This window comes from Nocardioides sp. Leaf285, from assembly GCF_001422955.1.
GTDB classification, from domain to species: Bacteria; Actinomycetota; Actinomycetes; order Propionibacteriales; family Nocardioidaceae; genus Nocardioides; species Nocardioides kribbensis.
The window spans coordinates 220158-276072 of the sequence record NZ_LMNH01000005.1 but is presented as its reverse complement, the minus strand read 5'-3'; the positions used below and the strand labels follow the sequence as shown (position 1 = coordinate 276072).

Genomic DNA, 55915 nt, shown 5'->3' with positions numbered 1-55915 from the left:
GCTGTGGCTGCCTCGCAGGAGTTGGGCTGGGAGGGCTTGGTCATGGCTGGGGGCTCCGTCCGTGGGGTTCGATGTTCGAGGTCTCCAGCAGGGCCGCACGGAAGGTGTCGGCGAGCGCCAGGTGGTTGTCGGTGACGCCCTCGGAACGTGCGAGGTCGTTGAGGCGGGTGCTGCGCGAGGGGCGCTCGATGATCTCGGAGTAGCAGCGGACGTCGCCGCCCGCGGTCCATTGCTCCTCACCTACGGCTTCCGGCTTGTCGCAGCCGTAGGAGCCAACCACGAACGTGCCCGCGTCGGCTGGTGCTTGGGCTCGCGCGAAGGTCACGGTTGTCTGGTAGGGCTCGCCGTCGTCGTAGCAGTTGTCGTGGATGTCGTAGTGCTCCTCGGCGTAGGTGACCACCACGTCCCAGTCCTTCTCGGTGGCGATGACGCAGGCCAGAGCCAGGGAGGGGGCGCCCTCCTCGTAGGCGGCGCGGAAGGCGTCGTCGACGACACCGGGGGTCACCATCCACTCGCCCTCGGGGGTGCTCACTGCAACGGGGCGGTAGCCCGACAGGTCGAGGTCGGGATCGTCGGGGTGCTGAGGGGCCATGACCGGGTCCAGGCGCAGCGCCCCGTCCTCGGTGCGGGGTTGCGTGCCGAACTCGCCGTTGGGTCGGCGGTTGGCCTCGCGGTTGGCCTCGCGGTTGGCGGCGTAGGGCGCAGCGTGGCGCGGCTTGCGCTGGCGCTCGCTCGCGGTGGTCGTCTTCTTGCTCATCTGCTCGTGTCTCACTCGATGCCGAGGGTGCGGGAGTCGGCGTCGAACCACAGGTCCTGTCCGCCGTGGGCCTTGGCCGCCTCGGTGAGCCGGTCGCCCACCTCGCCGAGGCCGCGGTCCCAGAACCCGGCGCCGTGACCGTTGCGGGTCAGTGCGAAGTCGTGCATGGCCTGGTCGAGTTCGTAGCCGGGCATGATGCGTCCGGCCTCGTCGATGAGTGCCTTGTTGGAGGAGAGGAAGTCGTGGACGTCCTCTCGGATCGTGGCCTTCGCTGCGGTGGAGAACTCGGCGTCGAGGGAGTCAGCCTCGACCATCTCGCTCTCGTCCGAGCCGTCGGGCCCGACCACGACGACGCTGGACCAGGCGAGGGTCTTCTCGTAGGACCACGCCGCCTCGCCCAGTTCGGCCTCGTTCGGGGTGTAGTAGCCCGTCTCGCCGAGGTCGTGGACGTCGAGCAGGCTGAGCCGGGCCAGGGTCTCGTCGTTGCCGTAGTCGGCGATCGTCATGGGGTCGTGGTCGAACTCGATGGAGGTCGACTTGTGGTCGTTGTCGAGGGAGGTGATGCGGGCCAGGCCGCCCCCGCCGGGGGAGAGGCGCACCCAGTCGCCGACGTGCAGGTCGCTGACTGGCGTCTCGACGCCCTCGCCTCGCGCAGGAGCGTCGAGCACGACACCTGCGGCTGCCTCGGCACGGGGCTTGGTCTGGTAGCGGCCGTCGCCGCCGTGCAGGTGGCCGTTGACGTCGTGACCGCTCATCGGGGTCGCTCCTCGGGTCGGGTGATGCTGGGCGCCGGGGCTGGCTCGCACGGTGGGTGTGCGGGCCGCGGCCGCGCCGCTCTGCCTCGGCTGCTGCCGCGGCTTGTCGATCCAGTGCGAGCGGCCGGGCTCAGCCGGGCAGGTGCAGGGCGAGGAGGAACCCGTCGAAGAACATGGCGAGGACCTCAGCGATCCGTTCGGGGCCTCCTGGGTTGCGGATGACCTGCTGCAGGTCCCCGGCTGTGTCGATGCCGTTCATCTGGAACGAGGCCTGGCGTGCGGCGTAGTGCAGCGCCGAGGGGTCGATGTCGCGGCTGATCATCGCGTTCATGGCCTCGAACCCGCGGGCCTCGCGCATGCGGCCCCTCAGGCTGTCCCTGGCGCTGATCAACGCGACGGTCGACCCCAGGGCTGAGAGGACGGACTCCTCGCTGCTGGCGGACGCAGCGTCGGGGTCGAGGCTGGCGTCGGGGTCGAGGAAGAGCCGCGCGGTGGCGAAGCCGTAGAAGTAGGCCGCGGTGCCGAGGCTCTGGGTGTGCAGGTCTGGGCCGTCGGGGCCTGAGGCGTCCCCGTGGCGGGCCAGCCGGGACATGTCGGCCTCACGCATCAGCAGTTCCGGTGAGACCCAGCGGCGCACGGCTTCTATCGGGTCGCCGCCTGCGTCGGTGTACTCGTTGGCGCGGCGCATCGCTGCACCAACGGCCGCTGCGTCCGGGTGGTCGGGTGGCTGCGTCGTCACGGCCTGGACGCTATCGCCAGGCGGCGGGCAGGGAGGCTGGCGCGCCCCCGTCCGGCGTCTCGGTGTCGCTCAGGCGTTGAGGATGCTGGCGAAGGTGTCGACGCGCTGCGCGCGCGCAGCGCGGGTCGCAGCGTGACTCAGGCTCTCCTCGAACCGCTCCCAGGCGTAGCCGACCATCTGGGAGCGCTCGCCCCGCGCGGGGCGGAACGGGGAGGACTCGCGGGCCAGGGGCGCCTCGTGGGCGTGCCACTCGGTCTCGGCGCGGAACTCGCCACGCAGGTAGCCCGGGGCCAGGTCGCCGTTGTCACCGGTGGGGACCCACTCGTGGTACGAGACGCGGTAGGTGACCTCGGTGCCGTCGGTGTCCCGGAACCGCAGGTCGGTGCACTCGCCGTCGCTCAGGGACATCGGGTGGGCCCCGTCGCGGAAGGTGTCGGAGCCTGAGAGCATCCAGCGCTTGCCCTCCAGGGAGTCGGTGACCTCCTCGGCGGCCCCGCCGTTGTTGGCCGCTCGGGAGGCGCTGGAGGAGGCGACGTCGAGGACGAGGTCGTCCAGTTCACCGTGCGCGCCCTGGGAACCGCCGAGGGCCTCCTCGATGGCGAGGTCGCCGATGCCGCAGCGGCGCACGAAGCGGATCTGCTCGGCCGGACCGGCGTTGTTGATCGACGAGGCGAACGACTCCGCTGCGCGGTACAGGCTCTCGTCGTCGTCGTCGTCGTCGTCGTCGTCGTCGTCGTCGTCGTCGTCGTCGTCGTCGTCGTCGTCGTCGTCGTCGTCGTCGTCGTCGTCGTGGATCCCGAACTCGGTCTCGGGGCAGTCGCGCTGCTCGTGGGCTCGCAGGGCGCTGGCCGCGGCGAAGCCGGATCCGCACAGGTCGCAGGTGAAGGCGGCCCCCGTCAGGTCCACGGTCGTGTCCTCGGGCAGGCCGTAGGCGCCGAAGCGGCCGTTGGCCTGCCGTGCGCTCTCGCGGGCCGCGTCGGCGCGGGCTGAGGGGAGAGGGGTGCTCATGACCGCCAGGTGTGCGGGGCACCGGCGGGGCGCTCGCCGCGGCCTGACCGCACCTCTGGGGCCGGGGGTCCTGAACGTCCTGTGCCGAGCGGGCGACGACAGCAGCGCAGCCGACGCAGCAGGCGCGCGCGTGGCGGTCGGCTTACATGATCTGCATGTCGTGCCGAGTCTGCCGATCAACTCGCGAGCCACCCGACTTAGTGCAGGGATTCGTGGGCCTCATGATCTCGGCGCGCGGTCCGTCGGCAACGGGACCGCCTGCTGCCTCGACGTCTCGACGTCTCGACGTCTCGACGCTGACCGAGCCGAAAGGGCCCGGACGCTGAGTGCGTCCGGGCCCTTTCTACGCCTCTAGGGGCTGTCTCCCACTAGGGGAAGTCCCTCGGTTGCCTACCGTCACGAGCAGCCGGAGGAGGTGCCGCACTCGGGGCAGATGCGGCACGCCCCCGCGGGCTGGGTCGGGTGCCCGCACGAGGAGCACAGGTGCCCCAGGTCGTGGGCGGCCGCGGCGCGCTGGGCGGCGAGGTCCTTGTCGACGGCCTTCGGGGTCGCGACCGGCGCCGGGGCGGCGGGCTCGACGGCCGTGATCTGCTCGCGCTCGGTGTCGGCGGGCACGACCTCGTCCTGGGCGACGGCGGGGATCTCGGTGTAGACCCCACCGTTGTCGAGGGCGTAGGTGCGCTCGGCTGCGGAGTAGATCTTGTAGGCGTCGCGGATCTCGAAGGGCAGGTGGTCCAGCGCCAGGCGGCGGAAGACGTAGTCCATGATCGAGGCCGACATGCGGATGTCGGGGTCGTCGGTCAGGCCGGACGGCTCGAAGCGCAGGTTGGTCATCTTGGCCACGTACGTCTCCAGCGGGACGCCGTACTGCAGGCCGATGGAGACCGCCATCGAGAAGGCGTCCATGACACCGGCCATGGTCGAGCCCTGCTTGCCGAACTTCATGAAGATCTCGCCGAGCGCGTCGTCGGCGTAGCGGCCCGCGGTCATGTAGCCCTCGGCCTCGCCGACCTTGAACGAGGTCGTCTGGGAGTTGCGGGTGCGCGGCATCTTGGTGCGGCGCGGCACCTGGACCTCCACGACCTTCTCGACGATCTTCTCGATGACCTTGACCTCGGCCTCGGGCGCCTCGGTCTGCTCGGCTGCGTCGCTGGCGGTCTTGGTGTTGCTCAGCGGCTGGCCGACCTTGGCGTTGTCGCGGTAGACCGCGGTGGCCTTCAGGCCCAGGCGCCAGGAGTCCATGTAGATGTCGGCGATCTCCTCGACGGTGGCGCTCTCGGGGAGGTTGACGGTCTTGGAGATGGCGCCGGACAGGAACGGCTGGCAGGCCGCCATCATCCGCACGTGCCCCATCGGGCCCAGGGCGCGGGGGGCACCGGCGGCGCAGTCGAAGACGGCGTAGTGCTGCTCGTCGAGGTGCGGGGCGTCCACGACGTTGCTGTGGGCCTCGATGTGCTCGGTGATGTCGGCGATCTGGGCGTCGCTGTAGCCCAACTTCGTCAGGGCGCGGGGCACGGTGTTGTTGACGATGTTGAGGAAGCCGCCGCCGACCATCTTCTTGAACTTGACCAGCGAGAAGTCCGGCTCGATGCCGGTGGTGTCGCAGTCCATCATGAAGCCGATGGTCCCGGTGGGGGCGAGCACGGAGGCCTGCGAGTTGCGCCAGCCGTGCTTGGCGCCGATCTCCAGGTTGAGGTCCCACTCCTGCTGGCCGACCTCGGCGATGGCGGCCGCCGGGGCGGAGGCGGTGACGACGAGGTCGGCGACGAACTCGGCGCCGTCGCCACGCGTGGCGGCCACGAGGGCGTTGGCGGCGTCGAGGTGCTTGACCATGACCCGCTTGTGGGGCTCCTCGTTCTCGGCGTAGCCCTTGTAGGGGCCCACGGCGGCGGCGATCTCGGCGGAGCGGCGGTAGGAGGCGCCGGTCATGACCGAGGTGATCGCGGCAGCCATCGCGCGACCCTCGGGGGTGTCGTAGCCCAGGCCCATCGCCATGAGCATCGCGCCGAGGTTGGCGTAGCCGATGCCCAACTGGCGGAAGTCGCGGGTGTTGCGGTCGATGTCGGGGGTGGGGAAGTCGGCGAAGGAGATGGAGATCTCCATGGCGGTGATGACGGTGCGCACCGCCTTGACGAACGTGGCGGTGTCGAAGACGTCGTCGTCGCCGAGGAACTTCATCAGGTTCAGCGAGGCCAGGTTGCACGAGGAGTTGTCGATCGACATGTACTCCGAGCACGGGTTGGAGGCGGTGATGCGGCCGGTGTTGACCAGGGTGTGCCAGTCGTTGATGGTGTCGTCGTACTGGATGCCCGGGTCGGCGCACTCCCACGCGGCGGTGGCGATCTTGCGCCACAGGGTGCGCGCGTCGATGGTCTCGATGACCTCGCCGGTGGTGCGCGAGGTGAGGCCGAACTCGGTGCCGTCCTCGACGGCGCGCATGAAGGCGTCGGAGACACGCACGGAGTTGTTGGCGTTCTGGTACTGCACCGAGACGATGTCCTTGCCGCCCAGGTCCATGTCGAACCCGGCGTCGCGCAGGGCACGGATCTTGTCCTCCTCGCGCGCCTTGGTCTCGACGAACTCCTCGATGTCGGGGTGGTCGACGTCGAGGACGACCATCTTGGCCGCGCGGCGGGTGGCGCCGCCGGACTTGATGGTGCCCGCGGAGGCGTCGGCGCCGCGCATGAAGGAGACCGGGCCGGAGGCGTTGCCGCCGGAGGAGGCCAGCAGTTCCTTGGAGGAGCGGATGCGGGAGATGTTCAGACCGGCGCCGGAGCCGCCCTTGAAGATGAACCCCTCCTCCTTGTACCAGTTCAGGATCGACTCCATGGAGTCGTCGACGGCGAGGATGAAGCACGCCGAGACCTGCTGCGGGCTGGAGGTGCCCACGTTGAACCAGACCGGGGAGTTGAAGGAGAAGTACTGGTTGACCAGCAGCCAGGTCAGGTCCTCACCGAAGACCTGCGCGTCGGCCTCGCTCATGTAGCCGTAGATGTGCGCGGCGCTCTGGTACTGGGCGACGACCCGGTCGATGACCTGGCGCAGGCTGGTCTCGCGCTGCTCGGTGCCCAGGGCGCCGCGGAAGTACTTGGTGGTCACGATGGTGGCCGCCACGTCGGACCACGAGGCGGGGAACTCGACGTCGCGCTGCTCGAAGACCGTCTCGCCGGTCTTGTAGTTGGTCTGCTCGACGTTGCGGCGCGTCCACTCGATCTGGTCGTAGGGGTGGATCCCCTCGGTGGAGAAGTCCCGGGTGACCGAGAGGCGGGGGGTGGGGTGGTCCTGGGCCTCGGCGGCCTGGTGCGTGAGGGTCATGGTCGTCCTTCTGGTGCGGTGCGGGGAGGGTGCTGTGCCACGGGGGTGGTGGCGGGGGACAGAGCAGGTTGGGCGGATGGCCGGACCGCGCGGGACGAGATCCCGAGGCCCCAGCGACACCAGCGCGGTGCGACTGAGGACCCGAAGGGTCGTCCGGAACGGTCGGCCGGGCCTGGTGGTGACGGACTGGTGTGCGGCATGAGCAGGCGCCGCTCGACCCGGCGTGGCGCTGTTCCTGTGCCGTCGCCGCTCAGCGGTCGACGAGGGATGCTGACCGCCCAGGCCCCCGCGAGGTGGCGAACTGGCCGGGGCGGTCGCTGCCAGCGAAAACACATCGGTGTGAGCCTGCGGCTGCTGGCGAGACCCTCGACCAGGCCCTCGATCAGGGCCGCGCTCCAGAGCCGCGGCCCGGGGCTTTCGGGTCACCCTGTTGCCGTGCCTCTCGTCATGGCACAGTTGTCGTGTAGGCCGCTCACACCGGCCTGTTGCGAAGGACCGCCCATCGCCCCGCGCCAGGGACGGTCCGTTCGAGCCAAGGTCACAGGATCGTGTGTCGCTCAGACCGCCCTTCATGTCAGGTGCGTCGACGAGCGCGGGACGTAGACGCATCGCACCCATGGAGATGGCCTCAGATGACCAGCGACAGCACGTTCAAGAAGGCCGTTCGCGCCTTCGCAGCCAAGCACGACCTCCCCTACAGCGAGGCTCGGCGCCGCCTGCTCGACAGCGCGGAGACGCTGCTCGACGACTCGGGCCAGGGCGAGCAGGCGCAGGGCCAGCCCTACCAGCGAGTCCTGCGGCGCTACCGCATCACCCAGGCGCCGTTGGAGTCCGATCCCGCGCTCTCCATGCGGCGTCCGTGGCTGGTCGACGAGACCGGGCACCTCGACTACCGCGTCAACCCCAGCGCGGACGCCTACTTCCTCGTCGGGTTCGAGGAGCGCAGCCCCGAGGCTGACGAGAAGCCCAGAGCGAGGGGCACTGCGTTGATGCGCAGCGAGATGATCGCCGACCCCACGCTGGCGATCGGGCTGCACCCTCTCTTCACCGACGTCGAGCGGTCGTTCTTCACGTGGGAGGGCGCCGTCATTGCGGTCGACGTCGAGGAGGTGACCTACCGCTACCAGCCACAGGAGGTGCTGGCGACGATGCGCTCCGACGACGGTGCCGTCGAGATCGCTCTCGCGGTGGGACACCTGCTGGCGCTGCTGCCTCTCGGGCACGTCGAGACGATGCGCAAGAACCGGTGGGAGTCACACAGCGACGGTGAGCAGCCCGACGAACTGCTCACCCTGGTCACCTACCTCGACGAGGCCACCGGCGCCAAGGACCACCCCGGGGCCGCCGAGGACGCCGAGCAGGCGCGCATGGCGCAGCGGCTGCTCGACCACTGCGAAAGCACCCAGACACCCGACGGTGAGGCGCTGGGCTACAGCGTGCACCTCGAACGCGACCAGGCCGACGCCTGGTACGCCGCCTACCAGGCACAGCCCACGGCCTTCACCGCCGTCCGACGTAGCACCGGCCCGGACCACGCAGAGGAGCAGACCCCATGAGCCCATCACACCGTCAGCCCCCGGGGGCGTCCAGCGAGCCGGACCTGCTGACAGGCGACATGCGCATGTCCGGAGCCCGCGCGGACACCTCGCTGACCCCAGCCCAGCGGGTCCCCTCGACGGTGGAGCGCACGAGCATCCACATCGAGGGCTACCCGGGCATCGCCCCCATCACCGAGACACCGGGCGAGGGCGAGATCTACTGGGCCTCACCCGACATGACCGACCTGTGCCTGGACGCCGCGACCGGACTGGAGAAGGTCCACTGGGGCACCGTACGCGCCCCCTCGCGTCGCGGTCTGGTGGTGTTCGCCCACGCCGTCACCGTCACCGTCCTCACCGGCATCGACGCCTCTGAGGGAGTCATGGACGTCCCGGTGCGCGCGATGCTGTGGCACGACACCGGGGCCCACGTGGTGCTCGCGAGCCTCATCGACGAGCCGGGCGGCGGCCTGGAGGTGCTGGGCACATCGGCGGCGCGCACCGACCACGAGTCGACCTTCACCGGCTTCCAGCCGCCACAGATGCTGGCTGCTTTGTTCCTGCTGCTGGAGCAGCCCGGCATCACCCACAGCGCCGACCACCGCCCGCCTGCTGCGCCCCCGATTCGTCGGGGCGGCAGGACCGTTCGCGCCAAGCGGCCCCCGTCGGTCAGGGTCGTCGACCTGCGTCCGGGCTCGACGTCGGCGCAGGTCTACGACCGCGGCAACGGCCGAGGCCGGGAGTACCGGCACCGCTTCGTCGTCCGCGGCCACTGGCGCCAGCAGCCCTACCCCTCGCTGGGCGAGGGCGTCACCAAGCCGGTGTGGATCGCCCCGTACCTGAAAGGCCCCGACGGTGCGACGGTCCTCACCTCGTCCAAGGTGGTGGCCATCAAGCCGCGCCCCTCGCAGGGCTGATCGCCCCCGCGCCCCGTCTGCTCGTCGTCGTGTCGTGGCACAGGATGGCCAAGACAGCCGTCGGAGCCGCATCGTCCACGACCTCGCCAGGAGCGCCCATGAGCCCCGCCGCACCCTCACTGACGTCGATGGCCGAGGTCGTCATCACCCACCCTCACGCGCTGCTCCTGCACACCACCGGGCGCGGTGTGGTCGGCACCGCCCAGGCCGTCCTCGCGGGGGAGTGGGACGCGGTGATCGACCTGTGCGCCGATCCGGCCGCAGGGGCGAAGATCCCCGATCCCACCACTGCGAGGCGAGCGCTGCAGGAAGCCGCCGCCGCCAGCGGCCTCGCCTTCCCCGAGCCCGACCGCACCCCGCTGGGCCCCGGTGACCCCGCAGGTCTGCGCGAGCAGGTGCGGGGCGAGGACACCGTCGTCATCACCGGTCCCCTGGGGGCCAGCACCGCCGCGCTCGACCTCTTCATGCGACTGCTGTGCGGGCAGTGGGCCGAACTCGACTGGCACTGCGCCCTGGCCTCCGCGACAGATCGTGCCCCTGGCTGGGATCCCCTCGCGCTCAACTCCCTGCGCTGCCTGGTCAGCCGCACCCGCGCTCCAGTGGCGCGCGGCGAGTACCGGCCACTGACCGAGGACGAGTTCCCCGACCATCCCAGCGCCTCGGTCTCGATCGCCTCCGCGGTCCTGCCCGCCAGAGTCGCCTACCACGCCTACAAGCACCTGGGAGGAGGGACGGTCGGCGCCCCCACGTTCTCCCTGCCCGGCGGCCCCGTCGAGGTGCGGCTCGACGGGCAGATCGTCAACCGGATCCGCTCCTACTGACCCGCGCGGTCGCCAGCGTTACGTGAGCGGCACAGGAGAACTGCGAAAACCCGGCGCGAGGGTGGCCGGGCGGCAATGCCGCACGCGCCCTCGGCGCCTTCCTACCGTTCCGGAACGGAGCATCGACATGGCCGACCAGCAAGAACAGTCTGACGTCGACCTGATCATCGACCGGTCATGGCGGGACCGGGTCTGGTTTTGGAAGCCGCAGTGGCACTGGTGGGGATGGCGCACGCTCGTCCCCGTCTTCCGGGGCGGCGATCAGCACAACTGGCACACCATCTGCCTGGGCTGGACCATCACCGGCCGGGTCATCATCGCCACCCGTCCCTGCCCCGGGACTGGCCGCTGCGATGACGGCCCACGCCCCGACATGGAGCGACCATGAAACGCGCCGATCTGACTGCCGCGGCGAAGTTCCGGGCCGTCTGCACGACCTGCGGCCGCCGCCAGTCGCGACCTACCACGGCGCACACGTCGGCGCTCTGGATGGGGCAGCACGAATCGGAGCATCGTCGGATGGCCGCCGATGCGGCCGAGCAGGGCGCACGCCCCGGAGAGGAGCAGCACGGTGGCTGACCAGCATGAGGGGTTCGCGACTCCCAGAAAGCCCCGGCCCGACGCCTACTAATGGCGGTGCGCCCCGAGCCGCCCGCCGCACACGCTCAGAGCAGCCAGGCATCAGCCTTCTCTAGTGGCCCTGGGCATCACGAGAGAGCAGACATGGGCACTGACAAGATTCAGGTCGGGCACGACTACGTCTTCACGCCCCAGGCGGGAGTCTCTGTCGAGGACGGCATCGTGCTGTCAAGCAGACCGGTCGACGTCCGCGTCCGCGTAGTGGCGGCGGTCGATCGCGAGGTCGTGATGGTCTCGCCCGTGGTGAGCGTCGACGGCGCCTTCGCCGATTTGAACGAACCATTCTTCGTTCGCGGCAGCGACCTCGTAGCCGAATGGGGCGAGCCCAACGCGATCGGCAGCGGACGAGCAGAGGCGCATCGACGGGCGCTCGAAGAGCAGCAGCGCGCAACTAAGACTTATGAGGCGATCTTCGGATGGAAGGCAGTCGCTGCCTTGCCCTGGGGCTTCCAGGGGCACGTGACACGTCGTGGCGAAACCCACCTCGGAGGGGTCCTGACGATGGAGAGACTCGCCGCGGTGGCACGATCTGCGTACGAGCAAGGTCAACAGGACGCGCGCGCTGGGCGACCTAATCGGTGCGCTCACCTCTGATTCGCTGTGGTTGATGCCGTGGGTGGGAGAGAGGCGGAGAAGTCCCACGGCACAGGCTCCTCGACGGGCGACCTGTGGGCCGACCGTCTCGGAGCGCACGGCACAGGCTGCCCGTTGCGCGTCCGCGGGAGCCCCCTGTCGTGCAACGGGTGCAGGTTGGTCCCGGTGCCGGACACGGTGTGGGGCGTAGCGAGAACGGCATGGTGTCCGGGGAGATCCCGGAACCGGTCCCGAAGGCGATGTGCCGCATGGAACACCGCTCCCGCTACCCCGCAACACCAGCACCATCACCAGCCCCCTTCGTCTAGTGGCCCAGGACCCCGCCCTTTCACGGCGGTAGCGCCGGTTCGAATCCGGTAGGGGGTGCGCCCGCCAAAGCGAACCGCATGTACGCAAGTCCTTGGGGCGTTTCGCTTTGAAGACTTCTCGAAGTGAAAGTGGGCGAGGGATCTGACTTTCAGAACGACGAGGCGCGTGATGCTTCCGAACGTCAGGGTGAGGTCATTGACCCACAGGTCGCCCGGAGGGGCTGGGGCCGCCGCCAAGCGAGCCGGAAGTAGGCCCTCGGCGCCGTCGTTTAGCCTGGAAGTGTCTACGTGTACGGCGTAGGCTAAGTGAGTCACCAACCTAGTCCCTCGTGGTCTGGGCTGTTCAAACTTCCCCGACGCATCGTGGGTCGGGGAAGCACGGCAAGGCCACTCACCCGGCCCCTTGTGGGCCGGGTTCTTGCTTTCACGCCCATGAGAAGGATGGGCGCCGACGGTCGGGCCGAGGAGGCGCAAAGTGCCCACGGAAGCCAGTGCCAAGTCGCGCTGCGCAGATTCTCCGCAGTCCCTCACGCACCCCGCTTGCGGCCACATCCCCGGATCCCAGGTGGTCTCCACGTGGTGACCGAGCGGGAATTGGCGGGCCGCGAGCGCGCTGTCATGGACGCCCTCCGCACGAACGAACTAGAGGGTTCACGGAGCACGCCCTCGACGCGCGCCGACCAGGACGCATATAGGCGCGGCGAGATCGACCTGGCCCAACTCGGTATTCGTGTGCGACAACGGTACGGGCTCCTGTGAGCGCCTTCCTCTAGGTCGGGGCGCCCGTGTGAAGCGCTCTGGAGCGCTCCACAGGGCAGGGAGATGTTCTCGTTGAGTTCCGTAGTCGCCTTCATCTTGTGGAGGGCGCTACGGAACTCAACGAAACGGTGATGCTGACTGATCTACGGCGGAGGCTTCGCCGAGATGAGCCCTGACAGCCCGCACTCCCGGGCTCCGCCTGCGCCCCTGCGCGCCTGCCCCGCATCGAGCGGCACAGAACAGGCGCACAGCGCATGCAAGATCGACGCCAAGCCCGGACGGAATCTTGCAGAGCCCGGTCCGCCCCGACCTGACACCGACAAGACCCGAGACGGAGCACACCATGTGGGACCCCCTGCACATCTACGCCCTCGACATCGAGACCGACAACAGCCCGGGCCGCAACGGACTGGACCCCGCCAACTCCTCGATCACCGAGGTGTGCGTGGTCACCCACCCCGCCTCCGGCTTCGGCGACCAGGTTCTTCAGGGCTCCGAGGCTCAGATCCTCGACGGGCTGCAGGACTTCCTCGCCGGGCTGCCCGCGGGCCTGCTCGCCACGTGGAACGGCACCTTCTTCGACTTCCCCTTCATCAACGACCGCATCGTGCCCTCGGGCATGCTCCTGCCGTGCGGCATGCGGCTGCAGCCCGCGCCCGCGCTGCGACCCAAGTACGACGCCCTGCCTGGCCACGCCACCCCCGAGAACCCCGGCGGCGGCTACCAGGCGACCTGGGACCTTGGCCTGGGCGTCGCGCACGCCCACCTCGACGTCGCCCAGGCCTACCGGCGCTACGCCGACGAGCAGGGCATCAAGTGGGGCCTGAAGCCGGTCTGCGAGGCGCTCGGCGTCCCGATGGTCGACCTGGACCGCACCCGGCTGCAGGACTACAGCCCCGCCGAACGACGCGCCTACAACCTCTCCGACGGCATCGGCACCCACGAACTGGCCCTGCGCCTGCTCGGGCTCGACTACGCCCCCTACCGCGAGGTCGACACGCTGTGAGCCGGTCCCAGCAGCCCGCGCGGCCTCTGGAGCGCACCTCCCACCAGGTCGCCCTCGTCGTGATGTGCGAGGCCGTCGGCTACGACCCCGGCGACGCCGCCGCTGGCGCCGTGATGGCGTTGAACCACCTCATCTACACCCACAAGGTCGACGTCGAGCACGGCGCCGCCCTGGTCCCCAGCAGCCATCCGCCGCGGTGCGCGCGTTGCGGCTCCACCCCGCCGCTGACGACCAAGGGGAAGGTGTGGGCCCACGTCCCCGGTGAGCGGTGGACCCCGCGCAACGGGGCGCGACGCTGCCCCGGCTCAGGTGAGGACCCCGCCGTCCCGCAGGCCCCGGTCGTCGGCTTCACCCGCCCTGACGGTGTCGAGATCCACGCCCGGGTCGCCGACGTGCTGGAGGCGGGCGCAGCGGTCGGCAACGGCTACCTGTGGCTGCACCCCACCACCAAGGCCTACCGCCGCCTGTAGCGACCGATCACCATCGCCACCAGGGCCCTGCTCGGGCCCGCCCGCCCTCGTACTCCAACGGCAGAGAGAGGCGCCTCAAAAGCGCTCCAGTGTGAGTTCGAATCTCACCGAGGGCACCGTCAGCAACAGCACGCGGGCTGTCGCGGCCGAGCGTCAGCCGCTTCGCCCGCGCACCTCCCGGTCATGCACCCTTCGACTGGCCCCTCCGGCCCGGCCGCTGCTCGCCGTGAGGCCGCTCGACGCACCAACGGAGAGTTCGGCGCGCAGACCCGCGACGAAGCCGCAGTGGATCTCGACGTCGGCCTGTCCGGTCAGCCGGTCTTCGTCCGCACCACGACGGTGTCCTGGTGGCGCAACGACCAGCCGGGCCCGCGGTCCCTGCTCATCCCCACCGCGGTGCCGATCGTCACCGCGGAGCAGGCCCCCGAGGCCATCTCGGTCGAGGACGGCACGACGCTGCACTCATTCGGCGGCCACCTCTACCGCCGACACGGGATCTACCGTGGCATCGACGAGAGCATGAATGAGGTCCGTCCCGGCACCCCCGAGTTCCCCGTCGAGAAGCACCTGGTGTTCGGCGCATGCGACTCCGCTGCCGACGCCGAACAGAAGGCCCGCGAGCGCATCGAGCACGAGCAGTTCCTCATCGTCGACGACATCGTGCACATCCGCTGCCCCGAGCCGCGCTACGCGGTTGTCTCCTCCGGGCTGCCCGGAGGACGGGGGAGCACCCAGATCAAGGCCGTGACCGGCAACGACCGGCGGCTCCGGCCGTCGGACTACTTCCGCGCCGACGACTTCGAGGCCGCACGCGCCCACGCCATCGCTCTCGCCGAGCGACGCGGCGACCTCGACGCGCTGCCCGCACTGCGCGCGGCCAAGCCCACCATCACCATCCACGACCCCGACGCGGTCCGGCTGGTGACCCCCGCCCGGGAGAGCGAGGAGGTCATGAGGCAGCGAGAGACCTTCCGATCACTGGCCACCAACTACGACCGAGTCCTGCAGGACCCCCTGAGGTCCAGCCCGCTGGAGGAGGCCGAGGCGTGGGAGCGACTGGTCGCAGCCCGTGAGGCGTTGCTGGACAGCACCGGTGACGCTCTAGGTCACGCGGCCGCCCAGGGCCCCTACGAGAACAGGCCCGACACCTCCGGGCGCTGACCCACGGGCGTCCCCGGCACCTCGCCGACACCAGCGGGGGCACCAGCGGGGGCACCGCGCCGAGCGCCGTTGCGCATGGTCCCGGACACGACCGCCCGCGCCGCGGGCCCCTGAGGGAGGCCGACCGTGCCCGACCACGTCACCCGCATCGAGGCGACGCCCCACCGCGGGACCGACCACGCACTCCGGCGTGCCGTGCAGGGCGCCACGGCGGCGATGCTGCTGGGTGCCCTGGTAGCGCTGGGAGCACCGTGGGCGGCTGCCTCGACGACGTCGGCCGAGGCCCGCTACGAGCGCACCCAGGACCGGGTCGAAGCCGTCACGACCGCGCTGACGCAGGCCCGAGGCGACGCAGCAGCCGCAGAACGTCAGGTCGAGCGCGCCGCCGAACGCGTGCAGGAGGCGGCTCAGCGGCGAGAGCAGGCCATCGACCGCCACGCCGAGGCGACGGCCGCTGCCCAGGCCGCGGCCCAACGTCAGGCCGAAGCCGAGGCTGTCCAGCAGGAGGCAGCGGATGCGCTGAACTCCGAGGTCGCCCGGTTCCAGGCAGAGAAGTCAGCAGCGATCAAGAAGGCCTCGGCGGCTGTGCAGAAGGCCGAGAAGGCCTACAAGCGCAACAAGACCGCCAAGAACGCAGCGACCCTGAAGAAGGCTCGCGAGCGGCTGCAGGCCGCCCGGAACCGCCCCGAGGACGCCCGGGTCCGCGATGCGCGGGCGCGCTACTCCACCGCCACCGTCTCCGCCGCCTCCGCGGCGCGAGAAAGCGATGAGGCGGACCAGGCCGCCGAGCAGGCGCGCCTGAGCGAAGCCGCCGCCCGCCAGGCCGTGGCGACCCAACGCGACCGCCTGAGCGAGGCCCGCCAGGACGTCGGGCGCAGCCGGGCTCGCATCGAGACGCTCACGGAACGGCTGGCCGAGGCCGAGCAGGCCCGTGCAGCGGCCTACGAGGACCTGGAGCAGGAGCGCGAGGACGCATCGGGTGGCTCCTCGGGTGGCAGCGTCAGCCCGCTGCCACCCCCGCCTCCGCCGACCAGCACCGGCGGATCCACCAACGGAGCCTCGGAGGGCTCCTCGGGCGGTGACAGCGCAGCGGCTGATCCGTTCTTCCCGAGCCTGCCGTTGGCCGGGGACCTCGACGAGGACCAAGACCCCGACGCGGCGAGCAGCGGTCCTGGTGACGGGCGCAGCACCAACGGCGGCGAGCCGGGGCGCGGTGACGGACTGGGCCTGCCGACCGGCGGGGGAGGCCAGGACACCTCGGACTCCAACGACCCCGGCGCGGAGGAAGACCAGGGCGGCGAGGTCACCGGTCTGTCGGCCACGGCCACCGCGGAGCAGCCGGTCCCGGAGGAGGCGGCCGAGGAGGGCGCCGCGGGCGGCAGCATGCTGGGTCTGGCCCTGGTAGGCCTGGTCATGGCCGCCGCCGGGGGCGTCGGCTACTGGTTCTACCGGGGCCGACAGGCCTGAGGCTTCTCAGAGCGGGGGAGGCAGCCCGGCCCGTCGTCGCCGAGCCCGCGGCACAGGGCCAACACCGAACCGGACCCAGAGGAGGGCTCACGTGAACACCGACGCCGCGCCGTTGGGCCCGACCAGCCCGCGCCCGGAGCGCTCCGAGCCGGACCGCATGCGGCGAGCGGTCTGGTTCCTCGACGTCGACGGTGTGCTCGCCCCGATGCGTCGCAAGAGACGACTGGTCGACGGCACCCCCCACCACACGGACTGGCGACGCATCCGCGACACCCACCCCGTCGGCGGCTGGCTGGGCGACCTGCACTACAGCGCCGCCGTCGCCTCGCTGATCCGCCGAGCGCATCGCGGCGGTGAGGTCGAGGTGCGCTGGCTGACGACCTGGGAGGAGGAGGCCAACCAGGTCCTCGCCCCAGCCCTGGGACTGCCCGACCTCGCATGGTCTCGGCGCCACGAGCGGGAGGACGTCGGTAGCGCCGGGCAGGGGCACGCGCCTGGACCAGCGTGGTGGAAGGCCCAGGTCATCGAGGAGTTCCTGCGCACCGACGACCGTGCGGTGCTGTGGTGCGACGACGAGATCACGGCCCGCGACGCCGCGCACGCCGAGGCCGACCCCGCCGGACGGGGGTTCCTGGAGGCCTGGGCCGCCGAGCACCCCCGCCGCCTGCTGACGGTCAGCCCCGGGGAGGACTACGGGCTCACGGCCGCGAACCTGCAGGAGATCGCCTGCTGGCTGCGCGCCGCCCCGTAGCGCGACGGGTAAGACTCGGGCCGTGAGGCGCAGCAGATCGCGAGGTGGCTGGTCGCGCGTCGCACGCGCAGCGGCACAGGTCACCTGCACCACCTCGATCCCCGCGCATCGCGACCCGCCCGGGGATCGAACGGACGCTCCAGCGGCCTCAGGCCACCGGGGCGGGCCGCCCACTGATGCTCGGTGGCACCGAGCGCCCGACCATGCAGGGCACCGCATGGCGGAGGCCGAGACCGAACTCTCGGCGACCGGCTGACCGGCCGGGCCCCGCGGCGGGCAACCGGTTGGTGGGACGACAGCACCAGAACTGCCGAGGCCCGTGAGCGAGTCCCCGTGGACACAGCCATCGCGATTCGGGCCACCTACTCTTCGGGGTCGAGGTTGAGGCCGTTGCGACTCTCGCGCCACGGCGGGCGAGCCGCCTCGTTCGCCCGGGCACGCCTCAGCCGTGAGCACCCTGCGTGCAAGGCGGACTCGCGTCCGTCCGACGGTCGCCCGAAAATGAGACAATGGTCGAGTAGACGTTCGAAAGACGTCTCCGACATCTGAACAGCAGAAGAGACGGCCCCGTTTCCGCGGGACCGCCTCTCGATCCGAGGTCGCATGCGACCGTCGGCAGGCCATCTGGAGACGGGCTGTCGACGCAGCATAGGGAGATCGCTGCCCCAGCGACAAGTGCTGGGCGCTCCTCCTCGGATGCTGTTCTCGGGAGAACCGACATGGCCAACAACAACCGACGGCACGTCGTGCCGAGCGACAGGGGCGGGTGGGACGTGACGGCGCCGGGCGCAAAGCGGCCCAGCGCACACGCGGGAACCCAGCGCGAGGCCCAGGACCGCGCGCGCGAGATCGTGCACCGCGCTGGAGGTGGCGAGGTCGTCACGCATGGCCGCGACGGCAGGATCCGCGACTCCGACACGGTCGCGCCGGGCAACGACCCGTTCCCGCCGCGAGACAAGCGGTAGCGGCGATGAAGCACCTCGCCTACGACCTCGGCCAGCAGAAGAAGGGCGCCACCGCGGTCGTGTCCTTGAAGAGCCAGGCCAACGTCCGTCTGATGACCAAGTCCAACTACCAGTCCTTCAAGGCGGGACGCCGGGCCCAGTTCTACGGTGGGTCCTACAAGCGCACCCCCGTCCGCATCGCCCTCCCGAACAGCGGCCACTGGGTCGTCGTGGTCGACATCGGTGGGCTGAGCGGACGCTTCAGCGCATCGGTGACCGTCGAGCCGCCGCCGCCGGGGCTCCTGCCCGCGGGGCGAACCTCCAACCCGGCCCGGCAGGTTCAGACTCGCGAGCCAGTGGAGCCCTCCGGTGATGTGCTCGGGGGGAAGGTGTGGGACGTCTTCATCTCACACGCCAGCGAGGACAAGGCGGCGGTCGCCGTGCCCTTGCGCGACGCCCTCGTCCAGCGCGGCGTGACTGTGTGGCTCGACAAGACCGAACTGGTCGTGGGGAACAGCCTGCGTCGCAAGATCGACCAGGGCATCCGGGCGAGCCGGTTCGGGATCGTCGTGATGTCACCGACCTTCTTCCAGAAGGGGTGGACCAACCACGAACTCGACGGGCTGGTCACTCGCACGGTTGCCGGGGAGCAGTCCTTGCTGCCGATCTGGCACAACCTCGATGCCGCAGGCGTGAGGGCCCACAGCCCCTCGCTGGCGGACAAGGTCGCGCTCGACACGGCCACGACCTCGATCGAGGAGATGGCCGACCAGATCGCCGAGGTCGTCCAGGCCAGGGTCGAGGTCTAGGCAAGGGAGTGCGGCCGGTCGGCGTCGCTTTCGCAGTCGACCGGCCGCACTCGGTGGCAGTGGCCTTGGCCAACGCCTCGGAGCGCTGTCCCGGGGCGCCGGGGTTCCTAGGCAAGTCCTCGGGATCGGACATGGCGTGGCGCTACCCCCGCCGGTCGCCCGAGCCCGCGACTCGTCGCCTGATGCGGCGCTCGGGCGACCCCAGCGCCTCGGAACAGTAGCGCCCTGTCGGCGGGTGCACGTTCGGCCCGGTGCCGCACACCTCTCTTGCGCATCGACCGAACCCCAGGGCCCACAACGGGACGCACAGAGACGAGATGACCATGGACACGAACCAGCCCGCCGACACCCCCGCGGACGAGGCAGACCGCGCCTGGCGAGACAGCCTCGGCACCACCGCAGACGGAGTACCCGTCGTCGACGGGCTGGTCGTGTTCACCAACGAGATGCGCCCCGGCGTCATCAACCTCGCGGCCTACCGCCCCTTGCACGACGGCTGGTTCGACGTCGACTACCCCGACGGTGGCGTCGCGCTGCAGAACGGCGAGCGGGTCGCCACCCGCTTCGAGGGCCGCAGCGCGACCGCCGCCTACGACAACCTCCAGCAGGCCCACACCGCCCAGGAAACCGCCCAGGAGTCGTAAGGCCACGCCCCTGAGGTTGCGCACGTGGGACCACCCGGCAACCGAGCCGCCAGCCTGCGAGACACCAGCGGCCAGCCCACGAGAGGAGCCTCCCGCCGTGCCCAACACCTTCTGCGCCAGCGACCACCACCTCTTCCACCCGCCCATCAACGCGCTGTGCCAGCGGCCCTTCGAGTCCAACGAGCACGCCGCCGAGGAGATGGTGCGACGCCACAACAAGGTCGTTCGTCCTGAGGACACCTGCTTCTTCCTCGGCGACTTCTGGTTCGGGCCTCGCGACGACGGTCGCATGCGCGAGTGGGTCCAGCGCTTCAACGGCACCCTCGTGCTCGTCCTCGGCAACCATGACCGGGCCTCGGTGACGGCCACCAACGGCTGGATGCACCAGCGCACCTACCTCGACGCCGGGTTCGCCGCGGTCGTCGACGCCAGCACCCTGACGCTGCCGCAGGTCAAGAACCGCACCCCCCGCGTCCCGGGCGCTCGCGCCACGACGCCCGACTCTGCGCCGGACCCGGCGCGCAAGGTCGTGCTGAGCCACTTCCCCTACGAGGCCGACCACACCGACGAGCCTCGGTTCCGCCAGTTCCGGCTGCGCGACGAAGGGCGGTGGCTGCTTCACGGCCACGTGCACGGCGAGTACACGGTGCGCCAGCGCGGCGTCAACGTGGGCGTCGACGTGTGGGACTTCGCCCCCGTCAACGTCCACGACCTCGCCCGCCTCATCGCCGACGTCGAGCACGGGCGCACAGCGGAGTTCTGACCGGGGTCGCCCGAGGTGGCGCTCCCGCCTCAGTCGTCGGCTCCTAGGCTTGACCGGTGCCACCGCCCGACGACACCTCAGGCAGCACGGGCACCTACCCGCCTCGACCCGTGTGGGTGACCTTCGGCTCCCTGATGACGACGGCGCAACCAGGCCTGCTGCTGGAGTGGCAACAGGTGGAGGATCCGAAGGCTCGTGGCGGATCGCGCTGGGAAGCCCTGGTGGTCCACGCAGTCGGAGGCGCCGACGGCCTGCCGTGGCACGTGGAGACCGGGTGGCGGCGCGCTGAGTCGCTGCAGCCCATGGACCCCGGCGAGCCCCCGGACCCGCGCGACGAGGCGCGGCCCAGCAGCAGCAGCAGCAGCAGCAGCAGCAGCAGCAGCAGCAGCAGCAGCACGCGTCCGGTTTGGGTCACCTTCGGCTCGGCGATGGTGACCCCTCTGCCTGGGCTGCTCCTGCAGTGGCGCCCGGTCCCCGAGGCGCGCGCCCAGCGCGGGCACCAGTGGGAGGCTCTGGTCATCCACGGCACCGGCGGCACCATGGGGCTGCCGTGGCGCATCGAGATGGGGTGGCTACGAGCCGACTCGGTGAGACCGATGCATCCGCGTGACCCGCCCCGGCCGCGATCCACCTAGACCCGGCGCGGGTCCGATGCAGGCTCGTGTCGAGACGGCCGCTGCCTGGCCGTCAGCGAGCCCGAGGCACAGAGGGGGCGTGACCATCTCCGTCGCCCCCGATTGGCGCGCCCCTCACGACGAGCCGCGCGGCATCGACCCGACCCCCGAGCGCACCTTCACCTCGTGCATGGTCACCGGACACCGCCCCCAGCACCTGACCGCTGACGAGATGGCCTGGTCGCAGGTGGCCCTGCACACCGCGGCATGGCGCCTGCGCTCGCGCTACGGGATGCAGGAAGGGATCAGCGGCTTCGCGATCGGGTCCGACCAGTGGTGGGCCATGGCCGTGCTGGCGACGGGGGCCCACCTGGCCGCCTACATCCCCTTCCTCGATCAGCCGCGTCGCTGGAGCGTCACCGAGCGCGCGCTGTGGTCCGAACTGCGCCAGCGTGCGCACCGAGAGGTTCTCGTCGCAGGCCCTGAGAGCCCCGGCTACGACGTGCGGATGCTGCACGCCCGCAACGACGCCATGCTGCGCGACACCGCGGCAGCAGGTGGCCTGGTCGTGGCTCTGTTCAAGCCCGGCGCCACCGGCGGCACAGCATCGGCGGTCGAGAGGGCCCAGTCGAGTAACCAGCCCATGCTCCTGCTCGACCCCGCGAGCCGCAGCGTCACCCGACACGGGTGGTGAGGGTGACCACCACAGAGCCGACCCCGGCAGCGTGCTCGCGGCACGAGAGCCTGCCCACGGAAGCCTGGACCGACCCACAGGACAAACGCGAGGCGGCGGCCGCGATCGCGGTGTGCCGGTCGCGGTGCTCGGGCATCGAGGCCTGCCTTGCCGGTGCGGTCCAGCGAGGGGACTGGGGCGTGTGGGGCGGACACTTCCTGCGAGGTGGGCTGATCCGCGTGAAGTTCCGCCGGTCCGGTCTCCTCGGAGCGCCGGACACCCAAGCAGCCGACGAGACCACACCCGGTGCGCTTACGGCCGACAACCAGACGACAGCCTGAGATCCTGGTGGGGCACCCAGATCACTGGGCACCCAGCCCAGGAAGAGAGGAACGGACCATGATCCGCCTGGAGATCCACCCCGGCGAGGGTGGCGCGGACGCAGAGGCGTTCGCGAGTGAACTCGGCACCGCCATCACCAAGCACTCCGGCACCAGCGCCACCCACGAGGGCCGCGTGGTGGCCTTCCACCGTCTTTGACCCTGCCTACGCAGCCCTAGCCGGGTCTCACCGCGTTCAGCGGGTCCCGACCACCGAGAAGCGCGGACGCCGCCACTCCTCGGAGATCACCGTGGTGGCCCTCGACGTGGCAGCCGCGCCGAGCGCGCGAAACAAGACCTCCGGCCACCAGGTGGACCGAGGCGACGTACGAGTCGACACGTTCCGCTCCTCTGGCGCAGGAGGCCAGCACCGCAACAAGACCGACTCGGCAGTCAGGCTCACCCACCTGCCCTCCGGGACCGTGGTGACGGCCACCGAGGAGCGCTCCCAGTACCAGAACCGTGAGGTGGCGTGGCGACGTCTGGAGGCGGCGCTGGCCTGTGCTCGCGAACGAGAGGCGGACGCGGCGTTGAACCACAGTCGCGCTGCCGCCTTCGAGGAGTTCCGATCCTTCACCTGGACCGGGTGGCGCGACGAGGTCAAGACTGGCGACGGACGCAAGACGCCCATGAGCCGCGCGCTCGCCGGACGCCTAGGGCCGCTGCTGGACTGAGGTGTCGCCACCTCTGGACCACACCACACGAGACAGCGACCGGGGCCGGTCATCTTCCCCGGCGCTCGCGTGGTGTGGTCCGCATGGCGACCCGACGCCGGGACAGCCCTGCGCAGCGCACCCTGCGCGGGCGCCGCCGGGTGCAGACCGGTACCGGCGCCGCACACAGCCGGAGCATGACCCTGCGACCCTTCCCCGACCTGAGCGGTGCAGCCGCCCGGCTGTGGCGCTACGGCGACGACACCGGAGGCATCCGCGGGCGCCGCGAGAGCGCCGGTGACCCGCCCGTGCCCGGCGACCTGTGGATCGCCTCAGCCACCGACGGCGACTTCGGGCGCAACGACCTGGCCCTGGTGCTCCTCACTGCCGTCGACCACGAGCGCCGACAGGCCACCTGCATGCTGGTCACCGATGCCCGTGACCCGCACTTCGAGGGCAGCCTGATCCAGTCCGGCTCCGTCCTGGGCGTTCCCCTGGTCCTGTGGCCCCACCTGCAGGTCGACATCGACTACTCCATCCTCGACCGCCGACTCGGCGACGGCATCGAGGCGGTCCTGCTGCGCCGTGTGCTGGCCTGGGCCCAAGACGTCACCGACGGGTACCTCGCAGCCGCCAGCACCTCGTCCACCGCCCGCTTCAAGGCGCCCCGCCCGCCGCTTCCCACCGGTCCGGTCCCGCTGCCCGGCTCCACCGAGGCCGAGGTCGCCCACTCGACCCTGACCAGCCTCACCGAGATCACCTCGGCGCTCGCGCGTGCTCAAGGTGCGGACCACGCTCGCGACCTGTCGACCGCGAGCGCCCGATGAGCCCGACCCCCGAGCCGCCCTCGCAACGTCTCGACGCGGCTTCCACCCGGGCCCTGCGGGCAGCACTGGTCGAGGGCATCTCCCAGGTCCCCGGCTACGCCCCGGGCCCGCTTGTGGGACCCATCATGGCTGCCCTCAATCCTGTCATCGCGGACCTTCTCGCGGATCGCACCCCCGCCACGGAGCGCTCCCGCGACGCCGATGAGACTGCCGCCGATGACGCGGTTGCCGAACACCCGGCCAGTGGCAGACCCGCGCTGATGGGCGTCGCCTACGCGCTGGACGACTACGAGGCGAGCCCGTTCGCAGAGTGCGAACACCCGGGCCCGCACCTGCAGCGGTTCGCTGCTGCTGTCGTGTTCCCCGACGGGTCGCGTCGCACCGTGGTCGAAGGCAGCGAGGACCGCGACCGCCTCCTCGACGTCATCGAGCACCCGGAACGGTACGTCGCCGATGCCGCCGGGCTGGCGGTGACGTTGAACGTGACACCGCAAGGCTGGAACGAGGCCTTCGAAAACGCCCGCGCCCCGGTGCTCACCTACTTCGTGGCCTCGATGGCCGAAGGCGCCTCGATCAAGGACGTCGTCGAGCGCCTACCCCACCCGGTGCGGTTGGGGGCCTGGCCCGCCCCTCGCGGGGGCTGGACAGGCTGGGAGGTCCGGTTCGCTCCGGCCTCCTCGCTGGCCCCGCTGACCCCGGCCGCGGACGTGATCGCCGCGATGAGCGCCTGGGTCTCCGGCAACGGGATGGCCCGCTACGAACCGTGACGCGAGCGGATGGCGCGGCCGCCGCACACCACTCGTGCGTGAGCACTCATGACCAGTCCCGCGAGTCCGCTCGCCGGGGCAACGGCCAATTCGGCCAGCAGAACCGCGGCGAGGCGAAGGTGAGACTGCGACCCTCGAATCGGCCCACCGGGACCACCCCGGAGCAGCGTCAGCCGTCGTTCGACCCCGACGCCCCCGTCAAGCGGGTCAAGGTCGCCCAGATCGGCGAGACCGAACCCACCCCGGTGACCCTGCGGCCGTGCAAGATCAGCGCCTACGGGGAGTCCTGGGAGGTCTTCGCCGACGACGGCTCCTACCTGGGCACGGTCACGCGCTACACCGGCAGCATCGACCGCCGCATCCCTCACGGCGGACGTCACCTGCGCGCTCCCGGGAAGGACCGGACCTTGTGGTCCTACCAGGGCCCAGAGGTCGACCGTCGCGCGTTGACGAAGCAGACCAGCCAGGCGACCTGCCTGCGCGCCCTGCTCGACTACCGCCGGGGCTGAGCCGCGGCCCCTGCTGCTGCGCCCGGCGTGGCGGCACAGTACGATCCGAGTGCCCCTCGTGAGGGCATGGCGATCCGGCCCCCGCCGCTCGGAGTCGCCAAACCGGGCGGCCGCCCGGCACGAGGCGATCGGCATGTCAGACCCCCGGTAGACCGCAGCGACAGCGCACGGGTGGTGCGCCCGGCCCCCGCGGCCGCACACGTCACCAGCATGCGCCGCATCGCCCACGTCTCCGGTCAGGTCCGGCGCATCAGCGTGGCATCCCTGAACCCGATGGTCAGGGCCGAGGCGGGGACGGTCCGGACCGTGTCGGTTCGGAGGAACCCCTGATGAGCAACACCACTCACCGCAAGCAACTGGCCCGTCGCCTCGCCCGCGCCACGGGTCAGACCTACGCCGTCAGTCTGCAGATTGTGCGGGAAGCCGCCGAAGCCGGTCACCTTCCCGGGCCGCTCGACCCCGACGGCATGGACCGCGCCCTCGCTCGACTCGTTGCGCTAGCAGCGACCACTGAGCCGACCACTGAGCCAACCACTGAGCCGACCGCTGAGCCGACCGCCCTCGATGCAGACCCGGGCGACTACCTGGTGCCCGGCTCCCTGGCTCTGCTGCGCAAGGTCTGGCAGGGCAGGGTCACCAAGGAGGCGACAGGGCGAGCCCGCGACCGCTCCCGGTTCGCCGTCGACAACCGGCCAGCCCCGGAAGGCCAGGACCTCGACCTGTTCCTGCTGGAGCGCGAGGGCTACATCAGTGCCCGCCTGAACCTCGGCGAGGAGTGGGTGCTGGCGCGTACCACCGATCTCGGCGACCGGGTGCTGGCGGCCAACGCAGCCGACACCGACCGCTTCGCCGACGGCATCCCGGCTGGGTCCACTGTCGGCCGTGACCGGGAGCCGTACGTCGGCGAAGGCGTCGACGGCGCCCTCCGCTCCGCGCGCATCGATCGCGAGGAGGCCGACGGCCTGGACCGGGACGATCCCCGACACGAGGAGGTGCTCGCCTCGGCCGCCCGCTGGGAGGACCAGGCGAGGCGACTGGAGCAGGATGCGACCCCGGCGCCCGCGCGCTTCAGTGTTGTGGACCGCGCGATCGCCGCGGTGGAGAAGGAGCCGTTCTCTGCCGTCGAGGGCGGACGTCGCAAGGCCAGTGCGGCTGCCGACCAGCGCATCTGGGACCTCTCGTGGGTCTACGAGCGCCTGAGCGGGCACCAGGGCCTGGTCTACGTCTCCTCGCCCGGCGGCGGGGCCGACCGCTACGTCTTCGGCCAGCACCACATCGCGCTGGGTCGACAGAAAGCGCTCAGTCACGTCATCGGCCTGGTCGACGCCCTACGAGGGCGGGAGGACCTGGACTGGCCGTTGCCGCCCGCGAGCCAGGACGTGGGTGAGGACGACCTCTCGCGTCCCGCCCCCGTCGAGCCCCGCCGCCACCAGCGCGCCCGGGAGACCGACTGAGCCCCGCGGGCGTACCGATGGGCGGTGCGCGCGTGGGCGACGGCCGCACACGTTCGGCTCATGACACCGTCGAGCGTGCAGTCGTCTTCCTGTCGCGAGGTGCTGGTGAGCGCCGCCGAGCGTGATCTGCTCGCCCGGTTCTGCGGTCTCCGGCCCGGTCATCGCGTCATCGCCGTGCACGAGGGCGTGATGGTGCAGGCGTACTGGGCGGGAGATCCCGCCGCAACGCGGCCCGAGTGGGCGGAAGCACGCTGTGCCGTAGAGGTCGTCACCGCCAGCCCGCGGGGGCGCATCCGGTGCGATCGTTTCGCCTTCGAGACCGTCGCGGGCCTGCTGCGTCACGCCGACGACACCGTAGGTGCCGCAGGCACCTAATCCGGCACGCTGTCGTCCGAATTGCCAGTACCGCGAGATTGCTCGTGCCTCAGGGTGCACGCGAAAGCGGCGCCAAGGTTGGTCTCTCGACCGCCTTGGCGCCGCTTTGCCGTTACCCGTCACCGAGAACCACGCTAGTAAAGATGGGTGCCGTCGCGACAGTGAATTGGCGGCAGTGATCGTGTGGAAAAGCCTGCCCATGGCCGTTCGAGCCGTAGCGCCTGTCGGCGAGGTCCGAATGAGCCACTGCGCCGCTGATGAGCCGCGGAGTGATCGTGCGGGCGTTGAACTCGCCCTTTAAGCCTCAGGGCGCAGGAATGTGACCAGTCGACTAGGTGATGGCACCACGCAGACGACGCCGAGGGCGCCCGGATGGCCGCAGTTAGCCTCCGCGGGGCCGAAATGGGCAGCATCGGGGCCTGAAGCGCCCGTTTTGGCGCCTTGGAGGGCTAACTCGCGCCTTCAGGCCCCAACCATCCTTCGTCGGCCCCTGGCCCCGCCGCGGCTGCCCGCCCGATCCGAGCCGCGAGATGATGAACGACCGCGTGTGGAGCGTTCGATGACCGAGACGTCGCCATCTGGTGTCGCCGTCGTCGTTTTGCGCCCGGTGCGAGGCGAGTCGCTCGAAACAGCGGCCTTCGCGCGAGCGCGCTGCCTGTCGGCGATCTTCTTCGACCGTCCCGCTTGCATCACCTGGCGTAGCACCGACTCGCGCTCCTGCCAGCATCCGGCGCAGGAATCGACCGAGATCGGGGCCGTGCCATCGACGGTGATCACGTGCTCCTCGATGTCGTCGCTGGTCTTGTCGCAGTAGTCGCAGATCAGGGTGACAACGACTTTGTGAACCATGAGGAGCCTTCCGAGTAGGTGCATTCCTGCTGACCCGCGGACGGTAGCGAATCAGAGCCCGAATTGCTCGCTCACGCACCCGAAAGGCCAAGCAGGACAACACATTCGACCGGACGGGCAGGCGCGCAGCCAGATTCACCCGCACCGCGACTCACAGCGGCAACTACCCACCTGGCGGCACCCGGTCCGGCGCATCCGGGTCGGATTACTGAGCCGTCATCCGCTTCTCGATGGCGATCATGAAGGCGGCGTCCTCGGGGCTCCCGGATCGGTTGTAGCGGTCGCGGGAGTGGCGCCACGCCGCGCGCATGACGTCCACGGGGTCGCGACCTTCCCGTTCGGCGTCGTAGGCGGCCTCCTCCAAGGCGTGCAGCGCCTCGGGGTCCACCAGCCAGCCGTCGGGGTTGTCGGGGTGCGTGAGCCACCGCTGGGCGACGGACTGGTAGTCGGGGTCGGCGGCAGGGTGGGCCGGTGGCTGAGGCGGCAGGGACACCGCTGACTCGCCGCGGCGCTGGGCCCCGAAGCGGCCGTCGCGGCGGCGACTCGACTCGCGGGCGGCGTCGGCCGGGGTGCTCATCGGGGGTACCGGCTCTCGATGGGGGAGATCCAGTAGGCGGCGGGGTCCTCTGGGGTGGCGACTGCTTCGGCCCACTCGGTGGTGCGGTCATGGCCGAAGGGCTGGGGCTGCAGGAAGGGGCCGTCGGCCCAGGCGTGGGCGTCGGCGACGACCCTGAGCACGGTGGCGTCGGCAGGGGTGGTCCCGGCGTCGATGGCGGCGGCCCAGTAGGCGTAGGCGCTCACCTCAGCCTGGCACCATCCGCGCTCCCACCGCGGCCCGATGTCGTAGGGGTGGCCGGGCAGGTTCTTCTCGGCGAAGCGGTGCTCGTTGGCGCGCAGGTTGACGGCGGCGTTGACGGCGCGCCGGTAGCACTCGTCGCGAGCGAAGGCGGCCTCGCGCGCGGTGAGGTCGGGCGCGCCTGAACGGTGCGGCCACTGGGCAGGGTCGAGAGCGGCGAGGCGACGGGTCGCGGCGTCGAGGGGGTCCGGCGAGAAGGTGACGGTGCGGTCGAGCAGGGCCTGGGTCCGGGCGGCGGCTTCGAGACGCGCCTCAGCGGCTCCCTCGCGTTCGTGGTCGCCCTCGGCTCGGGCAGCGGCGATCGCAGCCGCAGCGGAACGGGCTCGGGTGCGGGCGTCGGCGTCGAGCCACGTGGCCGGGTCGTCGGTGCGCGAGGGCATCGCGTCGGCTCCGGCCAGCGCCTGGTCGGGGGAGGGAAGGTCGAGGACCACCGATGCCTCTGCTCGCGGCAGGGCGCCGAAGGTGCCGTCGGTGTGGCGGGCCGCCTCGCGGGCGTTGGCAGCGGCAGGGGACGGCAGGCGGTGTGGGGGCGTCACGCCAGGTAGGTGCGCGGGGCGGCTCACCTGCGCTCCTGCAGGTACTGGTCGAGGGCCTGGTGGGGGATGTCGTAGGTGGTGTCCCAGGTCTGCTCGTGACGATCGTGGTCGCTGGTGGAGGGCCAGGAGGCGGTGGGGGAGAACTGGCGCATCGTCCAGTCGACGTAGTGCAAACGCCCGTCGGGGTAGCGGATGCGGGTCAGGTAGTGCTGCCAGTGGGCCGGTTCGATCTCGGTCCAGGACGGGTGTGCGTCGGGGGCGGGTCGTCGCAGTCCGGCGACCTGGATCCATTCGGCGTCGTAGCCCGCCCGGCGCAGGTGGTCGGTGTAGGCGGCTGAGACCTGCTTGCAGGTGCCGAAGGCGCCATCGGGTGTGTCGGTGCCAGGGGCCGGGGGAGTCCACTGCTTCAGCCACCGGTGCTCGGCCAGGCGGTCTCCGCGCGCGCGCAGTGCGGTCTGACGGAAGTCGTCGAGCGCTTCCAGGACGCGGGGGTGCCCCGCGGTGTGGGAGGCCAGGGCTCTCGCGAAGCGATCCGGGTCCTCCTCGCGCAGTTGCAGCGCCGCCTGGTAGGTCTCGTGGGAGCGGGAGCGAGCGGCGTCGAAGAGGGCCCGGGTGGTCGCGGCGTACGCCGCGCGCTCGGCGCGGGCCTTCCGGCTGCCCTCGACCTGGCCAGCGCCACCGCACCGCGAACATGCGCCCGCGGCACCCGAGGAGTAGGTGTAGGTGCCGTCGCCGTGGCACTTGCCGCAGGTGACGGGCTGGGCCAGGTCTGTCGGGGGCGGGTAGATCGGTGGGCGCCCAGAGGCCGTTCGGGGCGGGCCCTCGGGGGCGACGGCGGGCTGCTCGGGCAGGGCGACGGCGGTTGCCTCGTCACGTGCCTGGACCCCGAAACGGCCGTCTCGGCGACGGGCCGCCTCGCGAGCAGGATCGGGAGCGTGCCGCCGAGGGGATGCCCCGCTCACCGGGCTGAGCCTGTCGGGCCTGTCGGGTTCGGGGGCGCCTTCCTGACCTGCTCATCGCATGCCCAGCAGGCGACGTCGAGCGCAGCCGTGTGTAGACCCTGGGCATGGTCGAGGCTGCGCTGGCCGCAGGCCCCGCACAGCGAAGGGTCGGTCGAGTGCTCGTCGGGCTCGCACAGTTGGATGCAGCACCAGCGGCACCCGAAGTCGCCGTCGCTCTCCATGCCGCTGGCCTCACCCAAGGCGTCCTCCCACGCTCGACGGGCCACCGGGCGCTCGAAGTTCTCGGTGTAGAAGGTCTTGCCGGGATGATCGGCGGCCAGCGACCTCAGCAGCGTGCGGTTCAGGCCGAGCCCGCGGTAGGCCTCGTCGGTGAGCATGTAGCCGACCTCGATGGCGTTCTCCCTCGATCCCCACTCGTCGTCGGCTCCCAAGACGGTGTAGGTCACCGAGGCGACCTGGTGTGAGCCGACGAGAACCGCGCGCACCTGCTGGCCCGAGGGGAGGGAGGTCTGGCGCCACTCAGCCCTGTCGAGATCGACGGGGGTCGGGGCGGCGCGGCGCTGCTTCAGGGCGGGGCCGAGGTCGACGTCAGCCTCGCGGAGGTTCTGGGCGCCGAACCTGCCGTCCGAGTGCCTCGCTGCCTCGCGCGCCGAGGCGGTGGTGCTCATGACCGGCCGCCGTGGGGGACCGGGGCGGCGGTGAGGATGTCGTGCCGTTCGGCGTGGGCCCGGGCTGCGGCGAAGTCCTTGTCGTCGAACTCGTCGCGGCAGCCGTACCAGTCGGGGTCGCTGTTGTACTCGGCGTAGTCCGCTGTGCCCTCGATGCCCCAGTAGGGCAGTGGGTGGCGACCGGCTGAGTCGTAGGCGTAGGTGTCGTCGTGGGCGAAGCAGTGGGTCTCCCACCAGCCGTCGGAGGCGTCGCCCGCGCCGTTCTCGGTGCACCCGAGCACAGCGAAGCGCAGGTGCGGGTGCGCGTCGACGAGGGCGGTGGCATAGGCAGCGCAGTCGCCCTGCTGCCAGGTCGACCACTCATCGGTGACGTACCCGGCCGCCGCGACCTCAGCCAGGCTCTCGTAGCGCACCGCGGTCAAGTCCTCGGTGCGGGACACGACAAGGCCTGGCTCGGTGCCGACGGCCGGGGCCGGAGCCGGGGCCTGCTGTGCGCCCGGCTCGATGGAGCACACGCCCGCAGCGATCTCCCCGGACAGGTCGAGGTTCTCGCCGTTGCACCCTGGGGCGAGGGTGAAGCGGACCGGCTGACCGGTGCGGAGGGCCGCGACGACGCGGTGGTGGCCCTCGCTGACCTCCTCGCTGTAGGAGTCGACCTCGACTGGCTCGCGGATGCCGTTGACGGCCACGTCGGCGACGAAGGCGTCCCAGGTCTCGGCGTGGATCCGGCCGGGGTTGAGGGGGTTGGGTTGAAGGAAGGCGGGGTGGTCCTCGGTGCCGTCCCAGCCGAGGGTGAGGTCGTATTCGCCGGGGGCAAACCGCTCGACGAAGGCCTCGGCAGGCATGGCGTACAGGACCGGGGCCGCCGGTGTGGCCGCCGCGAGGTCGACGTCTCCCTCCGCACGCTGCTGGACCCCGAAGCGGCCATCGGTGCGCCGGGCGGTCTCGCGGGCAGTCTCAACGGCGGGCTGGGCAGTCACACGGGTACGGTGTGCGGCTCGCCCGGGACGCGCTCGCCGGGGCCGTCCTGGCCGGAGGGGGTGACCAAGCCGGTGTGCTGGGGTCGGGCGCTCAGCCGGGGCAGGTTCCGATGACCCAGATGTCGTCGGCGGGTTCGGCGTTGTGGGTGCGACTCCATGCCTCGTCGAAGTCCATGCGGTCCACGGAGGAGTCGGAGCGCACCACGAGCACCTGGTCGGCGATCACATGAGCAGAAGAGGGCACGCAGCCGGGGTGCTCGCGGTGGTGACGAGGCCGCCAGGCCGGAGCAGGGGGCTCGGTGTCCGAGGGGACGTCGGTGGCGATGTCGCCCTCGCTGCTCCACCCGCCCTCCGGCACGGGGGAGGCGGCGGGTGGGAACTCGGCGGCGCTGTAGGTCATGTTCGTGATGAGCCACCCGGTCGCCATGGCCGAGGCGAGCAGGATTCCTGGCAGGCTGCGGCCGAGGGAGCGCAGCGACCCCTGGCCGCCGGTGGGATGGGCCGGGGCATCGGCAGCGCGGTGGGAGGTCACCCCCACCAGGTGCGCGGCGATCTTCGGGCCCGCTCAGGCGCCAAGGGCCCTAGGAGGCCAGCGTGCGCTCGCCGGGCTCGTTGTCCATGTCCTGCTCGTCGGTGGGCCAGACCTCGAAGGTGAAGGTGGCGTCGACGTCGTAGCGGTCGAAGGTGCCGTCTGCGAAGCAGATGGTCACGTCGCGGCGGGTGCCCTCGGTGGTCTCGTCCGGATCGAAGGCGACGACCCCGACGGTGTGGGTGCCGTCGCTGCTGGCCAGATTCACCAGGTCTCCCTCGACCAGGTCGCGGGCCGCGATCGGAGCGACTGTGATCAGGTCGGGCTCATCACCGCGGGCCAGGCGTGCGTTCTCGGCCTCCCAGTAGGCCCCGTAGCGGCGGCCGTCAGCCCCTGGGGCGTCGTCGATGGGCGCGGTGGCGGACCGACGGGTGCGCGCTCGGGTGGGCGAGGTGCCGCGCTGCGGGTCGCCGGGGTTCTCGGCGTCGTCAGGGGCCAGGCCCGCGCGCCGGTCGGCCTCGCGCTGCAGTTCTCTGGCTTCGTGCTCGGCGGCCCGCATCTCGGCGGCCGCGGTGGCCATGCGGCGCTGGCGCTCGGGGTCGCTGAAGGGCAGGGCCTGAGCCTGGGCGAACTGGGAGCGGGCCGCGGCGAGACGCTGCTGGGACATGCCGAGCCGGATGTTGAGGGCACGTCCGGGGAGGGCGACGTCGACGCTGGTGGCCAGGTCGTTGCTCATGGAGCCGCCGATCGCGCGCAGGTCGCGGCCGAGGTCGCCGAGCAGCAGGCGCGACAGCGCGGGACGCTGGGCGCCGGGTCGGGCCGTGGCGTTGACCGGGGTGAACCCGTGGCCTGCCAGTGGGGAGCCGTTGGTGGGGTCGGGGGCCTGGGTGGTGGTACCGCTGGCCCCCGCGACGGTCGTGGTCCCGCCCTCGAAGCGCGCGCGAGGGGCGGGCTGGTTCTCCGTCACCGCGGGGGTGGCCGCAGCAACGGTGAGGTCGACGTCTGCTTCGTTGCGCTCGGTGGTGCGGAACGACCCGGCGTTGGAGGCCTTGGTGGTCTTCCCGCGCAGGCGGAAGCGCCCTCGGGCGCGGTGCTTGCCAGCCATCACAGGTCCTGTCCGGGCAGCGGGGCCCACGGGTCGTCGGCGGCCGCCGGTATGGAGGCAGCCTTGGTGGTGGTCTTGGTGGTGGCGGCAGCGGCCAGGGCGACGGGGGCCTCAGCGCGCGTCTGGGTGGCGAAGGAGCCCGCGGTCGACTTGGCGGTGGTCTTGCGGCGTGCAGCGGGCGCCGCTGCCTTCTTCGGGGCTGCCTTCTTCGGGGCTTGCGGGGCAGTCACGGGAGGGCTGGCGGCGGCGACCTGTCGGGTGCGGGCCTCGCGTCGGGCGGCGGCCTTGTCGGCGTCGGCGATGACCTGCTCGACGATGGCCTCCGCCTCGTCTCGGGCCGCCTCTCGACGCTGGCGCGAAGCCCAGTCCTCGCGGCTGAAGTAGCCGGAGGGGCGGTAGGCGGAGTGGCGACGGCGCAGCGCATCCGCGTTCTCGGTGGCGCGGCGTTCGCGTCCCTCGGCCAGGATGGCGCGCAGCGCGGCGCGGTGGCTGGCATCGGCCTTCTCGAAGGCGGCTCGCTCGGTGGGGTTGGCTCCCGCGAGACGGTCGACGACCTTGCGTTCGATGTCCGGCACCGCGGTGTGCATGCCACTGGCGCGGCCCGAGGCCAGCAACCGGGCGCCGTCCTGGACCAGGGTGTTGTGCTCCTTCTGCATCGCGGCGAGGGTGCGGAACTTCGGCGGGCCGTTGTAGGAGCGGTAGCCGCCGAAGCCGAGGCCGAACCCGCCGCGGCCGCCGCGCTGCTGGGCGAGCCTGTCCTGCTCGTTCTCGTAGAGGCGTGCGGCCATGTCGTCGAAGTCGGCCGCCCAGGACCGGGTGTCGTCGACATAGGACGCAGGGTCGTAGCCGGGGGTGTAGGCGTAGACGTCGTGGGTACCGGGGTTGGCGCCGTGCCAGGACCTGATGGCGGCGTCCTGGGTGGGGTGGCCGACCGAGACCCAGTCGAAGCGCGACTCGTCGGCCTCGCGGCACCACTCGTGAGTCTCGTCTCCGCCGTCCTCGTCGTAGCACTCGCCGTTGCAGCCCTCCATGGGGTGGAACCCGATGGACCAGGTGCCGTCGGCCGACTGCCACACGACGTTCGCTGCGTAGTAGGACACGGCGCAGGCCTCCCTGTCGGTCCCGGCGCCCACATGGAGCCGGGTGATGGGAGTCAGGTGTGCGGGGGAGTCGCGGACCGCTTTCGGCGCGAGTCAGGTGCAGCCGTGCCGTAGGAGGTGTCCTAGGGCACGGCTGCGCCTGTCGTGCGAGGTCGGGTCAGGAGTGGTGGCCCTTGGCCGCGCGGCGCTCGGCGCGGCGCTGGCGCCACCCGGGTGTCGGGTAGGCGTCCATCGTGCCGTTGCGGGGGGCGTAGAACTCCACCGAGCGGGCGGGGTTCATGGCGTCGTGGGCTCGCACGAACCGGGCGCTGCCGCGGGTGTTGATGGCGGCCACGACGTAGACGCTGTCGGCTTCCGCGCCGACGCCGGGAGGCGGGGCGATGCGCGCGCCGAGCGCGACGTCGTCCACGCGCACGGGGGTAGTGCCCGGGGGCGGCCCGGTCGGTCCAGGACGGTGCGCTGCGGCCTCGACCGCGTTCGGGCTCAGGCTCAGCGCGGACTCGGTGCGCCCCATGGGGGCGAATCGGCCGCGCTGGTCACGCGAGGGGTTCGTGGGGTGCAGCGTGCTCACGATCGTTCTCCTGTCGCAGCAGCGTGTCGAGCCGGGTTGACCACGCGAAGGGTCGGGCAGCGGTGGGCAGAGAGGTGAGGTCGCGTGGCGGTGGGTCGCGTGGCGGTGGGGCTACCAGTGTGCGCGATCACCGGGCGGCTTGGAGCCGAGCGGTCGGGGCGGTCCCCGCACTCCATAGTCAGTGGGCGGTCCAGCATCGGTTCTCTCCTCCCGGTCTCGGGTGCGAGCAAAGTACGGTCGCTGAGACTGGTGTGCGGGCTTTCGCGCAGGCGCTCGGGCGCGCCGGGAAAGTTCTCGCCTTCTCCGTGGCGCTGACCGGGCCGGACAGCGAAGAGAGGGTCGTTCAGGTCAGGTCGAGCCACCGTGAGGTGACCTCGGGCGGGGCGGAGACTGAGGATCGCGTGCCCTCGATGTGGAAGTGCGAGGGTCGCTCCAGGGTCGGGCGCGCCATGCGGAACCGACGCAGCAGCCAGTAGGCGTTGAGGTCGCGCGCGAAGAAGTCACCCCCGGTGAGCACAGGTTGGCCGTCAGGGCGCACGGCCTGAGCCATCCAGGTCCCCGAGTGGCTCCCGGCCAGGGAGTCACGGGGCCACAAGAACTGGTAGGAGAACCTGGTCCAGGGCCGTTCGTCGAGCGCGGGGTCTGCGACCATCGCCGCGCAGACCTGCTCGCACAGGGCAGTCAGCAGACCCTGGGGGTCGGCGGCGAACCCGGGGAGTGCCCGGGGGCCCGGGAGGGGGCGTGGGCCCGACCGGTCGCGTCGGTTGAAGAGCATCAGCGCCCCTTGCTCGTGGTGGGTGTCGAGGCGCGGGGCCCGGTCCCTCTGGAGGAAGGCGTCGAGCGGCCGCGGGAGGGTCGGGCTGCGCCCCGCGGAGATGAGGTCGTGGAGGGCGAGGTCTTGGAGGGCGCCCGGGTGGTGGTGGTCGCGGCCTTCCCCGAGGCGCGCGCGGGCTTGGGCGCGCTCGGTGCTGTCCGAGACGTCCGGCGGGCACCGCTCTTCGGGGCCTTGGGCTTCGGCTTCGCCGCGACGGGAGCAGAGCCGCGAGTGGTGGCTCGTCTGACGCTTCCCGTCTCCACGCGGGCCGAGGGCACCGTGGTGGCCGCGAGGGGCTCGGTACGGCCGCTCCCGCACGGTCGCCCGAGGCGCCAGTCCATGGACTCCGCCAGTGAAGCAACGAGTGCGAACTCGGAGAGGAAGGAGGCCGCGGTTCCCGGGTCGTGGATCTCCACAGCGTTCTCGAAGGAGTCGTCGGCGTTGCCGGAGAAGTTGAACGACCCCGTCCAGACCGCGCTGGGCAGGAGCAGGGTCTGGCCTCCGGGCGAGGTCTGAGCCGAGCAGCGCACGAGGAACTTGTGGTGCATCAGCGGGGGCGTGGCCCCGCCGGGACGGCCCTGGTGGGTGGCGCCGTAGCCGAGGCAGGAGATGGGGGAGAGCAGGTGTCTGCGGCGGCTCAGGGGCGCGGGGAGCGCGGAGGTGGGGATGTCGCCGCGCAACGCGGCGTACCGGCTGCGGAGCGCGACGCCGCGTGCGTCGGGCTTCTTCCACCAGTCCTCCTTCTGCACCACGAGGGCTACCCGCCGCTGGGCGAGCGCCTCCAGGACCTGCCGGTTGGTGATCCAGGCGACGCAGCCCACCAGCACCTCGGAGTGGGCGATGAACTCGACCAGGGGGTCCTGGAGACGACCGAAGTGGGTGCGGACCGTGGCGTGAGGCGTGTTGACGTCGCCGCGGCGTGCTGGAGCCTCGTGAAGGTCGTGCATCGCCACGAAGGCGGGGCGCGGTGCCGGACGGACTCGCATCCTGCGCGTCGCCGGGGCGGGGGCGGGGCTCATGGTGTCCTCACGCCGCGGAAGCCCCGGCGGCCTCGGCGTAGAGAGTCGTGCGCATCCGGGCCATGACCTGGTCCACGGCCTCGTCGACGCTGGCCTCTCCCAGCGTCCCGATCTCGCCCTCGTCGAGCGCGACGAAGGCGACCATGGCAGCCAGGACGGTGGTGGTGAGGGCGTCGACGATTGCGCGGTGGCGGTCAGGGCGCCACACCGGCACGTTCAGGTCGACTGTGAAGGGGCCACCGCTGACGTGCCCGGCCATCATGTCGCCGACGAAGGCGATCGCGATGCGGTCGCGCAGCGCACCGCAGGTGTGCTGACGCACCCCGGTGGCGGTCAGGGTCAGCACCTGGTCCGGCTCGACGCACTGGGCGAGCAGGGACACGACCACCCGGGTAGCCCCCATGGCGGCCATGCGCCCGGTGATGCGGTCAGCGATCAGGGCGTAGGCCTCGTCGTCGTCGTCGTGGTACGCCTCGACGAGGCCCAAGACCGTCAGCGGGGCAGCGAAGGGGCCGTCGGTGGGGGTGAAGTCGATGGTGCGCCTGCCCAGGGGGCTGCGCTCGTATCCGCTGCGTGCGGACATGGTCAGCGACGAGATCGTGCGACGCACGACGCCGTCCTGGGGTGCGGCGATGTTGCGGCGGGGGGCGGGAAGGATGCTCACCTGGTCTCCTGAGGTCGCTGGGCGCGGTGGGTGGGTCCTCACTGGTGCTGTGCTGCCAACGTCTGGGCGGTGTGCGGGGACCTCAGAAGTCGTCCACTGCTGCTGCAGAGGCAGCCGGGGCTCGGCGCACGGTGACCTCGCCGGATCGGGCGGCGTGGGCTGCCTCCTCGGCTGCCTCGCGCTTCTGCTTGGCGGTGGCCTTGCTGGACCCGCCGCCGACAGCGGCTGCGCGACGGGCGGCGTTGGCGACCTCGTAGGCGTTCGAGCCGAGCGAGCCGTCGTGCAGTGCGACGCCGTACTGGTCGCCCATCTCCGCGGCGACCTGGGCGGCCGGGCGGCCGGACGGGGCCAGTTCGGGCCCACGGCCCCCGCCACGGCCCCCGCTGTCGCGTTCGCTGCCGGTGTCGTCGAGGGAGGGCAGGAACTTGTCGATCTGCGCCGAGGTGGGAGAGGGGTTGGCCCGGGTGGGGACTCCCAGGGCCAGCAGGGCGCGGCCGTAGTCGCCGGTGGTGGCGAAGTAGGACTTGTAGATCTCGGGGGCCTGACCTTCCAGGGTCGCCACGCCCACGCCGCGGGCACGGGGGCCGCCGGACTTCACGTTCTCCGGCACCGTCGGGACCGCGGACTCGTCGGCGAAGATCTGCGTCCGGGCAGCCTTGGAGGGGTTCACGCCCTGGAGGATCTTGTGCCCGATGAGCGTGCGCATGGCGGGGTCGACGCCGGTGTTGGCGTTGGTAGCCTGGGTGCTGAGGATCATCCGCACGCCGACGAAGCGCAGTTCGGCGATGATCTTGCGCATCGCGCGCTGGAGCATGGCTCGCGCGAGGTTGCGCTCGGCGATCTCCAGGTAGATCGGGTGGTCCTTCGGCACGCCCTTCGGGACGGGGTCGGCGACCACGAGGGCCGAGACCTCGTCCACGATGACGAGGATCGGGGTGAACCGTTCGCCGGAGGGCATGTCGAGCCAGTTGTTGATCCCCATCCGCTTCAGGACCTGGGCGCGCTTGGCGCCCTCCTCGCGCACCAGTTCGAGGGCGGCCACGGCCGCGGGCAGGGAGTCGCAGCCCCAACCGCCGGAACGGCAGAACGGCTTGCACCACTCGAAGTCGACGGCCTTCGAGACGTCGTCGACCACGACCAGGTCCGAGCCGTTGGACAGGGCGTCGGCGATGATCGCCGAGAGCGAGACCGTCTTGCCGCTTCCCGGCGTCCCGGCCACCAGCGCCCAGGCGGAGGCGGTCCAGTCGATGGTCATCTCGGGGCCGCTGGTCTCGCCGGGCTCGGGCAGGATCATCCCGAAGGGGACGCGGTCGATGTCGCCCTTGCCGAGACGCTTCAGCGGGAAGGCGATGCCCTCGGGGAAGGTCGGAGGCTCGGAGGGGATGATCGAGGCGACCAACTTCTGGGCGTCGGCCTTCACGTACCAGCCCTCCTGACCCACGACGAGAGTGGCGACCTCCTCCAACTTCGTCAGGTGTCGCGAGGGCTGGTAGGAGCGCGGCAGCATCAGGTCGTAGCCGCCGTCGCGGCGGCGCTTGACCTCGATGTCCCACGGCTTGACGCCGAGCGCGGTCGAGACCGCGCCGCGACAGCGGGCCTCGTCGTCGGAGAGCCGTGTGAGGGTGGCACGACCCAGGAACGGCTCGAACCTGGTCATGTAGTGCCCGGGGTACTGGTCCTCCAGTTTGGCTGCTGCGCCGTCGCCGTCGGAGGGCTTGGTGCCGCGGGCCAGGCGGACGTCGAAGGACGAGGTCGCCCTGTTCTCGGTGACTTCGGTGATGGCGGCCTGCCGCGAGGCCTTGGCGGTGCCGCTCTGCAGGTCGATGGAGTCGATGACGAAGCCGGTGCCGTACTGGTCGGCGATCAACTTCACCAGCGCCGCCTCGTGGATCTCAGGGGAGAAGCCCGGTGGCAGGCGGAGGGTGATGCGCTCGACGGACACTCGGTTGGCCTCTCGTGGGCTGACGCGACGGCTCGATGGCGCCGCCGGGGTCGGTCAGGTGTGACCGGCCCGCTGCCGGGGACCATGCGCCAAACAGGGAGTCCACCAGGACTCCGTCGAGGAAGGGGCTGACACGATGGCCGGTGTGAGCGCGGACGGTGGCCCTGGTGACACGAGCGGGGGCGAGCGGCACGACGGTGCGGTGAGCGCCCTGCTGCGCCTCACCGAGCAGGCGTGCGCCGGGGTGATCCTGGTCGAGGAGATGCTCGACGCCACCCAGCCCGGCTGGGACGCGCCACGGAAGGGGCGGCGCGCGGGCAGCGGCCCCGGGGGCTCGCTGGGCTACGTGCGCTCAGCGCTGCACACCGTCTGGGTCAACACGGGCTGGATGCTGGTCCGCGAGCACGGGGTCGAGGCGTACCGGATCCCGCCGATGGCGCTGCGTGGTCCCGACGGCTACGAGGTCTGGCAGCGCGGTCCCGACGGCCGAGACGACGTCACGACGGTCGCGGAGTGGGAACCGCCGTCCAGCGAGCCGGATGTCCTGACGCCCGTGCGCGAGGTGCGCAACCCCGGCGAGCGGCTCTACACGCTCGCGGAGGCGCGGCAGATCTTGGGCGGGTGCACCGAGCACCGCTGGACCGTCGAGGTCGACGCCGGAGGTACACCGGTGGCCGTGAAGTGCGAGCGACCGGCGTGCGATGCGGTGCGAGCCGTCCAGGAGCACTGAGCGGCACCGTCTCGCGGGCGGTTCAGTGGCGCTCCCCCGGGCAATCCGAAGTAAGCCGATAACATAGGTTATGTAAGGTCGGGGCGGTTTCGCCGCCCGCTACTTCTTCGCGAGCGGGGCCTGGTGCCCAGCGCGAGAGACCCCCAGCGCCACGCCGTGACTGATGATGGCGATCAGGAGCGCGATCTGGGACAGGCCAGCCACCAGTGCGCCGAGCAGCACGCCCCACTCGCTCCCGGTCTCCTCGACGTCTCCCTCGACGGGCGTGCAGTAGAAGTCCGTCGGCTCGCAAGTGACGGCCGCGGTGATGTCCACGTCCGGCCAGAAGGCGCCGATCATCAGTCCGCCAGCAATCGCACCGATGACGCCGATGACCAGCAACATGCGGGTCCGGTCCTGGGCGGCGGCCTGGGCGTTGGTGCGCGGCTCCAGGGGGTGAACAGGCTTGGTCACGGCAGGGACCCTTCGAGGTAAGGACAGGCGAGGTCAAGGTGGTGGACCCCGAGACTGTGCCTTCACAGACGCCGCGGGGGCGAAACGACACCCGGGTCGGGCCAGATGCGTTGCCTGGCAAGGAGTCTCGGACAAGCGCTCTCGGCGTCCGGTCGGGCGATGATCAGCCCCGCACCGCCCAGACACGCCGCGACACGCCGGGCCGAGCCCAATCTGAGGGAGTTCTGCCAGCGGCTGGCGCCTCCCGATCCGCTGCGCCGGAGAGGTAGGTACTTTTTCCCCTCCAAGTAGGGAAAAAATACCTTCCTGCAGGTCAGGTGGAAGTTCGTCGCGACGGCGGCCGGGCGCGCGTGGCGAGGCGCCCCTGAAGGGGCGTTCTCGCAGGTCAGTCCTGAATCTGGTCCCCATCGCGCCCAGGCCGCGCGCTGCTGAATCTGGACCTGGCAAATGCCGAGCGGGGCGTCTGTCGCGTGGAAGTCTTGCCTCCATGACTGCACGTACGAACGCTCCCCGAGGGCAGAGCAGCGACCGCCGGTGGAAAGGCGACCGTCGCCCGTTCATCTCCCGTGCGCCGCTCGGGCTCGCCGACAAGGTGGAGGCGCTCGCCGCGCAGGCTGGCCTGACCAAGTCCGACTGGATCATCCTCGCGATGGCCGAGAAGGCGGGCTACGAACTCCCCGCGGGCGTCATCGACGTCCCCGGTCACGACAACACCGTGCAGGAGGAGATCGCGATGCCGTCGGCCTCGTAAAACGCCGAAGCGGCCACCTGGTGGAACAGGTGACCGCCTCGATTCGCTCATCAGTCGAGCGCGAACTCGGCTGATGATGCCGCTCCAGAGGAGCGACCACTTTTCTATCGAACCGCCCTAGCAGGAGTTCGTGTGTTCACGGTAGCACCGCTGCCGACCCGTGACGCTGTCATGCCTTCGGCGTGCCGCGGCGTGTCGCAGCCATCCGATCCCCGCATCCCCGAGCCGATTCGGCTGGTGCGGCGATGAGTGCTGCCCTCAGCCGGGCCACTGACGCTCGGCACCTCTCGTCCGTGGCCGCGGCTCGACACCCGGGCCCCGAGGAGGAGTGGGCTGCGCTCGCACCGTTGCTGGCTGCCCGCGGGCGCGTGCGGATCTCGCGCGACGGGGGACGCAACTACCGCGCACGCGACGAGCGTCCTGTCCCCCACGTGCTGCCGAACCAGCCTGCCGCCGTCCTGGTCTACAACCACGACGGGTGCGCCCCCGTGGTGTGCCTCGACCTCGACTCCGCTCGTGGCGACACCGCCACCGACCACCGGCGTCTCACGGACCTGCTCGACGACCTGGGCGCGCCCTGGTTCTCCGACACCTCCCCGAACGGCGGGCGCCACCTCTACGTGCCGCTCGCGGAAGCCGCACCGCTCCACGAGGTCTCCGAGGTGGTCCGCGGGCTCACTGCGCTCGCACCCACCCTGGACCCGCAGCCGATGCTGAACATCCACGCCGGATGCATCCGTCCGCCTGGATCCCGGCACAAGACCGGGCAGCACCAGCGCTTGGACCAACCCATTGCCGCCGCGGTGGACCGCCTGCGCGCGCCTGCTCGACCGGAGGTGTGGCGCGCGATGCGCACCTACGCCTCCCGGCTGGCGGGGGCCCCGGCCAACGATGGCGCTGTCCGCGCGCAGGCGGCGCCGCCTACGGGCAGTGTCACGCGCATCGATGCGCTGCACGGGCACACGGCCCCCGACGCGACCTTCGAGCAGATCGCGCGAACCGGCCAGTGGGACCCGCAGCGGTACCGCTCAGCCTCCGAGGCCCGGCAGGCGGTGCTGTGGGCATCGGTGGCCTCGGGGTGGGCGTTCGTCGACGTCGCGCGCAGGGTCTCCGACGGCACCTGGCCCGGCCTGGCCTCCCTCTACGCGCGCTACCGCGTCAACCACCGCCACCAGGCACTCGCGCGCGACTGGCAGCGCGCCGTCGCCTTCGAGGGCGCCCGCCGCAGCAGACGCAGTGCAGATGACCGCGACGCAGGGCTCGTCCACTCACGCACCACAAGCCCACACCAGTCACAGCGGGGGGCGGCTGGGGAACGGATCCGCGAGTGGCTGGCGGCGGTCGACCTGCTGACGCGTCGTGGCGACCCAGCAGAGCGCGCGGTGCTACACGCCCTGGCCGAGGCAGGGACCCTGCGCGGGACCACCGAGGTCGAGCACGGGAACAGGTCGTTGTCGATCGCCACGGGCCTCGACCAGTCCACGGTCGGCAGGGTGCTGCGACGACTGCGGAGCGCACCACGCGATCGTCTCCTCATCGACCTGGTGCGGCACGGTGAAGGGGTCAAGGCCAACGTCTACGCGCTCGTCATCCCCGACCTGATGCGCCCGGCCTGTGAGTCCAAGCCGTGGCGTCGCGGCCGCATCCACGCCATCAGGCCCGCCTTCCGTGAACTCGGGCTAGGGGCTGCGTTCGTCTACGACGTCTTGGAGCGGGCCCGGGAACCGCTGAGCGGACGTCAGATCGCTGTCGAGGCCGGGCTGGGTCACAGCGGCGCCCACGGCATCCTGGCTGTCTTGGCCAGTTGGGGCCTGGCTGTGCGCAGCCCGCACCGCGGGTGGGTAGTCGGCAGCGCTTCACTGGAACGACTCGCCGAGCAGTGGGGCGTGAGCGAGGCGGTGCAGGCGCAGATCGAGCGCTACCGCCACGAGCGCCGGGCCTGGTGGGCCTACCTGGGCCTGGTCGACCGTCTGGCACCTGAGGGCGACGGTGGCGAGGCACCAGACGACATCGGCGCGACCATCCTCGACTGGCCACGGCAGATCAACGAGGACGACCCATCGCCGCCGACCGGACCGGCGCCAGGTCACCAGATGGGCATGAGCGACCTGGCCCAGACGCTGCGGCAGCGAGACGCGGTGCGCACCAGGCACGCCCTGCTCCTGCTCGCCGAGGTGCTCGGCGCACGAGAAGTCGACGATCTGGGGCAGGTCGCAGCACGGAGGTCCTGATTCAGGATCTCCGTGGGGGCACTAGGGTGCGCTCATGGACAGGCAGGATGTCGGGGGCCCACTCCCCTCCCCCGCCTACCCTCACGTGCCGGTGCCGGTGGAACTCCTGCTCGATGCCGACGTCTCAGGCCCCGCGGCCTACATGTGGGCGCTGCTCTACCACTACGCAGCCACCGGTGGCGGCACGATGTTCGAGTTCAGCATCGACCAGATGGCGGCGTTGTGCGGGGTCACCAGCAAGACCGCTCGCTCCCGCAGAGACGAACTGGTCGAGGCGGGCTGGATCGACGTGACGATCATGCCGGGGCTGGGGCGTCGCCAGCAGATCACCGTGAAGGTCCCCGGCCAGTCGGTCTCCGCACCGCAGGAGTGAGCCGGGTGCCAGGTGCCAGGTACCAGGTGCTGGGTGCCAGGTGCTGGGCCACCTTCTCCGCGCACCTCAGTAGTCGTAGACCTGCTGCTGCTTGCGGAGACGGTCGAAGAACTCCTCCACCGGTCGGTTCCCCTCCCCCAGCGGGGGTAGCGCGCCCAAGTCACGGAAGTAGGCGTCGAGCACCGCGGTGATGAAGTCAGCCATCGGCGCCGACCCCCTGTCGCAGTACTCGGCCAGCACGTCCTGCAGGTGCACCGGCAGCCGGACGTTCGTGCTCTTCTGGGACCTGCGAGGGAGGGCTTCGACGTATCGACGCTGGTCCCGCCCGGTGGCCATGACCTTCTTCAGGTTCGTCAGCGGGTTGTCGAAGTCGATGCGGCCCACGCCAGCCAGCACCTGGGCCTGCTGCAAGGGTCCCGGGTCCACGGTGGGCGCGTCCTCGGGCTCCGGCTGCGAGGTCGAGGCGGGCGCGGCGACCTCCTCCGCGGCGTCATCGCTGACGGGCTCGGCCGACACGGGCTCGGCGGACACGGGCTCGGCGGACACGGGCTCGGCGGACACGGGCTCGGCGGACACGGGCTCGGCGGACACGGGCTCGGCGGACACGGGCTCGGCCGCTCGGCTTGGCGGGGCGGACTGCTCAGGGTTCGCTCCCAGCGTGGGAGCCACTTCGGCACCGGGTCCCGCCTGCGCAGCGGACGTCGCAACAGGGGCCTCCTCGATGGACGGCTCGGCCTGGAGCGGCGCGCCTCCACTTGATGCGAGGCTGGTCTCGGTGATGGCCTCGCCCCCGGGCTGGCTGGTCTCGCGCTCGGCAGGCGCAGGCTCAACAGGCGTGGGCTCGGCAGGCGTGGAGTCAGAAGACGCAGGCTCGGTGACCTCGGGCTCGGCGTCCGGGCCATCGATCGACGCGGTGCGCTGCATGGCGCTGGCGAGCCGGGACTTGCGCTGACGCGTGGAAGAGGTGCTCATCAGGAACCCGCCTTGGTCGAGGTGGTGCGGTCGTTGAGTGCGGCAAGGATGGTGTCGGTGGCCTGCTCGTAGTCCCGGGAGGCCGTCGAAGACTTGTCGTAGTCCCACAGCAACTCGCTCAGTGCGACCGCCTCTGAAGCCTTGACGGTCGCCCTGATCGGCTCCAGCACCCGTAGCGACCGGTTCTCGGCCAGGGAGCCCAGCGCCATGGCCGAGAGGCTGGTGCGGGTGTAGCGCGTCGGCAGGACCCCCAGGAGCAGATCGGCCTCGCGAGCCTCCTCGTACTCCCGCACCGCCAGGACGATCTCTCGCAGAGCGGCCACGCTCATCGGCGACGGCTCGGATGCGATCAGGGCCAGGGTCATGGCCTCGAAGACGTTCAGCGCCGTGTTGGTGTCGAGACCCCGCGGGGTGTCGAGCAGCACGAAGTCGGGCTTCTCCTGGTCGACCAGGCGGGTGAGGGCCTTGGCGATGAACAGTTCCTTCTGCCGCTTCAGCCCCTCGATGTGGTCGTCGACCTCACGCAGCGCGAAGTTCATCGTGGGCGCCAGGCGCAGGTGGTCGCTGATCGGGACCAGTACGTCGGACCAGGTCGCGACGCGCCCCATCAGGACGTCCTCGACCATCGGCTGGTCCTCGCGCTCGCCCACCAGCCAGTCGGACAGGGATGCCTGCGAGTCGAGGTCGACGATCACGACGTCGTAGCCCCGCCTGGCGAGCGCGTGCCCGATGGTGGCGCACGAGGTCGTCTTGGCGGTCCCGCCCTTTCCGAGCAGCGCGATGATCTCCATGCAGCCCACGCTATTGCTCAGCGCTAGCGCAGTCTCGAAGGCTCGCCGGACAGCAGCCTGCACGGGGTGCTGCTGTCATGGCTACCTCTCTGCCCGGCGAGCCGCCGGGCAGCCCAGCGACATGGCTACGTGGCTACGTGGCGACCCGCCTGCCCAGGTAGCCAGGTAGCCAGGTGCCTACGTGTCGGGAAGGTTGGCATCAGCCCGCTCCGCAGCAGGCTGGTGGGCCGCCCGGCTGTCTGTGTAGTCAGGTAGCCAGGTAGCCAGCGGTCCTGGCTGGGTGTCGGACCGCGGGTCGCCGCGCACCGAGACCTTGGAGCGATTCCAACGGCCCGGTCGCCGCAGGCAACGCGACAGGCGGCTGGAGGGCCGTCAGGCCACCCATCGGGGCAGACAGTCGCCCGCACAGGTAGGCGGCGGGCGCGGCGGCCATGCGGCTAGCCGTGAGCCCAGGTGGCGAGGTAGCCAGGTAGCCAGGTAGGCAGTCGAGGGCTTGGATCGACGGGACCCGTGTGGTCGCTGGTCAGCGTCACCGGCCAGCCTTCGCGCCGCGGGGCGCGTCACTCGGGAAGCCAGGTAGCCAGGTAGCCAGGTAGCCAGGTAGGGAGGACCGTGGGTGGCTGCCTCGACCTTCCTGCATGGCGGGACGGCCAGGATCGGGCGGGGGTGCGGGGGGTCTCCCCGGATCCCCCTCGCCGGAGCCGGTCCGGGCAGTGGGGGCTGGATGAGGTCCTGACGGTTCCCGTCTCGGAGCCCGCCTCGGAGAGCGGTTCGATGGGCCCGGCCTCCCTCCCGGGGCGGAGGCCGCCGTAGGCGGTCCGGACGAGGCGGTCGCCCGTCGGGGCAGCCAAGTAGCCAGGGGGCCAGGGGGCCAGGTGGGTGGCCGTGCGCTTGTCGATCTGGCGCGACGGCTGTGCAGTGACGCAGCAGTCCAGCAACGTCGATGCGCAGCCGGGTAAGTAGCCAGGTAGCCAGGCAGTCAGGCAGCGGCGATGTGTCTGGGTGCCTGCCGGTACGGCAACCTCGGTGCGTAGCCGTGTAGGTAGCCAGGTAGCCAGGTAGCCACGTTGCGTCCTGTTCTTGATGCAAGCGAGAACCGCCTCGGCCTGTGCTCGATGCGCTTGATCCCCGCCCAGCGACACCGTCTACACCGCGATCAAGACCGCCATCCAGCAGGGCAGCCGCCGACGCAGCCAGAAAGCAGGCTGGCGAGCCGTGTCGCCACCCACCCAACAACCCACGTAGCCAGGTAGCCAGGTAGCAGCGGGGCATCGGTGTCGGCCGTGAAGGGGCCCGGGCCGGTCGCTCCGCCCGCCGCGATGGGGCCCTCTGCGGCAGGTGACGTGGAGGGTCCCTCCCCCGGGGTGGACGGAGGGCCGACCCGCTCCCGCCTCGCGCGGCTCCCGGTGCTGCGCGGCCTGGGTCGCCAGGTCGCCAAGTTGCTAGGTAGCCAGGTAGCCGGGGGTGTCGCCGGACTGTCTGCCGGGCTCACGCACAGTCACCGCCCAGGATGCGCGAGAGGACTCGACGTGCGACCGGTGAGCCAGGACCGCAGCCGCTTGCCGCTCTTCTTCCAGAAGTCGTCGTCGTCATCCCCACGCCGGGAGCGCTCCATCGTGACGAAGAGCCAGAGGGCGATGCCGGTGCAGGAGGTCACGAAGAGGACCCAGTCCTGGTAGAAGCGCGCCTCGATCACCGCGGAGATGACGAAGTAGAGCAGGGCAGGCCAGCGCAGCGGACGCTCCCAGGAGGCGAAGATGTACCGGGGCTTCGAGCCGCGGATCGAGCATCGCCGCCCCGCCTCGCTGAGAGTCCAGAGCCCCGAGGCTGCCACCCCGGCGATCAGCAGCCACGACAGGATCGGCGGGAGCAGGGGTGTGTCCATCATGGAGCCCTTTCGGTGAGTGGTCGCTGAGTGGTCGGGCGGGGCCGGAGCAGGTCGGACCGAGCCGCGAGCAGGCGCCGCTTCGCCGCGTGCCGCAGGTTGCGGACCGCCTGGTCGGTGATGCCCATGATCTGGGCCGTCTCAGCGGTCGAGAGGTCGTGCAGCCCCCGCAGGACGACCACGAGCCGCTGATGCTCGGAGAGGGCGTGCAGCAGCACGAGGACGTCCTGCCAGGTCTCTAGGGGAACGTGCTGTTCTGCGGCCGGGCACGAGCGGTCCTCCTGCGGATCGAACGCCAGCGCCTCACGGCGAGCCGCCGGGGTCCGGTAGTGGTCGGTCATCAGGTTGCGAGCGATCGCGAACAGCCACGCTCGCATGTGAGTGGGCTGCTCACGCCCCTCGTCGGTGAGGTAGCGCAGCATGCGCACGAAGGTCTCGGCCGCGAGATCGTCGGCCAGGTAGGGGTCACGTGCTCGGATCAGCAGGTGCTCCCGTACAGCGGAGTGGTGGTCTCGCCACGCCTGGTCGGTCAGGGCCGCGGCACGCTCGGGGTCCATCTGTCCCCTCAGGCGAACTGGTCGGTGACGTCGATGAGGTGCATCGGCACCCGGGGCACGTTGTCGAACTCGTCGAGTGCCGCAGAGGGGGCACTGACGACCGCGGGCGTGGTCGGCTGCTGCGTCGGCATCGGCTCGTGCTCCTCCGAGAGGGGGAGGGGGTGGGACGGAGCCTCAGTCGCGACCGGCTCCTGGTGCGTGCTCGCGGGCACCGGAGGACCGATGACAATGACCCCGTGCTCCTCGGCGATGTCGCGCACGAAGTCGATGAACGGCACCCCGGTGGCGTCGAGGTCGTGCAGCCGCGGCGCGAGCCACGAGACGGTCTCGACCTGCGGGTACTGCGTGAGGAACGCGGCCAGGGCGTCGATCTCGGTCCAGCCGTAGTCGGACTGCTCGGGCTCCCAGGCGCTCGGGTCGATCTCGTCCCAGGCGACGCTGGCCCCGAGGATCACACCGTCGACCGGGGTCTGCGCGGCCGGGTCCTCTTGCCCGCTCGGGGGACCGGCTTCGACGGTGGGCTCGGTGGGCTCGGGACTGCTCCAGTCGCTCGTCTGCGGCGACTGGAGGTTGGCCTCCTGGGTGGCGGAGGCCTGGAGCGCGTCCCAGTCGAAGTCGGCGTCCGCGCGGTCGGGGGCGAGCGCCTCCTGCTCGGGTGCCGGTGCCTGCTCGGGGTCGCCGTCGGCGAGGAAGCCGGTCAGGTCGTCGAGTGAGACGGTGAGTTCGTCGAGTTCGATGACCTCCTCGATGTCAGCCAGGGAGGGGGCGTACTCCGCGGGCGCAGCGGCGAGGGGATCGGGGCCCGGCCCGATCACACCGCCGTCGATCTCGATCTCGGGCTCGACGAAGGCCGACAGATCGAGCCGGTCAGCGGAGGGGATGGGATCGCGGTACTCACCGACACGGTCGGCGAAGACGGCCTGCGACGGCTCGAACCAGACCTGGATGACCTCCGCGGGGCGGCCGTTGCCCTCGTACAGGCCGCGTCCGGCGGGCAGGACGTCGGGCTGCGGCGGGGCCTCGAAGGGCATCTTCAGCGCCGCCTGCAACTGCCCGATCGAGGCCCGACCCACGATCATCCGCGACATGTTGTCCTTCAGGTCGTTGGCGCCGGGGATCTTTGAGAGCGTCTCGGCCTTCAGGGCCTGGGTGGCCATCAGCATGGTGAAGCCGGTGGACCGTGCCTCGCGCACGATCTTGCCCACGTAGGTCCCGATGTAGGCCCGGCAGGCGTTCATCGCGACGACCTTGGCGTGCTCCGCCAGGACGCCGGGGTCGTCGGACATCGGCTTGGGCGCCTGCTCGGGCATCATCAGGGAGGTGAACTCGTCCATCACGACCAGGACGTGGGGGTAGCGCACGTCCTCGGGCAGGTCGCGGTAGTTGCCGCAGTTGTGGGCGCCGTTGATCGCCTTGCGGCGCGTGACCTCGGCGTAGATCGCCTCGATGACGCCCTTGGCCTCCCACACCGAGCGAGCCACCGCGCGGGTGTAGGGCTCGACGAAGTTGAAGTCGACCGCGCCCTTCGAGGGGTCGATGACGTACAGGTCCCAGCCCCGGATGGCGGCGCCGTAGACGAAGTTCTGCAGCGCCACGCTCTTGCCGCCTCCGGAGGTGCCGCTGATGAGCAGGTGGGCGTCGTCACGATTGTTGTAGGAGGTCGCCTCGCCGGAGAGGTTGGTGGCGAACGGGATGCGGTGGTCGCCGGTGTCGGCCTCGTCCCAGTCGAAGGGTGAGGACTCCGGCAGGGGGTTGACCTCGCAGGCGAGGATCTCGATCTGGTCGGGGCGCCCCTCCCGGGTGCGTCGGGGGAGGATGAAGGCGTTGGCGGTGGCGGTCTCCAACTTCTTGGTCGCGGCCTGGATGTCGGGCAGCGAGAGGCCCGACGGCAGGTTGAAGGTGAGGACCTCGACCTTGTCGTTCTTGGGCAGGTGGTCGATGTCGACCAGGGACGGGGTGAGTCCGCCGACTCCGGAGACCTTGCTGTCGAGCCAGGCCTGCTCCCAGTTCAGGGAGGCCAGGTACCGGGCGTCGCGCTCGGGGGCGGCCAGCCGGACCCGCTTGGGGTCGGCGCCCACCACGATCACGCAGCCGTCGGGGGCGGCCTCCACGCGCAGCCACTGCGAGGCGAGGTTCTGCCGCAACTTCTGCGCCATCCCGCGCACCTCGGCCAGCGTCACTCCGTCGTAGAGGCGCAGCGAGATCTGCCAGATGTGGCCGGGGGAGGAAGGCGTGGTCAGGCAGCGGACCGCGTAGGTCTCGGGCTGGGCGAGCCGGGCGGCCTTGAAGGCCTGGTTCATACGGCCCGAGAGCACCCACAGGTAGGCCTCGTTGTGGGAGGGCATCTCCGTCTGGTCGCCGACGGAACGGGTGCTGCGCGGGTCCCGGGGGTTGATGTCGCGGGGGTTGGCGTCGCTGCGCGTGCGGCGACGGCCCGGGCGGGCCGGGGCCGCGAGGGGCTTCAGGGTGTCGGGGTTGGAGGGAACGGCGGTACTGGACCAGTGCACCGCGAAGGCCTGGGCATGGCGCTCTCCCACGCGGTCCTGGGTGGTCCAGCCGGTGACGGAGACGAACGGGGCGCCGGAGAAGGTGGCAGCGATCTTGGGTTCGAGGTTGAAGAAGTCGCGCAGGTCGACGCCCTGGCGGGGCACGAACGCCTGACGCATCACCACGGCGCCGGAGGCCAGTGTCTGCTCGCCGTAGGTGCGGTGCTCGATGGTCGGCGGGTTCACGTCCTGCTTCAGCACTGCGGCCCAGCGCGCGTTCCAGGCGTCCTCGGTGTCGAGGTTGTGCAGGTGCTCCGCGGTGACACCGGAGTTCGGGTCCAGCGGCGGCGTCCCCTCGGTGAGCGCGCCGATGTAGAGCGCCCCGCCGTTGCGGTGGTCAGCCAGGGCCTCTGCGCCGACGTACCCGGTCAGGGGGCCGACCAGGTCGCGGCGAACCGACTCGTAGCCGGGGCCGCGCGGCATGTGCAGGGTCACCGCCCAGGCCTGCGCCTCGGGCTCGGTGCTGGGTGAGGCAGCGCTCGGGTCGGGGGTCGGCTCGCCGGTCTCCTCGTTGAGGATCACCTGGCCGGTCTCGGGGTCCGTCAGGTACGTCGGCTCGGGGTCTGCGGCAACCGCCAGCGGCACCATCTGGTCGATGATCGGCGGGTCGTAGAGCCCCTCGCAGACCCATGCCAGGGAGCAGGAGAGCCACAGGTGCGCCAGGTCGGGGTCGACGGTGGGGTCGGCCAGGCTGAGGGAGAAGTCGCTGGGCCAGGTGACGATCTGGAAGTCGTTGGCGTCGATGGTCCCGGGCATGGGCTGGCCAGCAGAGTCGCGCATCTCGACGGGCAGGACTGCGATGCGGACCGGGCGCCCCATGGTCGGGGTGATCTTCTGCCCCAGGGCCAGGTAAGTGGCGGAGCCGCCCATGGCGCCGTCGGAGGTGAAGGTGTCCACGACGGCTGCCCCGGTCTTCTGCCGGTCGTTGAGGCGGGGCGGGAAGTTGTGCTTCAGCATGGTCCAGCGCGGCTTCCACTCCTCGCGTGCCGCGCAGACCTCGCGCCAGTGCCCCAGCGCGGTGTCGACCCAGGGGCGGGCCACGACCGCTGCGAATCCGAGGGCGGCACCGAGGACAGGCCATGCCGTAGCCTCGGCGAGACCCGTCGCGAAGTCGGGCAGCAGCGTGAAGTGCCCGCGAGGCGCGGGCATGAGCAGCGTGGCGGCACCAGCACCGGCCGCGGCGGCCGTGGCAGCGGCGGCCATGACGACGGTGCGGGTGCGCGGCGTGGCTCCGATCTTGCGCAGGGAGTCGACCCGCACGCCGGGGGAGCGATCGCCGGGCATGACGGTGTCACGCCGCGCGGCGCAGACCTGGGAGACCGTCACGAAGGCGAACAGGGCGTTCACGCTCGGCAGCAGCGCGCTGGGGTACTGCGCCGGAAGGTCGATGCTCGGCAGGCAGAACGCGACACCGGCAGCGAGCAGACCGCCGAGGAAGGAGGCCCGCACGGGCCACCCCGGGGCGAAGGCGGAGACGGGCAGCAGCAGGTTCCACTTCAGGGCCCGCCAGAACTGGAAGCGCTGGTACAGCGCCTGCTCACCCGGCCCCTGCGGGATCGGGTTCTTGGTCTGGGGGTCCTTGCCGGTGATCAGCGGCATGACGGCCGACCAGGACCCGACGACCAGGCCGAGCCAGATCACCAGGGCACCGGGGAGGGAGAAGTAGACGGCGACGAGGCCGACGAGGATGGCGGCAGCCGCGACGGCCTTCGGGATCCAGGCCGGTGCCGGGGCCTGGGCGGCGCGGCCTCCACGAGCGGGTCGGTTGGCCATGGGTTACCAGTCCTCGGGCAGCGAGGGCAGGGGCCCATCGAAGAAGTCGGTGTTGGCGGCGGGCTCGCGGCGGGCTCGCGGCGCGGGCATGACCGGCAGGTCGGAGGCCGGGGGTGTCGGGACCCGGCGCGCGAAGGGGGCGGCGGCGGCGGTGCGCGGTGCGGTGACGAGCAGCGGCAGGAGCGCGGCGACGATGGCCGGGTCGGCGGGCAGATGGGTCGCGCCCCTGCCGCCGGGTCGGTGCATCTTCGCGATGCGCTTCTCGAAGGTCGCCGAGGTCCAGACCCGGGCGCCGGGCACGCTCAGCAGACCGGTGCGCAGCGCGGTCCGGTCCGAGGAGGGCCACACCACCAGGGTCGGGGTGAGGACGACGGCGTGGATCGCGAGGCTGTCGAGGTAGGCCTCCAGAGCCTGCCGCAGCACGACCATGGTCTGCTTCTCGGCGGGCTCGAACCGCTCGCGGCCGCGGTAGGTCTTCGAGGCCAGCGTCCAGTAGCGGCCCGGCTTCCAGACCTTCGCGTCGATGATGTGGACCGTGGAACCGGCGACCACGAGGTGGTCGATGTTGGCCTTGTACTTCTGGCTCGGCGCCATCAGGTCGTGCATGACCGTCGGGCCGTCGGTGGGCTCCGCCAGGGCGTTGAGGACAGCGGCCGTGCGGACCTCGCCACCCTGCCCGATCTTCGCCATCTGCTGGGCTCGGTCGCCGCGGAGCCACGAGGCGTTGTTCAGTCCGCCACCGGCCACTCCGAGGATGCGTGGGTTGGCGTTGCCGAAGGTGGTCATGGGGGTCTCCGAGTCGAGGGGGAGTCGCGAAGGACGGTGTGCGGGCAGGAGAGGAGCGGGGGCCGCGGTGGCGCTCAGCCGCCGGTGACCACGCGCCACAGCGCCCAGCCGATGGCGGCCAGTGCGAGACCGGCCATCCACAACTCACCGCCGCCGTTCATCCAGTCGCGGACCTCCTCGTCGTTGCGGCTCACCTGCGCGGCCAGACGGGCGCCCATGCTGCGGCGCTCGGCGCTCTTCTCGGAGGGGGAACTCATGCTGCGGACCATGCGCAACACGGGTGGTCCGCAGGGTCTCGACCATCGCGCGCACGCGCGGGATGGAGCGGGTGGGTCAGAGGGTCTCCTCGTAGGTCTGGCCCTCGGTGTCGGTGTCACCCTCGGTGTCGGCCTCGGTGTTGGTGTCGGCCTCGTCGGTGGGCGAGTGGCGGTAGAAGGTGGCGGCCTCCAGGACGGCGCGGATGAGGTCGCCGTGGCGGATGCTCTCCGAGGGGTCACCGTTGAGCAGGTGGGCGACCAGGTTGGCGTTGGCGACGTGGAGGTCGTGGGTCGCAGCCGAGTCCGGGGCGCCGGGGGTGGCGTCGAGTTCGAAGGAGGCGAGCACCGTGCGCGGGGCGTCGAGACCGATGCCGGGCCGGTGCGCCACGAGGACGGATCGCGTCGCCCGGTGGACACCGTCGTAGAAGGTGGACAGGGTCACCAGGGCGTCTCCGGCGAACATCGTGTCCTCGCACAGGTGAGGCGTCTCCACGGTCGGGGAGACAGCGAGACGCTCGACCAGCAGCGGCTCGGTGGGGGTGGATGTCGGGGAGGTGGGGGTGAGCATGGCGGGGCCTTTCGGGCTTCGGGTTCGAGGTGGTCGGGGAATGGAGGCGCGGGTAGGGCGTCAGAAGACGTCGGGTGCGGGGCGAGTGGACGCGGCCGCAGCGCGGGGTGGTCGCGGCGTGGCGGCGCCCAGGCCGAGCAGGCGCCGTGGGGGGCGGGCTGAGCCGATCGCGCCGACGCCGTGCCCCAGGGGGCGGCCCGGACCGCAGATCCGTTCGGGCTTGACGGCGGACGGCAGGGGGAGGTCGTCGAGACCGGCGCGGCGCATCATCCAGTCGACGAGGTCGGGGGCGTCGGGCTGGCTGCGCAGCCAGAAGGGGGTCTGGCCCAGGAGGGCGGCGTTGTCGACGATGGCGCGGAGCCGTGCACGGTCGGCGGCCGGAATCGGCATGGTGCGGGGGTCGAGGAGGTCGGCCTGCTGCCACTTGTCGGCGCCGGTCCCGGTGGGGCGGTCGACGCGCATCGTGAGGAAGTCGTCGGAGAGCAGGTGCTGGCCGGGGAACCACTCACGCCAGGTGGCGACCCCAATGCGCTCGGCGACGGGGTTGGAGGTGGTGCCGGGGAACTGCGCGACGGCGCGAGCGACGGCCTCGTAGATGCGGTTGCGCGTGCGCACGACGTCGCGGTGCTGCGCGGTGACCGGGGTCGCGACGACGAAGACGACGCACAGTCCGGTCTCGGACAGGCTGCGCTCGGAGAGCAGTCGGGCCCAGCGCTCGGCCTTGCGGGCGAAGCCCTTGGTGTTCGAGGCGGTCATCTCGATGGCGATGCGCATCCCGTCGGGGCGCACGAGGGCGGCGTCGGCGGTGCGCTGGTCGCCCTCGATGGGAGCCAGGCCCGCTCCTGAACCGGCGAGCAGGTCGATGGAGCAGAAGCGCTCGCCGAGGATGGTCGAGACCTCGGTGTACTCGGCTGCTCGCAGCGCGAGTTCGGTGGCCAGGATGTTGTGGCGGTCGTACTGGCCACCGGCGACCCACTCCTGCCCACCGGTGATGGCGACCCACTCCGCGAAGGAGAGCCGGTCCTCGATGTGCTCGGCGAAGGTCTCCGAGCGCGAGGGGCGCATCAAGACGGTGGAGGCGTTGAAGCGGCCGGGGTAGTGGGCGGGCTCGACGAGGCCGATGTCGATCAGGTGGCTCGACAGGGCGCTCGCGGTCGAGGTGCCGTAGGGGGTGCGCAGGCGTGCCGAACCGGTGAACGTGGCGATCTGCTGGGCGGAGGCAGTGCGCCAGGCGTGGAGTGTGCCGAGCATGGCCAGGTTGACCGGACGCGAGGTGTCGTTGTCGAAGAGGCGGTCCAGGGCCGCATCAGCCGGAGCCAGGAACTGGCGGGGGTAGGAGTGCAGCAGGCCGTGCTTCAGCCAGGTCTCCACCGTGGGGCGGTCGTACCAGAAGGCGTCCGCTCCGCCGTGCCACATGGCGGAGTAGTAGGGGTCGGTGCGCTGCGTCGCAGCCAGGTCGGGGTCGGGGCACGCCGAGGCGAGGTCGTCCATGTGCCAGGCCTGGGTGGGGTCGAAGCGCTCGGCCGGGGCGATGCGTCCGGCGCGGATGGGGCGGGCGGCAGGGGTGGCCGTCCGGGCGCGCGCCGGACCCGGGCGGGCCGGAGGAGGGGCCGGGACCGACGCGGGGACCAGGGTGGTGGGGCTGACCGGGGCAGGGGTGGCCGGGGCCGCCGGGGTGCTGGCCGGGACAGTCGGGCGACGACGAGCGACGACCGGGGTAGCAGGCTGGACGGGCACGGTGACCTCGGCCGGGGCAGCCGGACGGCGACGGGCCACGACCGGGGCGGGAGGCTGGACGGTCGCGACGGCCGGGCCGGTCGGCTCGGTGCCGAGAGGCTCGGCCGGAGGGGCGGGGCGGCGACGGGCCACGACCGGGGGCTGCTCGCTGTTCACCATGACATGAGGTCCTTGCCGTCGGCGGTGCTCGCCTCGTCGCGAGGCGCGTCGGTGGTCGTGTCGTCGAAGACGGCCTGGGGCAGCGGCTGGTGCGCCGCGGGCTCGGCGTCGTTCCAGTGCCGCTCCGCGCTCTCCTCCCAGGCGACCTCGGGGTGCTGGGGCAGGGCCGCGGCCGCAGGGGCGGGAGCGCTGGGGCGCAGGACCTGGAACGGAGGGGGCGGGGCGACGAAGGTCTCCAGGCTCGTCTCGTCGGCGACCACGGAGCCCGGCGCGGCCTGCAAGCCGAGCCGGTGGCGCTCCGCCTCCGCTCGGGCCTGGGCCTCGGCGGAGGTGA

61 protein-coding genes, 2 tRNA genes and 1 pseudogene (2 of these 64 only partly in view) are annotated in these 55915 nt (G+C 71.3%); 33 read left to right on the top strand and 31 right to left on the bottom strand.

The genetic code is table 11. The features are described from left to right. The 6 genes from ASF47_RS19160 to ASF47_RS19135 form a co-directional block, all read right to left on the bottom strand. Positions 1-44: the 5' end (the start) of a hypothetical protein gene (locus ASF47_RS19160; protein ID WP_056865644.1), read on the bottom strand. It extends 895 nt beyond the left edge of the window; 44 of the gene's 939 nt are visible here — the first part of the coding sequence; its start codon is at positions 42-44; its stop codon lies beyond the left edge, outside the window. Next, entirely contained in the window at positions 41-757 is a 717-nt protein-coding gene (locus ASF47_RS19155; RefSeq protein ID WP_056865643.1) for a hypothetical protein, read from the bottom strand. Before ASF47_RS19155 ends, ASF47_RS19160 begins: the two co-directional genes overlap by 4 nt. 11 nt (positions 758-768) lie before the next feature. After that, a complete protein-coding gene (locus ASF47_RS19150; protein ID WP_056865642.1) occupies positions 769-1512 on the bottom strand; it encodes a hypothetical protein in 744 nt (247 codons plus the stop codon). A 130-nt stretch (positions 1513-1642) separates the two neighbouring features. Further along, a complete protein-coding gene (locus tag ASF47_RS19145; protein ID WP_156698062.1) occupies positions 1643-2251 on the bottom strand; it encodes a hypothetical protein in 609 nt (202 codons plus the stop codon). 69 nt (positions 2252-2320) lie between these two features. Next, the gene (locus ASF47_RS21755; RefSeq protein ID WP_056865640.1) at positions 2321-3259 is read right to left on the bottom strand and encodes a hypothetical protein; all 939 of its coding nucleotides are present in this window, start codon (positions 3257-3259) and stop codon (positions 2321-2323) included. 396 nt (positions 3260-3655) lie between these two features. Next, positions 3656-6574: a vitamin B12-dependent ribonucleotide reductase gene (locus ASF47_RS19135; protein ID WP_056865639.1), complete on the bottom strand. Its 2919-nt coding sequence runs from the start codon at positions 6572-6574 to the stop codon at positions 3656-3658. Between the two features lie 632 nt (positions 6575-7206). On the opposite strand from ASF47_RS19135, the gene ASF47_RS19130 reads away from it, so the two are divergent. From ASF47_RS19130 to ASF47_RS19005, 28 genes and pseudogenes are all read left to right on the top strand, one after another. Then, a complete protein-coding gene (locus tag ASF47_RS19130) occupies positions 7207-8130 on the top strand; it encodes a hypothetical protein (protein ID WP_056865638.1) in 924 nt (307 codons plus the stop codon). A 65-nt stretch (positions 8131-8195) separates the two neighbouring features. Beyond that, positions 8196-9029, top strand: a complete 834-nt coding sequence (locus ASF47_RS19125) for a hypothetical protein (protein ID WP_156698061.1) — start codon at positions 8196-8198, stop codon at positions 9027-9029. A 98-nt stretch (positions 9030-9127) separates the two neighbouring features. Then, positions 9128-9850 (top strand): hypothetical protein, encoded by a 723-nt coding sequence (locus ASF47_RS19120; protein WP_156698060.1) that lies wholly within the window; start codon positions 9128-9130, stop codon positions 9848-9850. Between the two features lie 127 nt (positions 9851-9977). Then, positions 9978-10238, top strand: coding sequence for a hypothetical protein (locus ASF47_RS19115; RefSeq protein ID WP_056865635.1), 261 nt, complete (start codon positions 9978-9980; stop codon positions 10236-10238). A gap of 335 nt (positions 10239-10573) precedes the next feature. Continuing rightward, entirely contained in the window at positions 10574-11083 is a 510-nt protein-coding gene (locus ASF47_RS19110) for a hypothetical protein (RefSeq protein WP_056865634.1), read from the top strand. A 293-nt stretch (positions 11084-11376) separates the two neighbouring features. Then, a tRNA-Glu gene (locus ASF47_RS19105) sits at positions 11377-11449 on the top strand. A 374-nt stretch (positions 11450-11823) separates the two neighbouring features. Further along, a complete protein-coding gene (locus ASF47_RS22150) occupies positions 11824-12150 on the top strand; it encodes a hypothetical protein (protein WP_327138668.1) in 327 nt (108 codons plus the stop codon). Between the two features lie 343 nt (positions 12151-12493). Continuing rightward, complete coding sequence (locus tag ASF47_RS19095; protein WP_056865633.1) at positions 12494-13156, top strand: hypothetical protein; 663 nt, start codon at positions 12494-12496, stop codon at positions 13154-13156. Further along, entirely contained in the window at positions 13153-13626 is a 474-nt protein-coding gene (locus tag ASF47_RS21365) for a hypothetical protein (protein ID WP_056865632.1), read from the top strand. The genes ASF47_RS19095 and ASF47_RS21365 overlap by 4 nt, the downstream gene beginning before the upstream one ends. A 43-nt stretch (positions 13627-13669) precedes the next feature. Beyond that, a tRNA-Leu gene (locus tag ASF47_RS19085) sits at positions 13670-13742 on the top strand. A gap of 169 nt (positions 13743-13911) precedes the next feature. Beyond that, positions 13912-14787 (top strand): hypothetical protein, encoded by an 876-nt coding sequence (locus ASF47_RS19080; protein ID WP_056865631.1) that lies wholly within the window; start codon positions 13912-13914, stop codon positions 14785-14787. A 195-nt stretch (positions 14788-14982) separates the two neighbouring features. Continuing rightward, positions 14983-16254, top strand: coding sequence for a hypothetical protein (locus ASF47_RS19075; RefSeq protein WP_156698059.1), 1272 nt, complete (start codon positions 14983-14985; stop codon positions 16252-16254). 91 nt (positions 16255-16345) lie between these two features. Then, the gene (locus ASF47_RS19070; protein WP_056865629.1) at positions 16346-17005 is read left to right on the top strand and encodes a hypothetical protein; all 660 of its coding nucleotides are present in this window, start codon (positions 16346-16348) and stop codon (positions 17003-17005) included. Positions 17006-17724: 719 nt separating this feature from the next. Beyond that, on the top strand, positions 17725-17970 hold the full coding sequence (locus ASF47_RS19065; RefSeq protein ID WP_056865628.1) for a DUF2188 domain-containing protein: 246 nt from the start codon (positions 17725-17727) through the stop codon (positions 17968-17970). 5 nt (positions 17971-17975) lie between these two features. Next, positions 17976-18758, top strand: coding sequence for a DUF1883 domain-containing protein (locus ASF47_RS19060; protein ID WP_056865627.1), 783 nt, complete (start codon positions 17976-17978; stop codon positions 18756-18758). 323 nt (positions 18759-19081) lie between these two features. Continuing rightward, complete coding sequence (locus ASF47_RS21750) at positions 19082-19402, top strand: hypothetical protein (RefSeq protein WP_056865626.1); 321 nt, start codon at positions 19082-19084, stop codon at positions 19400-19402. A 97-nt stretch (positions 19403-19499) separates the two neighbouring features. Further along, positions 19500-20165 (top strand): metallophosphoesterase, encoded by a 666-nt coding sequence (locus ASF47_RS19050; protein ID WP_056865625.1) that lies wholly within the window; start codon positions 19500-19502, stop codon positions 20163-20165. 56 nt (positions 20166-20221) lie between these two features. Continuing rightward, positions 20222-20800, top strand: coding sequence for a hypothetical protein (locus ASF47_RS19045; RefSeq protein ID WP_156698058.1), 579 nt, complete (start codon positions 20222-20224; stop codon positions 20798-20800). Positions 20801-20879: 79 nt separating this feature from the next. Then, on the top strand, positions 20880-21473 hold the full coding sequence (locus ASF47_RS19040; RefSeq protein WP_056865623.1) for a hypothetical protein: 594 nt from the start codon (positions 20880-20882) through the stop codon (positions 21471-21473). Further along, complete coding sequence (locus ASF47_RS22250; protein ID WP_082500526.1) at positions 21467-21793, top strand: WhiB family transcriptional regulator; 327 nt, start codon at positions 21467-21469, stop codon at positions 21791-21793. The genes ASF47_RS19040 and ASF47_RS22250 overlap by 7 nt, the downstream gene beginning before the upstream one ends. A 58-nt stretch (positions 21794-21851) precedes the next feature. Further along, a complete protein-coding gene (locus ASF47_RS22025; RefSeq protein ID WP_235558811.1) occupies positions 21852-21992 on the top strand; it encodes a hypothetical protein in 141 nt (46 codons plus the stop codon). Between the two features lie 28 nt (positions 21993-22020). Then, positions 22021-22077, top strand: a pseudogene (locus ASF47_RS22245) (hypothetical protein); the annotation flags it as partial. Positions 22078-22083: 6 nt separating this feature from the next. Next, positions 22084-22506 carry a peptide chain release factor family protein gene (locus ASF47_RS19030; RefSeq protein WP_056865621.1) on the top strand — a complete coding sequence of 141 codons (423 nt, stop codon included), beginning with the start codon at positions 22084-22086 and terminating at the stop codon, positions 22504-22506. Positions 22507-22682: 176 nt separating this feature from the next. Further along, positions 22683-23312 (top strand): hypothetical protein, encoded by a 630-nt coding sequence (locus tag ASF47_RS19025; protein ID WP_056865620.1) that lies wholly within the window; start codon positions 22683-22685, stop codon positions 23310-23312. Further along, positions 23309-24079, top strand: a complete 771-nt coding sequence (locus ASF47_RS19020) for a hypothetical protein (protein WP_056865619.1) — start codon at positions 23309-23311, stop codon at positions 24077-24079. The genes ASF47_RS19025 and ASF47_RS19020 overlap by 4 nt, the downstream gene beginning before the upstream one ends. Before the next feature lie 38 nt (positions 24080-24117). Then, on the top strand, positions 24118-24588 hold the full coding sequence (locus ASF47_RS19015) for a hypothetical protein (RefSeq protein WP_156698057.1): 471 nt from the start codon (positions 24118-24120) through the stop codon (positions 24586-24588). A gap of 329 nt (positions 24589-24917) precedes the next feature. Next, the gene (locus ASF47_RS19010) at positions 24918-26042 is read left to right on the top strand and encodes a hypothetical protein (protein WP_056865617.1); all 1125 of its coding nucleotides are present in this window, start codon (positions 24918-24920) and stop codon (positions 26040-26042) included. A 60-nt stretch (positions 26043-26102) separates the two neighbouring features. Further along, positions 26103-26417, top strand: a complete 315-nt coding sequence (locus tag ASF47_RS19005) for a hypothetical protein (RefSeq protein ID WP_156698056.1) — start codon at positions 26103-26105, stop codon at positions 26415-26417. A gap of 462 nt (positions 26418-26879) precedes the next feature. On the opposite strand, the gene ASF47_RS21355 is transcribed toward ASF47_RS19005, so the two are convergent. The 14 genes from ASF47_RS21355 to ASF47_RS18930 all read right to left on the bottom strand — a co-directional run bounded on the left by ASF47_RS21355 (position 26880) and on the right by ASF47_RS18930 (position 39012). Further along, entirely contained in the window at positions 26880-27266 is a 387-nt protein-coding gene (locus ASF47_RS21355; protein WP_156698055.1) for a hypothetical protein, read from the bottom strand. A gap of 205 nt (positions 27267-27471) precedes the next feature. Next, positions 27472-27843, bottom strand: a complete 372-nt coding sequence (locus tag ASF47_RS18995; protein WP_056865614.1) for a hypothetical protein — start codon at positions 27841-27843, stop codon at positions 27472-27474. Then, positions 27840-28658 (bottom strand): hypothetical protein, encoded by an 819-nt coding sequence (locus tag ASF47_RS18990; RefSeq protein WP_056865613.1) that lies wholly within the window; start codon positions 28656-28658, stop codon positions 27840-27842. The genes ASF47_RS18995 and ASF47_RS18990 overlap by 4 nt, the downstream gene beginning before the upstream one ends. A 23-nt stretch (positions 28659-28681) precedes the next feature. Further along, a complete protein-coding gene (locus ASF47_RS18985) occupies positions 28682-29620 on the bottom strand; it encodes a hypothetical protein (protein WP_056865612.1) in 939 nt (312 codons plus the stop codon). Further along, the gene (locus ASF47_RS18980; RefSeq protein WP_056865611.1) at positions 29617-30288 is read right to left on the bottom strand and encodes a hypothetical protein; all 672 of its coding nucleotides are present in this window, start codon (positions 30286-30288) and stop codon (positions 29617-29619) included. The genes ASF47_RS18985 and ASF47_RS18980 overlap by 4 nt, the downstream gene beginning before the upstream one ends. Next, complete coding sequence (locus tag ASF47_RS18975) at positions 30285-31268, bottom strand: hypothetical protein (RefSeq protein WP_056865610.1); 984 nt, start codon at positions 31266-31268, stop codon at positions 30285-30287. Before ASF47_RS18975 ends, ASF47_RS18980 begins: the two co-directional genes overlap by 4 nt. 91 nt (positions 31269-31359) lie before the next feature. After that, the gene (locus ASF47_RS18970; protein WP_056865609.1) at positions 31360-31800 is read right to left on the bottom strand and encodes a hypothetical protein; all 441 of its coding nucleotides are present in this window, start codon (positions 31798-31800) and stop codon (positions 31360-31362) included. 49 nt (positions 31801-31849) lie between these two features. After that, entirely contained in the window at positions 31850-32902 is a 1053-nt protein-coding gene (locus ASF47_RS18965) for a hypothetical protein (protein WP_056865608.1), read from the bottom strand. After that, positions 32902-34002 carry a hypothetical protein gene (locus tag ASF47_RS18960; protein WP_056865607.1) on the bottom strand — a complete coding sequence of 367 codons (1101 nt, stop codon included), beginning with the start codon at positions 34000-34002 and terminating at the stop codon, positions 32902-32904. The genes ASF47_RS18965 and ASF47_RS18960 overlap by 1 nt, the downstream gene beginning before the upstream one ends. Before the next feature lie 157 nt (positions 34003-34159). Beyond that, a complete protein-coding gene (locus ASF47_RS21350) occupies positions 34160-34411 on the bottom strand; it encodes a hypothetical protein (protein WP_156698054.1) in 252 nt (83 codons plus the stop codon). Between the two features lie 505 nt (positions 34412-34916). Beyond that, positions 34917-35225: a hypothetical protein gene (locus ASF47_RS18950; protein ID WP_156698053.1), complete on the bottom strand. Its 309-nt coding sequence runs from the start codon at positions 35223-35225 to the stop codon at positions 34917-34919. Between the two features lie 122 nt (positions 35226-35347). Then, positions 35348-36373: a hypothetical protein gene (locus tag ASF47_RS21345; RefSeq protein WP_156698052.1), complete on the bottom strand. Its 1026-nt coding sequence runs from the start codon at positions 36371-36373 to the stop codon at positions 35348-35350. A gap of 40 nt (positions 36374-36413) precedes the next feature. Beyond that, positions 36414-37070 carry a hypothetical protein gene (locus tag ASF47_RS18935; RefSeq protein ID WP_056865602.1) on the bottom strand — a complete coding sequence of 219 codons (657 nt, stop codon included), beginning with the start codon at positions 37068-37070 and terminating at the stop codon, positions 36414-36416. Positions 37071-37152: 82 nt separating this feature from the next. Continuing rightward, positions 37153-39012, bottom strand: a complete 1860-nt coding sequence (locus ASF47_RS18930; RefSeq protein ID WP_056865601.1) for a hypothetical protein — start codon at positions 39010-39012, stop codon at positions 37153-37155. A 202-nt stretch (positions 39013-39214) separates the two neighbouring features. On the opposite strand from ASF47_RS18930, the gene ASF47_RS18925 reads away from it, so the two are divergent. Further along, positions 39215-39742: a hypothetical protein gene (locus tag ASF47_RS18925; protein ID WP_056865600.1), complete on the top strand. Its 528-nt coding sequence runs from the start codon at positions 39215-39217 to the stop codon at positions 39740-39742. Positions 39743-39841: 99 nt separating this feature from the next. Here the strand turns inward: ASF47_RS18925 and ASF47_RS18920 are convergent, their stop codons facing one another. Then, on the bottom strand, positions 39842-40195 hold the full coding sequence (locus tag ASF47_RS18920; protein WP_056865599.1) for a hypothetical protein: 354 nt from the start codon (positions 40193-40195) through the stop codon (positions 39842-39844). A 487-nt stretch (positions 40196-40682) separates the two neighbouring features. On the opposite strand from ASF47_RS18920, the gene ASF47_RS21340 reads away from it, so the two are divergent. The 3 genes from ASF47_RS21340 (at position 40683) to ASF47_RS18910 (ending at position 43550) form a co-directional block, all read left to right on the top strand. Continuing rightward, a complete protein-coding gene (locus ASF47_RS21340; RefSeq protein WP_156698051.1) occupies positions 40683-40946 on the top strand; it encodes a hypothetical protein in 264 nt (87 codons plus the stop codon). Positions 40947-41377: 431 nt separating this feature from the next. Next, complete coding sequence (locus ASF47_RS18915) at positions 41378-43177, top strand: hypothetical protein (protein ID WP_056865598.1); 1800 nt, start codon at positions 41378-41380, stop codon at positions 43175-43177. A gap of 34 nt (positions 43178-43211) precedes the next feature. Then, positions 43212-43550: a hypothetical protein gene (locus ASF47_RS18910; protein ID WP_056865597.1), complete on the top strand. Its 339-nt coding sequence runs from the start codon at positions 43212-43214 to the stop codon at positions 43548-43550. Between the two features lie 66 nt (positions 43551-43616). Here ASF47_RS18910 and ASF47_RS22240 read toward each other — a convergent pair whose 3' ends face one another. Next, positions 43617-43754, bottom strand: a complete 138-nt coding sequence (locus ASF47_RS22240; RefSeq protein ID WP_156698049.1) for a hypothetical protein — start codon at positions 43752-43754, stop codon at positions 43617-43619. Between ASF47_RS22240 and ASF47_RS22235 the strand changes: the two genes are divergently transcribed. After that, entirely contained in the window at positions 43741-44502 is a 762-nt protein-coding gene (locus ASF47_RS22235; protein ID WP_156698048.1) for a hypothetical protein, read from the top strand. The two genes, ASF47_RS22240 and ASF47_RS22235, sit on opposite strands and share 14 nt — an antisense overlap. A gap of 19 nt (positions 44503-44521) precedes the next feature. Here ASF47_RS22235 and ASF47_RS18900 read toward each other — a convergent pair whose 3' ends face one another. The 9 genes from ASF47_RS18900 to ASF47_RS18860 all read right to left on the bottom strand — a co-directional run. Continuing rightward, positions 44522-45313 carry a ParA family protein gene (locus ASF47_RS18900; protein ID WP_056865595.1) on the bottom strand — a complete coding sequence of 264 codons (792 nt, stop codon included), beginning with the start codon at positions 45311-45313 and terminating at the stop codon, positions 44522-44524. Positions 45314-46811: 1498 nt separating this feature from the next. After that, entirely contained in the window at positions 46812-47201 is a 390-nt protein-coding gene (locus ASF47_RS18895) for a hypothetical protein (RefSeq protein ID WP_156698047.1), read from the bottom strand. Then, entirely contained in the window at positions 47198-47755 is a 558-nt protein-coding gene (locus tag ASF47_RS18890; RefSeq protein WP_056865593.1) for an RNA polymerase sigma factor, read from the bottom strand. Before ASF47_RS18890 ends, ASF47_RS18895 begins: the two co-directional genes overlap by 4 nt. Positions 47756-47763: 8 nt before the next feature. Beyond that, the gene (locus ASF47_RS18885) at positions 47764-52074 is read right to left on the bottom strand and encodes an FtsK/SpoIIIE domain-containing protein (RefSeq protein ID WP_056865592.1); all 4311 of its coding nucleotides are present in this window, start codon (positions 52072-52074) and stop codon (positions 47764-47766) included. 3 nt (positions 52075-52077) lie between these two features. Next, complete coding sequence (locus tag ASF47_RS18880; protein ID WP_056865591.1) at positions 52078-52860, bottom strand: nuclease-related domain-containing protein; 783 nt, start codon at positions 52858-52860, stop codon at positions 52078-52080. Positions 52861-52934: 74 nt separating this feature from the next. After that, positions 52935-53117 (bottom strand): hypothetical protein, encoded by a 183-nt coding sequence (locus ASF47_RS18875; RefSeq protein WP_156698046.1) that lies wholly within the window; start codon positions 53115-53117, stop codon positions 52935-52937. 76 nt (positions 53118-53193) lie between these two features. Beyond that, positions 53194-53685: a hypothetical protein gene (locus ASF47_RS18870; RefSeq protein WP_056865589.1), complete on the bottom strand. Its 492-nt coding sequence runs from the start codon at positions 53683-53685 to the stop codon at positions 53194-53196. 60 nt (positions 53686-53745) lie between these two features. Continuing rightward, complete coding sequence (locus tag ASF47_RS18865; protein ID WP_156698045.1) at positions 53746-55176, bottom strand: hypothetical protein; 1431 nt, start codon at positions 55174-55176, stop codon at positions 53746-53748. Between the two features lie 398 nt (positions 55177-55574). Then, positions 55575-55915: the end of a type IV secretory system conjugative DNA transfer family protein gene (locus ASF47_RS18860; protein WP_156698044.1), read on the bottom strand. It continues 2437 nt past the right edge of the window; 341 of the gene's 2778 nt are visible here — the last part of the coding sequence; its start codon lies off the right edge, out of view; it ends in the stop codon at positions 55575-55577.

Excerpts from the sequence above, each read along its gene's own strand:
- ASF47_RS18965 (WP_056865608.1), bottom strand. The coding sequence starts at position 32,902 with ATGGCTGGCAAGCACCGCGCCCGAGGGCGCTTCCGCCTGCGCGGGAAG.
- ASF47_RS18870 (WP_056865589.1), bottom strand. The coding sequence starts at position 53,685 with ATGCTCACCCCCACCTCCCCGACATCCACCCCCACCGAGCCGCTGCTG.
- ASF47_RS18910 (WP_056865597.1), top strand. The coding sequence starts at position 43,212 with ATGGACAGGCAGGATGTCGGGGGCCCACTCCCCTCCCCCGCCTACCCT.
- ASF47_RS19130 (WP_056865638.1), top strand. The coding sequence starts at position 7,207 with ATGACCAGCGACAGCACGTTCAAGAAGGCCGTTCGCGCCTTCGCAGCC.
- ASF47_RS18880 (WP_056865591.1), bottom strand. The coding sequence starts at position 52,860 with ATGACCACCTTCGGCAACGCCAACCCACGCATCCTCGGAGTGGCCGGT.
- ASF47_RS22025 (WP_235558811.1), top strand. The coding sequence starts at position 21,852 with ATGATCCGCCTGGAGATCCACCCCGGCGAGGGTGGCGCGGACGCAGAG.
- ASF47_RS22235 (WP_156698048.1), top strand. The coding sequence starts at position 43,741 with ATGAAGTCAGCCATCGGCGCCGACCCCCTGTCGCAGTACTCGGCCAGC.
- ASF47_RS18875 (WP_156698046.1), bottom strand. The coding sequence starts at position 53,117 with ATGAGTTCCCCCTCCGAGAAGAGCGCCGAGCGCCGCAGCATGGGCGCC.
- ASF47_RS19025 (WP_056865620.1), top strand. The coding sequence starts at position 22,683 with ATGACCCTGCGACCCTTCCCCGACCTGAGCGGTGCAGCCGCCCGGCTG.
- ASF47_RS19125 (WP_156698061.1), top strand. The coding sequence starts at position 8,196 with ATGTCCGGAGCCCGCGCGGACACCTCGCTGACCCCAGCCCAGCGGGTC.
- ASF47_RS18900 (WP_056865595.1), bottom strand. The coding sequence starts at position 45,313 with ATGGAGATCATCGCGCTGCTCGGAAAGGGCGGGACCGCCAAGACGACC.
- ASF47_RS21345 (WP_156698052.1), bottom strand. The coding sequence starts at position 36,373 with ATGCGAGTCCGTCCGGCACCGCGCCCCGCCTTCGTGGCGATGCACGAC.
- ASF47_RS18980 (WP_056865611.1), bottom strand. The coding sequence starts at position 30,288 with ATGAGCACCACCGCCTCGGCGCGCGAGGCAGCGAGGCACTCGGACGGC.
- ASF47_RS18950 (WP_156698053.1), bottom strand. The coding sequence starts at position 35,225 with ATGGTCGCAGACCCCGCGCTCGACGAACGGCCCTGGACCAGGTTCTCC.
- ASF47_RS18885 (WP_056865592.1), bottom strand. The coding sequence starts at position 52,074 with ATGGCCAACCGACCCGCTCGTGGAGGCCGCGCCGCCCAGGCCCCGGCA.
- ASF47_RS19060 (WP_056865627.1), top strand. The coding sequence starts at position 17,976 with ATGAAGCACCTCGCCTACGACCTCGGCCAGCAGAAGAAGGGCGCCACC.
- ASF47_RS21755 (WP_056865640.1), bottom strand. The coding sequence starts at position 3,259 with ATGAGCACCCCTCTCCCCTCAGCCCGCGCCGACGCGGCCCGCGAGAGC.
- ASF47_RS18890 (WP_056865593.1), bottom strand. The coding sequence starts at position 47,755 with ATGGACCCCGAGCGTGCCGCGGCCCTGACCGACCAGGCGTGGCGAGAC.
- ASF47_RS18895 (WP_156698047.1), bottom strand. The coding sequence starts at position 47,201 with ATGATGGACACACCCCTGCTCCCGCCGATCCTGTCGTGGCTGCTGATC.
- ASF47_RS21355 (WP_156698055.1), bottom strand. The coding sequence starts at position 27,266 with ATGGTTCACAAAGTCGTTGTCACCCTGATCTGCGACTACTGCGACAAG.
- ASF47_RS19065 (WP_056865628.1), top strand. The coding sequence starts at position 17,725 with ATGGCCAACAACAACCGACGGCACGTCGTGCCGAGCGACAGGGGCGGG.
- ASF47_RS19120 (WP_156698060.1), top strand. The coding sequence starts at position 9,128 with ATGAGCCCCGCCGCACCCTCACTGACGTCGATGGCCGAGGTCGTCATC.
- ASF47_RS19135 (WP_056865639.1), bottom strand. The coding sequence starts at position 6,574 with ATGACCCTCACGCACCAGGCCGCCGAGGCCCAGGACCACCCCACCCCC.
- ASF47_RS18865 (WP_156698045.1), bottom strand. The coding sequence starts at position 55,176 with ATGGACGACCTCGCCTCGGCGTGCCCCGACCCCGACCTGGCTGCGACG.
- ASF47_RS21750 (WP_056865626.1), top strand. The coding sequence starts at position 19,082 with ATGGACACGAACCAGCCCGCCGACACCCCCGCGGACGAGGCAGACCGC.
- ASF47_RS19115 (WP_056865635.1), top strand. The coding sequence starts at position 9,978 with ATGGCCGACCAGCAAGAACAGTCTGACGTCGACCTGATCATCGACCGG.
- ASF47_RS19155 (WP_056865643.1), bottom strand. The coding sequence starts at position 757 with ATGAGCAAGAAGACGACCACCGCGAGCGAGCGCCAGCGCAAGCCGCGC.
- ASF47_RS22240 (WP_156698049.1), bottom strand. The coding sequence starts at position 43,754 with ATGGCTGACTTCATCACCGCGGTGCTCGACGCCTACTTCCGTGACTTG.
- ASF47_RS22150 (WP_327138668.1), top strand. The coding sequence starts at position 11,824 with ATGAGAAGGATGGGCGCCGACGGTCGGGCCGAGGAGGCGCAAAGTGCC.
- ASF47_RS19010 (WP_056865617.1), top strand. The coding sequence starts at position 24,918 with ATGAGCAACACCACTCACCGCAAGCAACTGGCCCGTCGCCTCGCCCGC.
- ASF47_RS19110 (WP_056865634.1), top strand. The coding sequence starts at position 10,574 with ATGGGCACTGACAAGATTCAGGTCGGGCACGACTACGTCTTCACGCCC.
- ASF47_RS19150 (WP_056865642.1), bottom strand. The coding sequence starts at position 1,512 with ATGAGCGGTCACGACGTCAACGGCCACCTGCACGGCGGCGACGGCCGC.
- ASF47_RS19005 (WP_156698056.1), top strand. The coding sequence starts at position 26,103 with ATGACACCGTCGAGCGTGCAGTCGTCTTCCTGTCGCGAGGTGCTGGTG.
- ASF47_RS19020 (WP_056865619.1), top strand. The coding sequence starts at position 23,309 with ATGAGCCCGACCCCCGAGCCGCCCTCGCAACGTCTCGACGCGGCTTCC.
- ASF47_RS19095 (WP_056865633.1), top strand. The coding sequence starts at position 12,494 with ATGTGGGACCCCCTGCACATCTACGCCCTCGACATCGAGACCGACAAC.
- ASF47_RS21340 (WP_156698051.1), top strand. The coding sequence starts at position 40,683 with ATGACTGCACGTACGAACGCTCCCCGAGGGCAGAGCAGCGACCGCCGG.
- ASF47_RS18995 (WP_056865614.1), bottom strand. The coding sequence starts at position 27,843 with ATGAGCACCCCGGCCGACGCCGCCCGCGAGTCGAGTCGCCGCCGCGAC.